Raw genomic sequence first — 57,671 nt, 5'->3', positions numbered from 1 at the left:
CTGTCCGTAAACTCCCGGACACTCCTTCTGTTGAGGATGGTGTCAATGACTTTGCTTTCTCCTGTTACTGGCATATTTTCCCTCCTGATTGAATTTTCAATTTCAGATTTATGAACTTTCTGTTAAAAGATTGAAATCAAGTTATTAAACGTTACCGGCAAGCAGGAAGCAATTACCGGTATACAGCCCTGAAAAACCATGAATTAATTTCGGGGGAAATGAAATAATTCTCTCGGTCTGGAGCTATTTCTTTTGATATCTACTTCTCTTAATTGCGGCGTCGTTTTTGGGTCTTTTTTATCTGGTTGGTAGCCGGCTAAGACCCAACGCGGCGCGGGGAAGAGGGGGGTGAAAGCTCGAGCTATGGGATCAGAATGGATTAACCGGTTAATGACGGACCAACAGTCAGAAAAAAGTCCAGAAAAATCAGAAAAACTGGAAGAAAATCGGAAAAAATAAGTCCCCAGACCACCCGATCGGTGGCCTGAAACTGAAAAAAGCAGCTTAAAGCTCAGTCGTCATCAATCTTCTTGTTGAGCCAGGGGATGTTTGCCCGGATTTCCTTGCCGACAACCTCAAGCGGGTGTTCCTTTTCCTGGCGTTCCATGGCTTTGAGTACGGGGTGATTGACCATGCCTTCAAGGACGAATTCCTTTGCAAATTCCCCGTTCTGGATCCTTGCGAGAGCCTCGTACATAGCTTCGCGGGATTCTTCATTGATGATCCTCGGGCCAACGGTCATGCCGCCGTATTCGGCTGTGTTGGAGACGGAGTGCCACATTCTCTCAAGCCCGCCTTCGTAGATAAGGTCCACAATGAGTTTGACTTCATGGCAGGTTTCGAAGTATGCCATTTCAGGCTGGTACCCTGCTTCCACAAGCACTTCAAAAGCGGTCTTGATAAGTGAGGCAAGTCCCCCGCAGAGGTCAACCTGCTCTCCGAAAAGGTCGGTTTCGGTTTCTTCCCGGAAGGTGGTCTCGTAAACTCCTGCCCTGGTTGCGCCGATACCCTTGGCATAGGAAAGGGCAAGATCCCTTGCTTTTCCGGTTGCGTCCTGGTAGACTGCGATCAGGCCCGGCACTCCGATGCCTTCCGTGTAGGTTCTCCTGACAATGTGTCCTGGACCTTTGGGGGCGACCATGAAGACGTCAACATCCTTCGGGGGCACAATCTGGTTGTAGTGGATATTGAAGCCGTGGGCAAAAACAAGGGCATTGCCGGCTTTCAGGTTGGGTTCAATCTGAGAATAGTAAACAGATGCCTGCTTTTCGTCCGGAAGGAGGATCATGATAACATCTGCAGCTTTTGCAGCGTCTTCAACAGTCATAACCTTCAGGCCATCAGACTCGGCTTTTGCCCAGCTGGAACTGCCATTCCTGAGCCCGACTACAACATTGAGCCCGGACTCATGCAGGTTTCTGGCGTGGGCGTGACCCTGGCTTCCGTAGCCCATTATTGCGATTGTTTTGTCTTTAAGTGCATCAAAAGTTGTTTCGTTATCATAAATTATCGTTGCCATTCCTTAATTCTCCTGATTGATTTTACTGAATCGTCCTTAACTGATTATACTGATTAGTTTTACCAATTGATTTTACTGATCCGTTTTATTGGTACATTCCTGATATATTCCATAATTTTTTAATGAAAGTTTCTGCATTATTCAGGGAAGTGCCTGAATTCAAACACAGAGGTTTCCCTGAGAATTAAACTGATTTCCGAAAAGTTACTGTTTCTGGACCCGCCAGCCAAATGTAAGGAGAGGCCGGAAACCCGGAAAGTTTATTAGAAGACCTTTAGAATTCGAAAAGGCTTCCGGCTGCCCCAATCTGTGAAAAATAATTGAGCAGCTACCTCTCATTACCTGCCCTTAATATTTAAACCTTCTTTGGGCCCCGCACCATTGCAATCTTGCCTGTTCTGACCATTTCCTTGATCCCGAACTGGCGGAGAAGTTTTTCGATTGCCTGGATTTTACTTTCATCCCCTGTTACCTCAACGGTCATGGACTTCGGAGCAACATCCACTATCCTGGCCCTGAAGATGTTTGCAATCTGGATAATCTCTGCCCTTGTGTTCACATCAGCTGAGACCTTGATAAGGGCAAGCTCCCGCTCAACCGCATCGTCGCTCCCGATATCCGAGACCTTGATGACATCTATGAGCTTGTTGAGCTGTTTTGTTACCTGTTCGAGCACATGGTCATCCCCATGCACAACAATGGTTATTCTCGAAATATCAGGGTCTTCGGTAACTCCCACAGCCAGGCTGTCGATATTGTATCCGCGCCTTGAGAAAAGAGAAGCGACTCTGGAGAGCACACCTGACTTATTTTCCACAAGGACTGCAAGTGTGTGTTTCATCAGTGTTCCTCCAGGTCGATGATCTCATTAATTGCAGCTCCTGCCGGCACCATCGGATAGACATTTGCTTCACATTCAACAATCACTTCGACAACAGCAGGCCTTCCGGACTTTACAGCTTCTTCGATTGCAGGCCTGACTTCGGATGGTTTTTCCGCACGCAACCCGAGCGCACCGTAGGCTTCGGCAAGTTTTACAAAGTCAACACTGCCCTTGATGAAGGTGTAGGAATACCTCCGGTCATAGAAGAGTTCCTGCCACTGCCGGACCATGCCCAGGTAACCGTTGTTCAGGATCACGGAAACAACCGGGATGTCGTTCTGGACCAGAGTTGCAAGCTCCTGAGAGTTCATCTGGAAAGAGCCGTCGCCTGCGATATTGATAACGGTTTTATCCGGCTTTCCGACCTTGGCTCCCATGGCTGCAGGAAGCCCGTATCCCATTGTGCCAAGCCCTCCTGAAGTGAGGAAAGTTCGAGGCTTGCTGTATTTGAAGTACTGAGCTGCCCACATCTGATGCTGCCCAACTTCCGTAACTATGATCGCATCCTTGCTGGCTTCGGAGATCTGCTCTATAACAAACTGAGGCATTATAGTATCCGAAGACACCTGCCTGTAGGCAAGAGGATACTCCTTCTTCCACTGGTTTACCTTTTCGAGCCATTCCGTGGATTTGCAGCACTGGACATACTTAATAAGGGATTTGAGTACCTGCTTTGCGTCCCCGACAATAGGAACATGCACCTTTACATTCTTGGAGATCTCGGCGGGGTCGACATCAATATGGATAACCCTGGCGTTGGGGGCAAAAGACTCAAGCTTGCCGGTAACCCGGTCGTCAAACCTTGCTCCCACAGCAATGATAAGATCGGACTCCTGAATTGCGTAGTTTGCGTATTTGCACCCGTGCATTCCGAGCATTCCGACATAGAGAGGATGTTCGGTCGGGATAGAGCTGATACCCATCAGAGTAGTTGTAACCGGAGCCATGAGGGTCTCGGCCAGCTCAACGAGTTCCGCACTCGCATTCGAACTTATCACCCCTCCTCCGGCGTAGATTATGGGCCTGCAGGAGTTTGCGATCTCTTCGGCGGCTCGTTTTATCTGCTGGGTATTTCCTTTGTAAGTTGGCTTATAGCCTCTGAGCTCTACCTTGTCAGGATACTGTAAGTCAATTTCTATATTCTGTACATCCTTCGGAAGGTCAATTAATACCGGGCCAGGCCTTCCGGTCGAAGCAATATGGAAGGCTTCTTTTACAATCCTCGGGATTTCTACTGGATCCTGTACGAGATAGTTGTGCTTGGTAATTGGCAGAGTGATGCCGGTAATATCTGCTTCCTGGAAAGCGTCGTTTCCGATAAGGGATCTTGGTACCTGGCCGGTTAAGGCTACAATTGGCACTGAGTCCATATATGCGGTGGCAATACCTGTTACCAGGTTAGTTGCTCCGGGACCTGAAGTAGAAACGCAGACCCCGGTCTTTCCAGTAGCACGGGCATACCCGTCCGCAGCATGAGCTGCTGCCTGTTCGTGGCGTACAAGTATGTGGCGCAGATCTGAATCATAGAGTTCATTGTAGAAAGGAATGATCTGCCCTCCGGGGTATCCGAAGAGAGTGTCAACTCCTTCCTTTTCAAGGCACTTTATAAGAGCCTTTGCGCCGTTGACTTTTTCTGTTGACCCGGTTGTCATTATTAATCTCCTTATTTATTTCTTGAGACTTGGTCTAACTGAATGGATACCCACATTTCAGGTGGGCACCTTTCCAGTTAAGGGTGTATTTATGAGAAATACTTTTTCATCTATCTTATCTCTCACACTCACACTTTTTTGATTGCGAATTTCGCAAATACATCATAATCAATCATGTTATATATGGATGAGGGTTTCTCCGGGTTTTCAAAGTGCCGGAGATCCCTGTTTCAAAAATTTCCTCAAACAGAAAAAAAGAGAGGACGAAAGAGTCCTCCAGAGAAACCTTTGAAGTTCCGCATCCTTTTATGATTTACTCTACCCGGATAAGGCGGTTCATCCCGTTCATTACGGCTTCTACAGAGGCCATGATAATGTCCGTTCTTGCCCCGCTTGCGGTAATTACCTTTCCGTTCTTGGAAAGCTTTACCCTTACTTCTACAAGAGCGTCAGTTCCGCCGGTAATCGAGTCTACATGGTACTCTTCAAGGATAACGTCTTCAGCACAGGAACTTACAGCTCTTCGAATAGCATTGATCACAGCATCCACAGGTCCGTTTCCGATTCCAGCCTGTACGATTTCCTTGTCTTTTACATTGAGTCTTATGGAAGCGGTTGGAGTCACCCGGTTTCCGGATACAATGGTGAACTCTTCTAATTTTACAATAGGTTCTTTGTAAATATCAAGCACGGTTTCTGCAATGGTCTGCAGATCAGCATCGGTGATATGTTTACCCTGGTCACCCATCTGCTTGACTCTGTTGAAGATTTCTTCGGTCTGAGCCTCATCAGCCTCGAGCCCCATCTCTTTTAAAGCAAGAGTAATAGAGCTCCTTCCTGCATGTTTACCAAGTACGATCTGGCGCTGCCGTCCAATATATTCGGGACTCATCGGTTCATAAGTTGCCTTGTCAGCCAGGAGCCCGTGCACATGAATTCCTGCCTCATGAGTGAAAGCATTTCCTCCTACAAGGGCTTTGTTAGGGGACACGGGAATTCCGGTAAGCCGGCTTACAAGCCTTGAAGCCCGGTATATCTGTTCGTGCTTGATGCCGGTATCATATTTATAGAGCCACTCCAGACTCATTACGACTTCTTCAAGAGAGGCATTTCCGGCTCTTTCCCCTAAACCATTAATTGTCACATGGGCCTGCTTTGCTCCTGCTGCAAGCGCCGAAACCGTGTTTGCGGTTGCTAAACCGAAATCATTGTGGCAATGAATGCTTATCGGGGCTTTCAGGGAAGAAGACAGGTCCCGGAAAATCTCGGTGGTCTTTTCAGGTACCAGAAGCCCTACGGTATCGCAGAAACATAACCTGTCAGCCCCGGCATCTATTCCGTCGGAATAAATGGCTTTTAAGAATTCCGGGTCCGCCCGCGAAGCATCTTCTCCACTCAGCTCTACGATCAGGCCGTGATCTTTGGCATACTCGGTAACCTCGGCTGCGATCTGCCTTACTGCATCCCGGTCCTTTTTGATTTTCGTTTTGATATGCAGGTCCGAAACCGGAGCTACAAGATGGATTGAATCGACATCGCATTCAAGAGCATGGTCAACGTCCATTTTTACAATCCTGCAGTAACTGCAGATTTCGGCATTGAGACCGGCATTCGCTACGGCCTTGATGGATTCCCTTTCCCCTGCGGAAGTAATTGCAGAGCCAGCCTCGATTACAGAGACTCTCATCTCATCGAGGGCCCGGGCAATTAAGAGTTTCTTCTCTCTGGTCAGGGCTACGCCAGGTGTTTGTTCACCGTCTCTCAAAGTAGTATCCAGAAATCGGATGTTTTCGAATAATATAATCCCTCAGTCTTGGTTTTTATTTCAATAGATTTCAATAGATTAGTTCTGCAGAACAGGGAAAAAATAATACCACTAATATTATATAATTGTACCCTATTTTGCAGCACTCATTTTACTATAATCTTACACATATTTTATCTCAGAAACCCGATTCCATCCGGGAATACTCCCGAATTTACTCCCGGACTCTCCGAAACTTCTCTCCAATAGGTAGACCATAGTATTTTTAGTTTCCAGTTAACAATATACCTTACTTTTTTAAAAAAAGACAAATATAGAAACCGGTCAGATGCCCAGAATCTGAAAACTGAAAAGAGAGAAAAATAGAATTGTGAGGGGAACCCGCAAATCTGCAGGAGCGGTAAAGAGAGGCCACTCACACTGAAACATCATTCAGAGTTCCCCTTAAGTAGACCGGCCATACAGGTTGCAAGCAGGAAAAATTGTCCTGTTATGTTCTGCCAGTCAGTCTTAAAAAATTAAAAAATGATGTTTAGAAATAATTTTGAACATTTTCTATTGCCTTTACAATCAGGGAAACACACGCTTCAATATCTGCCACATCCAGAACTTCCACCGGAGAGTGGATATAACGGGTGGCTATGCTGACCGTACCTGTAGGAATGCCTTCCTTTGTGAGGTGGATTGAAGTAGCATCAGTGGTACCGCCAGAACTTACACCCAGCTGATACGGGATCCCGTTTTCATCCGCGCTTTCCCGGAGCCACCTGAGAACCTGAGGGTGGGCTATAAGACCTCTTCCGGATGCGTCTGCTACAGTTATTGCGGGCCCTTTTCCCAGTTCCAGAGCTGAATCGGTCTTGTTTATACCCGGATGATCTCCCGGAATGGTTGTGTCTAGGGCAAGGGCCACATCCGGACAGAGCCCGAAAGCACAGGTTTTTGCTCCTTTAAGCCCCACTTCTTCCTGAACCGTGCCCACGGCATATACATTTGCTTCGATTTTGCGCTCATGAAGCCGTTTCATGACCTCAAGGAGAATTACAACTCCTGCGCGGTTATCAAAAGCCTTGGATGTAACCTTCCCGTTTGCCAGGGGCATGAATTCCTGGTCGATTGAAACCGTGGTGCCAATCTCGATTCCCAGGTTCCCTGCATCCTCCCTGTCTTTTGCCCCTATATCGATAAACATATCCTCAAGTTTCACGGGCTTTTTCCTGTCCTCTTCTTTCATCACATGAGGAGGTTTGGAACCTATTACTCCGTAAATCGAGCCCTTTTTGCCGTGTACGACGACTCTCTGGTTCAGGAGAGTCTGGTCAAACCAGCCCCCTATCCCTACAAAGCGCAGGAATCCATCCTCATCTACATACCTGACCATTAACCCTATTTCGTCCATGTGGGCAGCCAGCATTACAGAAGGTCCCTTTCCCTCTTTAACAGCAATAAGGTTTCCCATGGTATCTTTCCGCATACTGTCAACATGGGGTCCGAGCTCTTTTTCAAGCAGTTTCCGGACCTCATCTTCAAAGCCGGAAATTCCGTGGGCGTTTGTAAACTTTTCGAGAAGGGATTTTATTTCTTCAAGGTTTGCGCCTTTTTCCATATTTTCTGCCATGTAAGAAAATCTCCTGAATCCGGGTCAATCTGAAGCTTCAATTGCAAGTTGAAACTTAATCCCTAGGCTAAGGTTTGATCTGAACCTCAGTTAACCTAAAGTGTAATTCTGAGTAAACATAAATTACTTCTGGCAGCTGCCTTTTCGGTTTGGAGCTCATCCAGTTGATTTGCTAATATATCTGTTTAATGGGATATATTATAAATGTCCATCTACGGTTATCCTTTGTTGAAAGACTTTTGAGGCTTTTTAGTCTTGGGTTTAACAAATATATCAAGCATCGAATCTACCTCATAATGTGCCCATACCTGTAATGCGACTGACTCATCTTTTTCATATTAATTTGATTGTTGGGGTGTCCTTATTTAAGTTGAACTTGTTGTTTAAGTTTTTGGCAGGGGCTTTTAAGCTGCTTTCTGGCGGGGAGGATTATTTTCGGAAGCTGTAAGGACAGAAACATTAAAATCCCTTCAGGTTTATTGAGGACTCAGGTGAAAATTATATGACTTCAGAATTACCTCCTCAAATCCAGAACCAGATAGCACAGCTTCAGCAGGTACAGCAGCAGGTTCAGGCTCTTGCTATGCAGAAATCCCAGATTGAAGCTATGCAGAAAGAGTCCAAAATGGCTCTCGAAGAATTAGAAAGACTGGCTGACGATGCGGTGGTCTACCGTAATGTCGGAGAACTGGTAATAAAAACGAGCAAAGAGGAGTCCGTTTCGAAACTTAAAGACAGAGAAGAAACACTCTCACTCAGACTTCAGTCTATTTCCAGACAGGAAGAAAGGCTCACCGCCCGCTTCAAACAGCTTCAGGAGCAAATCCAGCAGGCACTTGGCCCCAGAGCACAATAACTTTTTATTTTTCTTTTGCATTGATAGAATGCAGGACATAACATAGTTATAACGGAGATTGTGCCGAAATCCCGAAACTCCGGGACTTTCGATACCTATAAAAAACGGTAGCCAGAGTGGACAATGCAAGTTGATGAAGTGGAGTTTTTCAACCGGCTCCTTGACTATCGAAACATTTTGTATTTGTGTCACAGGAATGCAGATCCGGATGCTGTAAGCAGTGCTTTTGCCCTTGCTGAGGCACTCGGAGGTACGGTCGGGCTCGTAGATGGCTGTAACCGTGTGGCGTCCGTCCTGATCGACAGGCTCGGAATCGAGGTAGTGGATAAGCCAGACCCTGCGAATTACGGTTTTGTTGTTGTTGTTGATACCTCGACTAAAGCGCAGCTAAACGACATAGAGCTTACCAGTTACTGTGTAATCGACCACCATACAACCACCGCCCTCACCGAGAATGCAGAATTCTACCTGCACAGGAACGCAACCTCAACTGTAGAGATAGTGTATGATATTTTAAAAGCAATGGGCGCCCCGATTAACCGCAGGGTGGGAATCGGCATGCTCACGGGAATCGTAACCGACACCGGGCATTTCAAGCACGCATCTGTCGACACCTTCCGAACAGTGGCAAAAATCATTGAAGCCAGTGGCGTTGAGTACGGGGAAGTACTGGACCTTATGGCTGCCACTCCCCAGGACATCTCGATGCGCATCGCTATCCTGAAAGCAGCAAGCCGGGTTGAACTCGATAGAGTGGGAGATATGCTTATAGCGTCTTCTCATGTAAGTTCTTTCGGAGGCTCAGCCTCTTCCATGCTTATCAACATCGGAGCCGATGTAGCTTTTGTTGGCACTACCAAAGGAGAAAGCGTCAGGGTAAGTGCGAGGGCGAAACGTGATGCCGTAAATGCCGGAGTTAACCTCGGCCAGCTGATGGAAGATATCAGTAATGAATATAACGGCACCGGAGGAGGGCATTCGGGAGCTGCAGGGATAGATGTAATCGCCAACATGGAAGACGTACTGCATAAATGCAGAGAAATGACAAAGAAAATCCTTGAAAATTCCCTCGGAACAACCTCAATAGAGATTTCTGAGGATGAAATTGAATTTAATGAAGAAGAATAAGAATAAAATAGTAAGATAAATAGTAAAAGAAAAGTAAAATAAATAGTAAAATGCAAAAAGAAGCCAGAATAAAGCTTTTCGGATAATAACAATTAATTAACTGTATATATCTTTTCCTGAAAGTTATATTTTAGGTATATTTTTTCCATTTCTGTGTATTATTCCAATTCTGTGTATTTTTCCAATTCTGTGTATTTTTCCAATTCTGTGTATTTTTCCAATTCTGTGTATTTCTCCATTTCTGTGTATCTTCCCAAACCGGAATATCTTTTCAGTTTGACAGGCATTTCCAATTACCTTCCTCAACCAGACTTGAGAAAGATTTTTATTAAAAATCAATAACAACAACTATTATTTATATGAGAATCCAACTTAATCTTCACATTACACCATATCTGTCGGAAGTTCGTAACCTTCCGGAACTGCTTTAACCTTTCGGAATTGCTTTAATCTTTCGGAACGAAAAAACCGGCATGAAATAAGAGATGTATGAAATAAAAAACACTGTTACAGCATGACCTTAAAGGGACATGAGATGAAAAATATACATAAAAGAAGGTCGAAAGAGACGCGGCCTGAAACTAAAAGGTCTCAATATAAAGAACAAAGAGCGTGAAAAAATGCCAGAATACTGGGATCCTGAAATCGAGACAATGCCTGTAGACGACTTGAAAAAGTTGCAGGAAGAAAAATTGAAGAAACTCGTACATTATGTGTATGAGAACTCTCCTTTTTACAGAAAAAGGTTTGACGAACACGGCGTTCACCCGGAAGACATCCAGACTCTTGAAGACATCAGGAAGTTACCATTTACTTATAAGCAGGATCTCAGAGACACGTACCCTACCGGAATGTTTTGCGTCCCCAACTCAAAGCTCGCCCGCTTCCACGCTTCTTCGGGTACCACGGGCAAACCGACGGTAGTCGGGTACACCCACAAGGACATTGACGACTGGGCAGAATCCCTTGCCCGAGCTTTCACCTCTGTTGGAATGGGAAAAGACGATATTCTCCAGGTAAGCTACGGGTACGGACTCTTTACAGGTGGGCTCGGAGCTCACTATGGAAGTGAAAAACTGGGAGCAACCGTACTTCCCACAAGTTCGGGGAACACCGAACGCCAGCTTGAACTCATGAAAGACCTGGGTACGACAGCCATAGCCTGCACCCCCTCTTACTTCTTATACATGATTGAAACTGCAAGAAAAGAAGGCACCAGTATCAGGGACGACACAAAATTAAAGAAGGGCTTTTTCGGGGCTGAACCCTGGTCTGAAGAACTCAAAAAACGAATAGAAGACGAATCCGGGATTAAAGCCTATGATATCTACGGGACTTCGGAACTCAGCGGCCCCCTTTTTACAGAATGCGATGAACAGTGCGGCATCCACATCTGGGGAGACCTGTTCTTGATAGAGATTCTGGACCCCGAAACCGGAGAGACTATGCCTGACGGGGAAACAGGGGAACTCGTAATCACCACCCTTGCAAAAGAAGCAAATCCCCTTATCCGCTACAAAATCAAGGACCTTACCAAAAAACTATCGGAGCCCTGCAAATGCGGCAGGACACACCCGAGGATCACACGGATCAGCGGGCGCTCGGACGATATGATCATCGTGCGCGGAATAAATGTCTTCCCCGGACAGGTCGAATCGGTTTTGATGAATATCCCAGAAGTTGGGAACCACTTCATGATTATCGTGGATAGAATAGGCCCCCTCGACTCGATGAAGGTCCAGATCGAAATGCATGAATCTGCCTTCAGTGACCGGATGTCGGACATGATGGCCCTCAAAAAGAAAGTTGCAAACGCATTAAAGAGCGTGCTGAACCTTGCAGTAGAAGTCGAACTTGTGGAACACGGCTCTCTTCCGCGTTCGGAAGGTAAATCAAAGAAAGTCATAGACAACCGGAAGCTATGAAGTTTTCGTAGTTTGAAAGCTGAAAATTAAAAGCAAGAAATTAAAAATTTAAGAAAAAGAAAAGGAATAACCGGGGGAAATTGTAGATTGCAGCTTCCTTCCGTAACTCCTTATTTCCTTTCCTCTTTTGACCTCCCTCATTTAAGCCCAGAAAAAAATCCGGAACGGGGCTTTATACATGTAAACTTAAAGCTAGAAAAACAATAAACATGTAAACTTAAAATACCACACAGAAACTTATATTATACACTGAGGGAAAAATATTAAGAAAAGAAACAAGAAGTTGAAAGAAGGAATTGAAAAAGTAGGGAAGGAAAAGTAAGTATCTTACTTAATTTGATATTATTTAATTTGATATTATTTAATTTGATATTATTTAATTTGACATTATTTAATTTGACATTATTTAATTCGACATCATTTAATTCGACATTATTTAATTCGACATTATTTAATTTGATAAAGGAAAAGATAAAGATATAAAAAATACGGGATAAAAGGACATGGGTGCTGGAATGGAAGACAAAGTTATAAAACAAATTTCCCTTTTTGCGGAAAACAAACCTGGCAGACTTGCAAGCGTGGCAAATAAATTGAAAAGCGCCGGCATAAATATCAGGGCGTTTACCATTGCCGAGTCTGGAGACTTCGGGATCATCCGTATGGTGGTGGACAAGTCAGATTATGCTCACAGTGTACTCCACGATGCCGGGTTCACAGTTTCAGAAACCAGCGTTCTGGGAATCGAAATGGAAGATGTCCCGGGCAGCATGTCCCGGATTGCGGAAGTTTTCGGAGCAGCGAATATCAACCTTGATTATGCCTATGCTTTTGTCACCCGGGACCAGAAAGCCCTTCTTATAGTCCGGGTAAACGAAATTGAAAAGGCGATAGAAACGCTGGAAGAGAACGGTATAAAGCTAATCGGCATGAAGGAACTTGAAAAGATCTGATTTTGATTGGGTCCCCGATTTTCCGGGAAGGCAGCTTTAAAGAAAAAGCCAGGAAATAATCCAGAGCCTGGTACATTATATTGATGTGCCGGAGCAATCTGGAAGTTCTCTTTTTACAGGCTCTTATCTGGGCGGCAATTGTTTTAGATTGAAAGATTTTGCAGCCAGCAGATACCTGGAGCCGGAAGTATTATATTAGAGATATATTAGAGATTTTCCGAGCCTCTATCGCGTAAATAGATATACATTATAAATATAAAAAGAATGGAATGGGACATGCCTTTCTGGAATAAAGAAAAGGCTATCATATAACAGTAAACAGGGATTGGACCGACAAAAAGGCAAAGTCAACCGGTTTGACCACAATGACAGAGAATAAAGATAGCTTACAGGAAAACACTCAAAATCCTTCAAAAAATAAACTTGGAGGAACTCATACTACGATTATTGGCGGAAGAGCTGGAAAAAAACTCGTAAAGCTTGTAAGCCAGCACCCCGAAATAAAAAAAGTAATTCCGTCCGTAATTTCCGTAAAAGGCATAGCAGGAGGAAAACTGGCTGGAAAAGTCCTGCGCGCTGACGCCAGAGGAAATCTGAGGCTATTACTTTCGGAAGGGAGAAGTTTCCAGGAAATCAGGCTGGTGACGACGGTCGGTACAGCTGATGAAGGGGACAGAATCATGAACGAATTAAACGAAATATTAAAAAATGCCCTCTGAGGCGCTGAAGGAGAGGTTACTGTTTGACATTCATAGGGGTTGACCACGGGACAACAGCAATGCGTTTTGCGCTTATTGAGGATGAAAAGGCCCTGACCTTCGAACTCGGAAGGGCTGAAGCGGCTGCAATGTCAGAAAAAGAAATTCTGGCAGCCATTGAAAGAGAGTTTGGGATCAGGATTGGAGATATCGACCTGGTTGCTCTGACCTACTCCATGGGAGACGGCTTTTCCGCAATCAGGGATGTAAGAAAACTTGAAAGCAGAGGGCTCCAGAGTATCGAAGGTGCCGGAAAAAAGACAGGAGGAGGCACAAGGGTATTTGATGCAGTCCGGAACTCCGGAATTCCGGCAATAGCAATTCCCGGCCTTCACGCAGGGAGTAAAGTTGACCCGAGAATGAAAGTCTTTTCCCACCTCACAAGCCCGGAAAAACTGGGGATTGCATACCATATCCTCTGTCTCGGCTATGAAGACTTCGTAGTTTCCGACATCAGTTCTAACACCGTGACCCTTGCGGTTGCTAAGGGAAAGGTGATCGGGGCAATTGACGCCTGTATTTTTGCTCCGGGAGTTCACCACGGACCTCTCGACCTGCAGGCGATAAGAAACGTTGATGACGGGCTCGAGACCGCAAACCAGGCCTTTATAGAAGCCGGAACCCTGAAGATGACTCCGTATAAAGACAGAGAAGAACTGCTCAACGCAGCCGGGAAAGGAGAAAAGCCTGCCCTGCTCGCCCTTGATACGATAGCCCTTTTTGCAGCCATGGAAATCGCTTCCATGCAGCTTCTCATGAAAGATTATGGAACTACTGGCACGGTCTTTCTTGCAGGCTCGGTAGGAGAAGTAGAGTACGTGCAGAAAAAGATCTGCACTCACCTGGATCAGAATTGCCTGAGTCTCGGGAAGTGGCACGCTGCAATCGGCTGTGCTGAGATAGCAAGGGACGTTGCTGCCGGAAAAAAACAGATCCTCGGAGTAGATGTTGATTATCCGTAAAGAATGAAGAAAAACTATCCTTAAAGAGAGAAATCAGGTCTTTTCCACAGATTCTTCGTATTCGTCTTCCTGATATTCTTCAAACTCCGAGGCGTCAAGTTTTTCCTCATCGATTTCATCGTCATAGCCGCTCATATGGTTTTTGTCCATGAGAATAACATAATCCGCAGAGTTCTTGAGCGCGGTGGAAAATCCGGGCTCAACCCCGAAGATGATGGTCTCTTTCCCATGTTCGTTTGCTTTGTTCAGGAGCGGCTTGAAATCCGCATCTCGGGTCACGATTGCAAGAGTATCTATGTTGGGGTTGTAGACCAGTTCCATGCCCTCAACCGCGAGGCGAACATCCACATCGCTGGAACAGATGATAGGCTCAAGGCCATGGTTTTCAATAGCCTCGACAAGCTTGTCAGAGGCGTACTGGTTCAGGAAAACGCGTCCTATCTTGATATTCCCGTAGTCCTTCAGGACGTCCCTTATTTCCTCAAGATTTACGTCAAACTCTTTTCGGAGGATATTCGGTCCATCCACCAGAAGTCCTATTTTCCTCCTGCCGACTTCTTTCTTGGTACGGAGGTATCTAGAAATGGAATCAAGTCCGCTTTTTACAGGCTTCATTATCAATGTCCTCTATGATCCTTACAGTTTTTTACTCGACCTGCATCTTTTTATTTTTATTGCCCCGATTCTCGGGAATAATTTATCTTTGAGGGCGTAGAGTTTCAGCAGCCCCCTTCTCCCTCTATATCTATCGGTACTGAGATTTTGCTTTAACCTTCAGAAGACTGCAGTTCTGGTGTTCAGAGCCATAAATTTACAGCTATGGTTATTCAGGTCTAAAGTCTGATTCCCGGCAGTTCGGGTAATAATCTAATGATATCTAAATATTTGCTTTTCTGTAGTAAAACATTTGCATACTTTGACAATAAAAGGTTCCAATTTTGCCTCTCCGAGAGACTGGACTGAAAATCTGATCTGCCCTGAAAAAGGGAAATCCCAGAGTACGAATTAAAACCTCTCAAAATTAAGCTATTTAACTATAAAACACGAGATATATTTTATAGAATTATAATTTATCGGAAAAAGGGCCTTTTCGAACTTCCCGAATGATGTAAGGAGATTCCTGAAGTTCAAAGAGATTTTCATTTTTTCTCCCCTTCTTCTGCCTGCTATACCGGATTTCTCCTGACTGCCGGAGGAAAGCTTCATAGATCCCCATAAACTGCTCGAACTCCGGCTCCGTAAGCTCTACAAATCCTTCTCTCCCCGCAAGCCAGTCATAGACCTGCAGAAGGACAATTTCCCTTACCCTTTTCAGACCTTCTTCCTCAGGCTCATCAGGGGCTTTTTCAAAGTATAGAGTTTTCTTCAGCTTGTGAGACCAGGCTGCAAAGACCCACCTGAAATTTAAAATCTGAATCGGGACTTTTTCCCCGGCGCCGGGCCTCAGATAGTAATACCTGTCCTGAGAAAAAATTTCTCCCAGACTCACCACCTGCCGCCGTACCTCGATCTCATATATTTTTCGTGAATTTTCTTCATGCGAAAACCCATGTAGAGCCCTACGAAGAGTCCGCTCAGGTGAGCGGTATGAGCTATCATGTCCGATGAATTAACCATCAGAAAATCAAAGACAGCAAACAGCAACAGGGCGTGTTTCAAACGCATAGGGACAAAATAAACGTATACTTTTATGTTCGGCTCAAGGACAGTAAGGGCGGCAAAAACCCCGTAAATCGCCCCGCTAGCCCCAACCATAGGTCCGGGATAAATATTGAAAATAGGCCGACTTAAGAAGGTGTATCCTATTGCAGACAGAACTCCTGCGGTAAAAAAGATCCCCAGGAGCTGTTTATTCCCTATCCTGCGCTCAAGGGCAGTTCCGAAGAAGTACAGGACAAGCATATTGAAAAAAAGATGCCATAATCCGGTGTGCAGGAAAATATATGTGACAAGCGTCCACGGCCTTGTCAGAAGAGAACCGGGATCAAACTGAAAAGCACTGATATAGAGAGGACCTATGCCCGGAACCATTTCCAGAAAGAAAGAAATCACGCACAGGAAAATAATTGCCATCGACGGGCTTGTAGAAACCGAACTTTTGATTCTGCCGGCCATTCCGCCTCGAGACTCGTATGGTATATCACTGTCAAACATGTTCCAATTACTCTCTATTTTAATCCAGTATAAAATTTTTGAATAAAATTACCTGAATAATAAAGCAGGTTATAAGAGGTTACCCAGGATGTCTCAAAATTAACCAGGGAATATTATTCAAACGCAAGATGCTGTCCAAACACAAGAAGTTTGTCCAAACATAAACTCAGGAACAAATAACAGGTACATAAATTGATGTATAACAGAACTCACAGACTGAAAAGACTGACATCAGGGAAACTCAGCCATTGACCCGATCCAGAAGCTCACGTCACAAATTTCGGAGTGCTTATGTTTGAAAGCCTGTTTTTCAAATTTTGTATTGAAAACTCTGATCAGCAAAGTTATAATTAACTCTCAGCAAACCTGATTGACTTAAAACCCCATCTGGAAACAGACAATCCTGAATCTCAATCCGTTCAATTTCATGGCATAATTCCATGAATATTCTATGATATGGGATATTCTATGATATAGGATATTCTATGATATGGGATATTCGATAATATAATTCCATTATATTAATAACACCAGGGGTTCAGAAGCAAAACCAAAACTCTTTTTAAATTGGAATAAGTATTATTTAAATCAAAGAATTTATCAATTAATATTCAAGTGAGAAAATCATATTTACTGCTTTCCTGGAAAAAATCATGAAAACGGTTTACAGCGTTTACTGTGTAAATTGAAATGGAGAACGTACCGATATAAATAGATTTTGATACTTTTATCTGAGAAAATAATATAATAAAATTAAAAATAATAATGAATAATATATTAAAACTGAAAATGGAATAACTGAAATTTTGTTTGTGCTAATTTTAAGCTTTGAGTAGGAAAAATCTTTATAATTATTTGATTTTAGTATGAAAAAAAGAAATAATTAATAACAAATATTAAAATCGATGAAAAAAATTATTGAGGCCAAAGAAGTCAAAATCAAAAAACAGGTAACGGCAAGCATTAAGACTTTCATTTACAGAATTGATCTTTGAGATTTTTTTTACGAATAGTGTGCCTCTACATTCCACTTTACCCATCACGAAATAGGGTGTTACAAATTAGAAAATGTTATATAGATTTGGTACATTTAGACTTTTAATTAGTGTTTATTATCCATCGGTAGCGACCTCTGCTCAAGATTAAGGTCTCAATCGTTGGCAAAAACGGTTTTTTTGAGGCATAGGGCGTAAAAAAGAGTTTGGAAGAGAGATTAAGCCCTAAAAACGACTTTTACAAGGAAAATATTCCCTATAAAAACGTTTTTATTTGAAAAAACGTTGGTATGGCGTTGGATGTTCAAATTGAGAGTTAAGAACGCTTTACCATAAAACGTCATTTAAACGATTGTAGCTTTAAAGTAGACGGCAAAATATATAATGTATAATCATTAAGAATATGCCGCAGATCTTAATTGCAATCGTCTTGGCGAAGTTGACTTTAAACAAATTTAGGAGGTAAAGCTCAAATGAGCAAACTAACTACCGGGAGTTTTTCTATAGAAGATCTGGAATCCGTTCAGATCACTATCAACAACATTGTAGGGGCAGCAAAGGAGGCTGCTGAAGAAAAAGCAAAAGAGTTAGGCCCGATGGGTCCCACTGCTCTGGCAGGCCTGGCATCCTACAGAAGCTGGAACTTGCTTCTTCTTGACCGCTACGAACCCGTCCTGACCCCCATGTGTGACCAGTGCTGTTACTGTACTTACGGACCATGTGACCTTTCCGGAAACAAAAGAGGAGCCTGCGGAATTGACATGGCCGGACACACCGGAAGGGAATTCTTCCTCCGTGTAATTACAGGTACTGCCTGCCACGCTGCACACGGACGCCACCTGCTTGACCATGTAATAGAAGTCTTTGGCGAAGATCTCCCCCTCAACCTTGGAGAATCAAACGTCCTGACCCCCAACGTTACAATCTGCACAGGGATGAGCCCAAAGACCCTCGGAGAATGCAGAGCCCCGATGGAGTATGTTGAAGAACAGCTAACACAGCTCCTTGCGACCATCCACGCAGGGCAGGAAAGCGCTGAAATTGACTACGACTCAAAAGCCCTCTTCAGCGGCAGTCTTGACCACGTCGGTATGGAAGTTTCCGATATCGCTCAGGTCTCAGCATATGACTTCCCGAAAGCTGACCCTGAAGCCCCGCTCATTGAAATCGGCATGGGATCCATTGACAAGTCCAAGCCACTCATTGTCGCAATCGGACACAACGTGGCAGGTGTAACCTACATCATGGACTACATGGAAGAGAACAACCTGACCGATAAGATGGAAATTGCCGGGCTTTGCTGTACCGCATTCGACATGACCAGGTACAAGGAAGCTGACAGGAGAGCTCCATACGCAAAGATCGTAGGATCCCTGGCAAAGGAATTGAAGGTTATCCGCTCCGGAATGCCTGATGTTATTGTTGTGGATGAACAGTGCGTCCGCGGAGATGTCCTGGCAGAATCTATGAAACTTAAGATCCCCGTGATCGCATCAAACGAAAAGATCATGATGGGTCTGCCTGACCGCACAGACGCAGATGTGGATTCAATAGTCGAGGAACTCAAGACCGGCGCAATTCCGGGTTGTGTGATGCTGGACTATGACAAACTCGGAGCACTTGTTCCGAAGATTGCCGAAGTAATGGCTCCGATCCGCGATGCAGAGGGCATAACGGCAATTCCGACTGACGAGGAATTCAAGGCATACATAGACAAGTGTGCCAAGTGCGGAGAATGCCTGCTGGCATGTCCGGAAGAACTCGATATCCCGGAAGCATTGGAATATGCAGCCAAGGGAAGCTACGAGTACCTTGAAGCCCTCCACGATGTCTGTATCGGCTGCCGCCGCTGCGAACAGGTCTGTAAGAAGGAAATCCCAATCCTGAACGTGCTTGAGAAGGCTTCACAGAAATCCATCGGTGAAGAGAAAGGATGGGTCAGGTCCGGCAGAGGACAGGCAAGTGACGCGGAAATCAGGGCAGAAGGCCTGAACCTCGTTATGGGAACTACCCCGGGTATCATTGCAATCATAGGATGCCCGAACTATCCAGCCGGTACCAAAGATGTCTACCTCATTGCCGAAGAGTTCCTGAAGAGAAACTACCTCCTGGCAGTAAGCGGCTGTTCCGCAATGGACATTGGTATGTACAAGGACGAGGACGGCAAGACGCTTTACGAGAGGTTCCCAGGTACATTCTCAGGCGGTGGACTGCTTAACACCGGTTCCTGCGTGTCCAACGCACACATCAGTGGAGCTGCAGAGAAAGTTGCCGGAATCTTCGCAGGCAGAGTCCTTGCAGGAAACCTGGCAGAAATTGCAGACTACACCCTCAACCGTGTGGGTGCATGCGGACTTGCCTGGGGCGCATACTCACAGAAGGCTGCCTCGATCGGTACCGGATGTAACATCTACGGTATCCCGGCAGTACTCGGCCCGCACAGCTCCAAATACAGGAGAGCCCTGATTGCCAAGAACTATGACGAGTCCAAGTGGAAAGTCTTCGATGCCAGGGACGGCTCAGAGATGAACATCCCACCAGCACCGGAATTCCTGCTGACAACTGCAGAAAGCTGGCAGGAAGCAATCCCGATGATGGCAAAGGCCTGCATCCGCCCGTCTGACAACAACATGGGCAGAGCCATAAAGCTGACCCACTGGATGGAGCTTTCCAAGAAGTATCTCGGTGTAGAGCCCGAAGACTGGTGGAAGTTCGTCAGAAACGAAGCTGACCTCCCGCTTGCCAAGCGTGAAGAGCTCCTCAAGAGGCTCGAGGCAGAACACGGCTGGGAAATTGACTGGAAGAGGAAGAAGATCATTTCCGGTCCGAAGATTAAGTTCGATGTCTCCGCACAGCCAACTAACCTCAAGAGACTTTGCAAGGAGGCCTGAAAATGGTAGACACTACCAAGAACACCAAACTCTTTACCAGCTACGGAGTAACAACTTCCAAGGCAACTACTCCCGAAGTAGCAGCTAAGCTGATTTCAAAGGCAAAAAGGCCGCTTCTTGTGGTAGGAACCAAAATCCTTGATCCGGAACTTCTGGACAGAGTGATAAAGATTGCACAGAAGACAAACATTCCGATTGCAGCTACAGGAAGTTCTATGCCCGGCTTTGTGGGAAAGGATGTGGATGCAAAGTACATCAACCTTCACCAGCTTGGCTTTTATGTAACAGACCCGAACTGGCCCGGCCTTGATGGGAATGGGACATATGACACCCTCATCGTCCTTGGACACATAAAATACTACATCAACCAGGTACTGTCCGGAACAAAGAACTTCAGCAGCGTAAAAGCAATCGCAATTGACAGAAACTACATCCAGAATGCAACAATGTCATTCGGAAACCTGAGCAAAGCAGACCACTATGCTGCTCTGGATGAACTTATCAATGCATTATAATTTTGATTTAGGAGGCGAAATATAATGGCAGAATTCCCATTTGAGATTTCCCCAATGTTTGAAGGAGAAAGAGTAAGAAAAGAAGGAATGTTCGTAGAGCTTGGAGGCCCGAAGTCTCTTGGTCTTGAACTTGTCCGTGCAGCAGCCATGGATGACATTGTGGACGACAAAGTAACAATTGTCGGTCCCGATCTCAAAGAAATGGAAGAAGGCAAGACCTACCCCTGGGCAATGATCTTCAACATTGGTGGAGAACTTGTAGAGCCTGACCTCGAATCAGTCGTAGAAAGGCGTGTCCACGACTTCATCAACTACTGCCAGGGCATTATGCACCTGAACCAGAGGTACGATGTCTGGATGAGAGTTTCCAAGGACACCGCTGCAAAGATGGACTCTTTCGAGCCATTCGGACAGGCCGTCATGATGCTCTTCAAGACAGAACTTCCCTTTATTGAGAAGATGCAGGTGACCTTCTACACCGACCAGGCTGAAGTAGAGAAGCAGCTCGAAGCCGCAAAGGAAATCTTCAAGGCAAGAGACGCCAGGACAAAGGACCTTCACGACGAAGATGTAGATGTCTTCTACGGATGTACCCTCTGTCAGTCCTTTGCTCCGACCAACGTCTGTGTTGTCTCCCCTGACAGGGTTTCACTCTGTGGTGCAATCAACTGGTTCGACGGCCGTGCAGCAGCTAAAGTAGACCCCGAAGGCCCGCAGTTCGCAATTGAGAAGGGTGACCTCCTCGATGCCGAGAAGGGTGAATACACCGGAGTCAATGATATTGCCAAGAAACTCTCTGCCGGTGAATTCGACAAGATTAAACTCCACTCCTTCTTCGATGCTCCCCACACCTCCTGTGGCTGCTTCGAAGTAGTCGGGTTCTATATCCCTGAAGTCGACGGTATCGGCTGGGTTAACAGGGAATACCAGGGAATGGCACCGAACGGTATCGGCTTCTCAACAATGGCAGGTCAGACCGGTGGCGGTAAGCAGATCGTAGGGTTCCTCGGTATCGGTATCAACTATTTCTACTCCCCCAAGTTCATCCAGGCTGACGGCGGATGGAACAGAGTTGTCTGGCTCCCCTCAATGCTGAAGGACAAGATTGCCGAAACCATTCCTGCGGACCTCAAAGACAAGATCGCAACCGAAAACGACGCCACTGACATCGAATCCCTGAAAGCCTTCCTCCAGGAGAAAGGACACCCCGTAGTTGCTACCTGGGCAGCAGCTGAGGAAGAAGAAGAGGAAGAAGAAGAGGAAGAAGAGGAAGTAGCTGTTGCAGCAGCTCCAATGATGATGCCTGCAGCCGGCTTCCAGATGCCTGCAATGCCCATGATGTCCGGCGGTTCTGGCGGCGGAATAAAGCTGACCTTCAAGAACGCAAAGATCACCATTGACAGGATGATCATCAGCGAGAAGAAGGAAAAGAAATAACTGAGTGACGACAGGCGATTGCCTAAAACCGAAAAACAAGACAAAGGGGTATGCTGTGACTAAAGTAATTGCAATAACGGGAAAAGGCGGGACTGGTAAAACGGCGGTAGCGGCTCTTCTGATCCGCTACCTTTCCAAAAAAGGGAAGTTTCTACTGGCAGTTGATGCGGACGCAGATACTAACCTTCCTGAAACCCTTGGCTGTGAGAACGTAAAAACAATCGGGGACGCAAAAGAGTTTCTACAGGCGGAGATCACCAAACCAAGGCCTGATAACCCCGATATGAACAAAGAGTCAGTGCTTAAAAGCAAGGTCTATGAGATCATTGAAGAGATGCCGGGATACGACCTGCTTGTAATGGGCAGACCCGAAGGTTCAGGATGTTACTGTTATGTAAACAACCTTCTCCGCGGGATAATGGACAAACTGATCATGAACTATGATGTGGTTGTAATTGACGCGGAAGCAGGGCTTGAGCATTTCAGCCGGAAGATTATCCGGGACATAGATGACCTTATTGTAGTGACTGACGCTTCACGAAGGGGATTTCGGACTGCCGAAAGGATTAGGGAACTTGTGAGTGAACTTGATTCAAATGTCGGGAGAATTCACGTTATTGCAAACAAAGTTACAGATGCTAACCGTGAAGAGCTCGCTAAACTGGCAGGGGATTTGCAACTCAGCCTGATAGGTATGATACCATTAGATCCAAAGATAGAGGAAATGGACATAAAAGGAATACCTCTCTATGAAATCCCGGACGACTCGGTTGCTGCAATAGAGATAGAAAAAATCGTACAAAAATTGGGGTACTGATCCCCTTTCATTTGAACCTGTGGATTATGCAGAAAAACCGTGCCGGAATCAAAGAACAGGAATCCGTAGCCCGTTTAAGAGCTTGAAACGGAATTTAAAGTCATCAGAGTAACGGAGCAGGATTAATTAATTCCTGCCCCGATCCCTGTTAATATACAAGGGAAAAATTGGAAACAAATTCTGTATTACATCCTTTATTATACAGTCACTCGTAAAAACGGATAAATTACGGAAACGGTGAGGTTTACATGGCAAAGAAAATGAAGTTATCTGATATAACAAACATGTTCGCGGGGATGGATGTAGAAGCCCTCGAAGGTGTGACTATTGAAGGGGACATTGAGATTGATCTCGGTGGACTCGGAGGCGGCTTTGACCCCATGCTTGCCGCAGCTCTTGGGCAGGAGAGCGCAGTACTTGCCCAGCACTTTGCAAGACTTGCAGGCATGTTTGGATACCCTGTTGGCATTGGCGCCCCGGCAGCTGCTCCGGCAATTTCCCCGGCTCTGGCAGCCCCGAAACTCAAGGACCTTATCCCTGCAAAGTTCGATGTTGCTAACATTGCAGAATGGGCAACTCAGATCCAGGAAGTACCCATAGGAAACACCTCTGCAGACGGCGGAAGCCGTGGCAAGAGAGTAGTAGTGGGTGGAGAGAAAGCCCTGCCGTTCTACTTCGACGCCCCGATGCCGAACAGGAACCAGGTCACAATTGATGTGTTCGACATGAGGATCGGGCTTGCAAAAGCTGTAAAGGAGAACTACGATGAGGTCATGGACAGCCCGGGAGAATGGGCAAAGAAGAACGTTGAGAAATTCAACGCTGACATGATTACCATCCACCTGATCTCAACTGACCCGCTCATCAAAGACACTCCCGCAAAGGAAGCAGCAAAGACGGTAGAAGAAGTCCTCCAGGCTGTTGACGTGCCAATTGCGATCGGCGGTTCCGGGAACCCACAGAAGGACCCCGAAGTCCTCGCAAGAGCTGCAGAAGTTGCAGAAGGCGAGCGCTGTCTGCTTGCATCTGCCAGCCTGAACCTGGACTATGCAGCAATTGCGGAAGCCGCAATAAAGTACGACCACGACGTGCTTTCCTGGACTCAGCTGGACATGAACGCCCAGAAGGAACTCAACAGGAAACTCATGAAGCAGTGCAACGTCCCAAGAGACAGAATCATCATGGACCCGACCACTGCTGCCCTCGGATACGGTCTAGACTACGCTTACACCAACATGGAGCGTATCAGACTTGCAGCCCTCATGGGTGACGATGAACTTACCTTCCCGATGTCTTCTGGTACCACAAACGCATGGGGTGCCCGTGAGTCCTGGATGGTCAGCTCACCACTCAAGGAAGACTCTGACTGGGGCCCGAGAGAGTACAGAGGTCCTATCTGGGAAATCGTTACAGGTCTGTCCCTTGCAATTGCAGGTAACGACCTCTTCATGATGATGCACCCAACATCGGTTGCTGTCCTGAAGCAGATCACCCAGACCCTCTTCGGAATGATAGACACCGAACAGGTTGACATTGCCAGCTGGATCGGAGCGGAGGTGTAAAACATGAAAATAAACAGCCCATTAGAAGCTTACAAGTACCTGCCCCAGACAAACTGTGGAGAATGTGGTGAAGCTACCTGTATGGCATTTGCCTCCAAGCTGATTGACAGATCAGGAAAGACATCAGACTGTCCACCCCTGATTAAGGAAAAGAAGTTCGCAAAGAAACTGGCAGAACTTGACAGGCTACTTGCCCCTGAAATCCGCCAGGTAACCATAGGAGCAGGCGAGAAAGCAGTCAACATTGGTGGAGACGATGTCCTGTACCGCCACAAGCTCACTTTCTTCAACAAGACAAAGATGTTCTTCGATGTGGCAGACAATATGGAAGAAGCTGCCCTTGTTGCAAGAGTTAAGCAGATAGCTGACTACAAGAAGTTCTATGTCGGACGAAACCTGCTCCTCGATGGTGTAGCAATCAGAGCCGTGTCCAATGACCCGGCAAAGTTTGCAGCAGCTGTCAAGAAGGTTGCAGAAGTCGGTATGCCCATGATCTTCTGTTCCTTCAACCCGGCAGTCCTGAAGGCAGGCCTGGAAGCAGCAAAGGACAAGAACCCACTGCTCTATGCCGCAAACAAGGACAACTGGAAAGAGGTAGGAGAACTCGCCCTCGAGTACAAGGTGCCTGTGGTTGTTTCAGCCTTCAACGACCTCGATGCCCTCAAGACCCTCGCAAAGACCTTTGCAGAGGCAGGAATTAAGGACATTGTCCTTGACCCAGGAACATACCCGACAGGCAAGGGCCTGAAGGACACTTTCACCAACTTCCTGAAGATCAGGAGAGCAGGCATTATGGGCGACACCGAGATCGCATACCCGATCATGGCACTCCCGTTCACTGCCTGGATGGCAGGTATTGCAGACCCTGTCAGTGCCTCATACTGGGAAACCGTTATGGCTTCGGTCTTTACCATCAGGTACGGAGACATTATGATCCTCCACAGCATGGAGCCATATGCCACAATGCCTGAAGTGCACCTGGCAGAGACAATCTACACTGACCCAAGGTCTCCTGTTGCTGTGGACTCAAAGATGTACAAGGTAGGAAACCCAACTGCGGACTCCCCGGTACTCTTTACCACAAACTTCGCCCTCACATACTACACAGTAGAGAGCGACCTGGCCTCAAACGGAATAGACTGCTGGCTGCTTGCAGTTAACACCGACGGGATCGGTGTGGAAGCTGCAGTGGCAGGCGGACAGCTGACCGCTGACAAGGTAAAGGATGCATTTGACAAGGCAGGGTTCGACCTCAAGACGGCCGTAAACCACAATACCGTTGTCACTCCGGGTCTTGCAGCTCGTCTGCAGGGTGACCTCGAGGACAAGCTCGGTGCAAATGTCAAAGTAGGCCCAATGGACTCAGGAAGACTCCCAGGCTGGATGGAAAAGAACTGGCCCCCAAAATAAAGACGAATGTGATTTTAACCTGAAAGCATCCGTGTCTCTCTGACACGGTACTTTTTCTCTTTTTTAAAAAACATTATACTTAAGAATAACAGCTGTAGCTAATTTTTACAGATTTCACTCCCACAGGGGACTCCTTATTCCAATCTTTTATATTAAAAGTTTGTCCTGAAACTTCAATAAGTTATTAGTTCAGGTTTTTTGTATATAGATTTTGAATTCTGTTCCTTCACGTAGATTTCCAACTTTATTGCTCGTTTTTCGGCTGTATTATTTTTTAGATTAGTTTTGTTTGACATAAATTTTAAAAAATATTAGCTCGATAAATCGGAAAAACTAATCTAAAAAGTAAAAAGTAACGCATAAAAGACGCATAAAGAGTAGAGAAAAATAAATTAATTTAAATAGAATGAAGCGATCCTTAGTGATAAAAAATTCTGAAAAAATGTTAGCCTATAGAGGTACTATACAGGATAAATAACGGTATTCAAGCATTATTCGGGTGTTAACATTACAAGGGTTTCGCTGGTATTACCTGCTTATAACGAGATAGAAAGAATAGAAAAAACAGTAAACCAAACTGTAGAAACTCTCAGGGACATTACCTCTTCTTTTGAGATAATTATAGCAGAAGATGGGAGCAACGATGGGACAGATAGAGTTGCAGGAAAACTTGCTCTTGAGCATAACTGCGTAAACCATCTCCATTCGGATTCACGCCAGGGACGGGGCAGAGCATTGAATAGAGCTTTTAAGTCTGCATCAGGCGATGTTCTTTGTTATATCGACGTTGACCTTGCAACCGATATGAGCCACCTGAAAGAGCTAATAGAATCAATCTCCATAGAAGGATATGACTTTGCTACAGGCTCCAGAATGATGCCTCAAAGCAATGTAAAAAGGCCCTTAAAACGAGGAATAGCCAGTAAAGGGTTTAATTTTCTGGTGCACACTGTTTTACACTCAAAGTTATATGACCATCAATGTGGGTTTAAGGCTTTTAAAAAAGCCCCGTTGTTTGAACTGATTGATGAAGTAGAGGACGAACACTGGTTCTGGGATACCGAACTTATGGTGCTCGCACAGGCCCGGGGATTTAGGGTTAAAGAATTCCCGGTAGTCTGGAGGCATGGAGGCATAACTAAAGTAAACCTTAAAAAAGATGTTTTAGAGATGGGCTCCCAAATTTTCCGTTTATGGTGGAGTTTGAAAAGGTCGCCAAAGGAAAAAGCAGTAAAATCCTGCGAGGGATGCTTTGAACAAAACATAGTCCAAAACAAATAGCCGGTAAGAAAATAGTTGTCAGGGGATTTAGTGTTTCCGGGGCTATAATTCAACATATGAGATTGAAATAATCTCAAATTCACAAAAAACCGAACTTTCAGCCCGGATATTTAATTGGAAAAGACTATGATACAGGAAGAATTATACAAATGTTTATATAAGGGAAAAGCCAATTCAGTCTACTTCTAAAACATATATTTTTTAACATTTAGAGAATTGGATGCAGCGATTTGCTGATATGGCAGAATGGCATTTCAGGCCAGACAGTCACCTGAGAGGTGAAAACAGCAGATCCAGCTATTCTTAAATAGCATGAGAGTGCTTAACAGATGAACTGCTGATTATTCCTGCAGAGACTTTATTTTTCGAATCCAGGTAACCTATTACTCCAAGAAGACTATCAGTAAGGATTATAGATGAATTCCATTACGTGCCCGAAATGCGGCAAAGAATGCGATAAACTTTTTGATTCTGTTTGCAGGGACTGTTTCTTTGAAACCTTCAAACTAATTGAACTGCCTCTTGTACTCCACATAAGGATCTGTTCCAGCTGCGGAGCGTACTTTCACAGGAGCCGCTGGGAAGATATCGGCAATATAGAAGAAGTGGTGCTTAAAGCCGTAGAAAACGCCCTTTTTATCCACAATGAAGCCGGAGATGTGGAACTCTACCTTGAACCAAAGGAAGTTACGCCTTATATATATAAGGTGAGAGTCGAAGTAGATGCAATTGTAAGAGAAGAACCAGTCCATGCCGAAGCTGAGACCGAAGTGAGGATTCAGCGGACAGCCTGCGATATGTGCAGCCGGGAGTCTGGAGGATACTTTGAAGCAATCATCCAGATCAGGGCAGCAGGCAGGTTCCCTGCAGAAGAAGAAAAGAAGCGCTGCTCTGTCATTGCCAGGGAAGCTATGGAGAGCATGAAGAAAAAAGGGGACAGGTTGGCGTTTATAAGTGATTGTCAGGAGCAGAAAGAAGGCGTCGACCTTTATATGGGCTCCATGAATGCCAGCCGACAGGTCTGCCGGGCAATCATCTCCGAACTTGGAGGTGGTTTCGCCGAATCCCCTACCCTTGTTGGCATGAAAGACGGGAAAAACCTCTACAGAATTACCTTTGCTATGCGCCTTCCCGAATTCAGGCCAGGGGACGTGATAAGGTTCAGGGGAAGGATTATCCAGATCAGAAGCTCAGGAAAAAAGGTCAACGGGATCAGCCTTGAAGATGGTTCCAGATTTATCTCGACCCCGGAAGAGCTTAAAGGCGCAGAAAAAATTGCAAATATAAGGGACGCGGTGTACACAGTGCTGGTTTCAATCGAAGAAAATGCAATTCTTGTGCTTGATCCTGAGACCTATGAAACCGTTGCAATAAAAAAGCCCATGTCCTTCAGTACAGAAGCAGGAGAAGAGATCCCTGTCCTGAAAACGGAATACGGAATCTTTGCCCTGGCAAACTCCGAGGTTCCGCAGGAAAAATGAGAAAACGGGGAAACATGCAGAATATCCTTGCAATTGGATTTGATACGCGAACCATTGTCTGCTCCGCAAGCAGGGCAGGCTATACTGTCTGTTCCATAGACGCTTTTCGGGATCTTGACCTGCAGAAATGTGCACACGCATCAGCGCTCCTTGAGTGCAGGACTTCAAGCGAAATCCGTCAGCTTGATCCTCGCTGGATAATAGCTAAAATGAACGCCTTCGGGCTTGACTTTGATGCTATAGTCCTGGGATCTGGAATGGAGATGCTGGACCCGGGCAGTTTTTCCTGCCCGGTACTTGCCAGCTGTCCCGACGCAATTAAGGAAGCTTCAAACAAACAGCACCTTGCAAAAAAGCTCGAAGCCCTTGGAATGCCGCACCCGCGCTGTTATTCTCCGGAAGAACTGGATGCCATCGAGTACCCCGTGATTCTAAAACCTTTCAGGGGAGGAGGAGGGATCTTTAACAGGGTTGCAAGGAACAGGCAGGAACTGCTGACAGCCTTCGAAGAACTGGCCAGGCTGGATCCGGAGCTTGCAGCAGAGGAGCTTATAATACAGGATTTTCTGGAAGGGATTCCTTCAAGCGTTTCTTTGCTTTCCACAAAAAGTCAGGCTCTGGCAGTTGCTGTGAACGAACAATTGATAGGAATACCCTTGCTCTCGAGGTTGCCTTTTGCCTACTGCGGAAACGTAACTCCTTTCAGGACAGAACATGCAGAGGAAATGGAAGCCCTTGCTGAAGAACTTGTACTCGAACTCGGGCTCCTAGGCTCAAACGGAGTGGATTTCCTGGTCACGGAAAAGGGACCTGTAGTACTGGAAATAAACCCAAGGTTCCAAGGCAGCCTGGATACTATAGAAATGGCGACGGGAATTAACCTTTTTGAAGCCCATATCGGCTGCTTCAGAGGAGAACTTCCGGAAAAACCCGAAGCAAAACTTTTTGCTGCAAGAGGAGTTCTTTACTCGGATCGAGAGCTTTTTATAGACAGAAAACTCATGGACGTCATTCTCGGGGAAAAAAGCGCTGATATTCCTTCCATGGGAACTGTTACTGAGCCCGACTGGCCTCTTACCTCCCTGTTTGCATGTGCCTCAACAAGAGACGAGGCAGTCCGGTCTCTTGAAAGAGGGGCAGAGAGAATAAAAACTTTTATTGAAAATCGAACAAAAAGAAGAAAGAAAGCTCCTGAACCCTGCCTGAGAAGCATGAGGTTAAGTTGCGAGAGTACAGCTTTTTCCAGACATGAACGATCTCTTTGAGAAAAAGCAGAATGTAAACTTTAATACTGGTATGTCCAATTCATACAAGGGATTTGCGAGGTGAACATTTTTGGTAGATTTGAATGACAAGGTAATTAGAGGATATCTCACGAGCCTTGTAGGGGAAGAAGGGCTTAAAATGATAGAAGAGATGCCCGAAGGCGAAGTCACGGATGAAGAAATTGCGGCAAAGACCGGAGTTCTGTTGAATACCGTGAGGAGAACCCTCTTCATACTTTATGAAAACAAATTTGCAATCGTTGTAAGAGAAAGGGATTCAAACAGCGGATGGCTGACCTATCTCTGGCACCTGGACTTTTCCGACGTGGAGCACCAGCTCATGAGAGAAAAGAAAAAGTTGCTCAGAAACCTGAAAACTCGTCTTGAGTTTGAAGAAAACAATGTGTTTTATGTCTGCCCGCAGGGCTGTGTTCGCCTTCTTTTTGACGAAGCAACTGAAACGGAATTTCTCTGTCCCATGTGCGGCGAAGACCTGGTCTTTTATGACAACTCCCGTTTTGTAAGAGCCCTGAAAAAGCGCGTGGATGCCCTGAGCTCCGCATAAGGGATCTGTCTTGACTACCCGAACCCGGGCAATAAGGCTGCTCGAAGAGGCAGGTTGTGCCCCGAATGTAATCGAACACTGCAAAGAGGTTGCCTCCCTGGCAGTTGAGATCGCAGCAAAGGCGAAAGCCGCCGGAAATAATGTAAATCCGGAGCTTGTAGAGATAGGAGCTCTTTTACATGACGTTGGAAGGTGCCGGACTCATGGGATTTCCCATGCGGTTGAGGGATTCAAGCTGGCCCAAAGCAGAGGGGTCGAACCTGAAGTTGCTGAGATAATAAAACGGCATATAGGAGCCGGAGTCTCAAGAGAAGAGGCAAAGGAACTGGGACTTCCTGAAGACGACTATTTCCCCCGGAGCCTGGAGGAAAAAATCGTTGCACATGCCGACAACCTTGTAAAAGGGACGAAAAGGATAACGATAAACGAAAGATTGGAACTGATGAGTAAAAGAAATATATCTGAACATGTAGTTCAGAGGGTAAAAAAACTCGCTGAAGAAGTAGAGAGACTTTCCCGCTAAATTCCAAATCTTCCGGATCGAAAAGAATTCAGACATCCAGTATATAGAAAAACAGAAAAATAATTTTGTCAAATAATACTCCGGTTTTAAATGCGCACGCATTTAGAAAAAGGAGGAGGAAAACTTATATATACCGATATTAATAATGAGATAATGGATTGCTAAATCCTGCGATTTAAGCTAAAAATGCTCACCTCAATTAAAACATTTTTTTTAGCGACATTTTCTCATTTTTAACTTATTATGAGGGTATGTTTATGGATAATGACAAATATCTAAAGGGCACAACTACCGTAGGGGTAGTTTGTACCGACGGAATTGTGCTCGCAAGTGAACAGCGAGCCACAATGGGGCATTTCATCGCAAGCAAAACTGCAAAGAAAGTTTACCAGATCGACGACCTGGTAGGGATGACCACTGCCGGTTCGGTAGGGGATGCCCAGCAGCTTGTGCGATTGGTAAGTGTGGAGTCACAACTCTACAAAATGCGCAGGAATGAATCCATGACAATCAAAGGAATTGCCACTTTGATGTCGAACTTCTTGAATGCTAACCGCTACTATCCCATGATGGTCCAGCTCCTTATCGGAGGAGTTGACAAGAACGGACCTGCAATCTACTCACTGGATGCAATGGGTGGAAGTATTGAAGAGACAAGGATCTCGGCAACGGGTTCAGGTTCTCCCATGGCTTACGGCGTACTGGAAGACCAGTACAAAGAGGATATGGCTGTAAAAGAAGGTCTCGATCTTGCGATCAGGGCAATTCACAATGCAACGAAAAGAGACTCAGCTTCCGGAGAAAATATCGATGTAGTCGTAATTACAAAGGAGGCATTCAAAAGGCTGGATCCTGAAGAAGTAAAATCCAGAAGGGCTTCATTAAACTAAAGATAATTTAACTGTTGGTTTTTTATTCCAATACATAAACTAACACCTTTTTCAAATATTATTTTTTCGACATCCAGATACTTTTTGATTTTTTGACAAAAAGGAAGATTCTTAATGCCTATTGAAGACGTGCTATTAGACCTCAAACATAAAATTGAGAAAAATCTACCTGCAGGAGTTACAATTACCGACGTCGAATTCGAAGGCCCTCAGCTTGTCCTGTACACTGAAGAGCCCCGGAAATTCGCAGACGACGGGAATATAATCCGCAACCTGGCAAAAGAACTCAGAACGCGGATTGCCATGCGGCCTGACCCAAGGGTTCTTGCAACTCCTGAGGACTCTATTTCTATAATTGAAGAAGTTGTTCCAAAAGAATCCGTAATCTCGAGCTATTATTTTGATCCTGATTCCGGAGAAGTAATCATCGAAGCCGAAAAGCCCGGGCTTGTAATAGGAAAACACGGTGCAACCCTGAGAGAGATTACAAAGCAGATCGGCTGGATTCCCAAAGTTGTCCGGACACCTCCTATTAAGTCCCGTACAGTGAAAAATATAAGGGAGTTCATGAGGAACAACCTCAAAGAAAGGAAAGAAATCCTGAAAACCGTGGGGAGGAAAATTCACAGGGAGTGTACCTCAAAAGACCAGTGGGTAAGGGTTACAGCCCTCGGGGGATGCAAAGAAGTAGGTCGAAGCTGTTTTTTGCTTTCTACTCCTGAGTCCAGAATCCTGATTGACTGCGGAGTCAATGTAGGTTCGGACGAAAACATGACGCCTTTCCTCTATGTCCCTGAAGTTTTTCCACTAAACCAGATAGATGCCGTAATAGTTACCCATGCTCACCTTGACCATCAGGGCCTTGTTCCCCTGCTTTTCAAGTATGGATACGAAGGACCTGTCTACTGTACGCCTCCCACAAGAGACCTCATGGTGCTGCTCCAGCTCGACTATATCGACGTGGCAGCTAAAGAAGGGAAAAAGATTCCCTACGAATCAGGGATGGTAGCTAAAACCCTCAAACACACCATACCTCTGGACTATGAGGAAGTAACAGACATCGCCCCTGACATTAAACTGACTTTCCACAATGCAGGCCATATCCTGGGCTCGGCAATTTCCCACTTCCACATAGGAGACGGGCTCCACAACGTAGTCTTTACGGGAGACTACAAATATGAGAAGACCAGGCTTTTTGACCCTGCGGTCAACAAGTTCCCCAGAGTTGAAACTGTCATCAGTGAAGCTACTTATGGGAACTCCAACGCCTTCCAGCCTGCACTTAAGGACGCTGAAAAGCACCTGCAGATGGTGGTTAAGAATACCGTTGAGCGCGGAGGAATTGCCCTTATCCCTGCTTTTGCCGTGGGCAGAAGCCAGGAAGTTATGATTGTGCTCGAAGAGTCCATAAGGAAAGGGATTATCCCTGAAGTCCCGGTCTACCTTGACGGAATGATCTGGGAAGCCACTGCAATCCACGCAACCCATCCAGAGTACCTGAACAACGATCTGAGGAAACTGATCTTCCAGAAGGGCCAGAACCCCTTCCTGTCCGAATGCTTCAAGCCGGTTGACTCCCACGAGGCCCGCCAGAAGATCATTCAGAACCCGCACCCCTGTGTAATCCTTTCAACCTCGGGCATGATGAACGGAGGACCTGTTATGGACTATTTCAGGACCTTTGCCGAAGATCCGCGCAACACGCTTGTTTTTGTGGGCTATCAGGCTGACGGGACTGTGGGACGCAGGATCCAGAAGGGATGGAAAGAAATCCCCATGACAGGGAAGAACGGAAGCACCGAAATCCTGAAAATGAACATGGAAGTGCAGGTAGTAGACGGTTTCTCAGGCCACTCGGACAGGAGGCAGCTTATGGAGTACATCAAGAGAATGCAGCCCCGTCCGGAAAGAGTGTTTACCGAACACGGTGACGAAAAAGCCTGTGTAGACCTCGCAAGTTCCGTTTACAAGAAACTTAAGATCGAGACACGTGCCCTCACAAACCTCGAGACCGTAAGGTTACTGTGACCCCACAACAGGGGCCACAAACTCTTTTTGAATTCAGGACCGAAAGATTACCTCAGGTTAAGAAGATGTTCCATTAACTTTTTGTGATCGCCTACTACCAGATCCGCCCTTTCGAGTTTTGAAGGCTCTACATATGTGGGGACGCCTATACAGTAGATATCAGCTCTTTTAGCGGCTTCCACGCCCAGAACGGCATTCTCGATCACGACACACTCATTTTTTCCGACCTTGAGAAGTTCAACGGCTTTCAGGAAAGGGTCCGGATGGGGTTTGGAGTTAAGGACATCATCTCCGGTGACCACCGTATCGAATACGCCTGGAAAGAGCTGGTCAAGGATACCATTAACGATCAGGCGGTCAGAGCCCGAGACTACAGAAAGCAGGAAGCGGGATTTAAGCATTTCGAGGCATTCTTTCATCCCGTCGAAAGCCTTCAGTTCGAAAATTCGTTTGAACTCCTGCCTGTAGATTGTGGTTATAGTTTCAAAATCATAAGCATCGGGCTCTTTCAGGGCTTTTCGGATCAACAGTGGAAGACCGTTCCTGGGGTTTGAACCCTCAATTTCATAGATATCCTCGTCTCTGATTTCCATACCCATGTCAAGAAAAGCCTTTTTCCAGGCTGCTGCATGGAAAGGCATGGAATCGACGAGAACGCCATCCATATCAAAAATTACTGCTTTTAACACGCTTCTTGCTCCTGAAACGAAAGAAATGGGAATTGTTCAGGAAGATTTGAGAAAGTTAATAAATGATTTATGACTCTTCCTGAATGCAGTTTGCTAAAGAGTTTAGGTGAAGTAACTTAAAATAAAAATGGCTTTGCAGTCTTAAAGCTTTCCCGGCATTTCCGAGAGGACAATAAAAAAATTAACATTCAGTTAACGCGTCAGGAAGCCTTTATAATAAGAGAGAGGGAAGATATTAAGTTCCTGATTTTGCCGGTATAAAAGGGAACAGAATGTTCAGAAGTCACAGGCAAAGAAAAATAATTGAGAGAGAATTGAAGACATTATTTTAGGATGAGACGGAAATCTCAGAAATGTAACTTAAATTTATATAAACACTTATGTGCAGTTATCATTTACTACTGGAAAAAATAATCAAGAGCCTTAAAATCTTCGAAAGATACCGAAAAAGTTTTTAAGATGAGAATTCTACTTAAAAGTAATAATATAAACAGTTTCATTAAATTGAAAGTATCCCAGTCTGGAGGTCTCAATAAAAAAGTAGTGTAGCGACTACATATTCAATAATTTGAGGAGAGCAAAATCGCAAAATAACATGCAATAAAGAAAATAAAAATTGCCCTGACATGCATGCTCAGGATAGCTTTCCTGAAAAACGAGACTTCCGAAAAAGTTTTAGGCTACTGTATATAAACATTGTGGAAGTCCCCGCAATTTCAGCCCCGAGAACTCAGGGAAAAATGCGGGAAAAAGTAGAATATATGAAATTTATGGGTGGCATATTTAAACTTCATATGCGATTTAAAAACACTGCTTAAATATGTCCGAAATGTTTAAATTTAGAAGAATACCAACTTATTAAAGATAACGGATGAAAATCTTTTACCAGGTTTTTACAGGTTATCCCCAATTTAACTATATAAACAGAAATTTGCCCCCCGATATAGAGGGTGGGGAGTCAAAGGAAAAAAATAAAGATATGATAAACGAAATCCAGCCGAGGGGATAAATTGCAATCTATAGTACAGGAAGCAATGAAATTCAGTGAAAAAGAGAAGGAATACCGAAAAAATTCCTCCTCCGAAGAAGACATCGAAGAATTCGGGCAGCCGAGAATTATGATTGTAGGATGCGGGGGTGCAGGAAACAATACCGTAAACCGGCTCTACAACATAGGAATCGAAGGCGCAGAAACAGTATGCATCAATACAGACAAGCAGCACCTTGATAATGTAAGGGCTGACAAGAAGATCCTCGTAGGAAAAACTCTCACAAGAGGTCTGGGAGCAGGCGGTTATCCGGAAACCGGAAAGAAAGCCGCAGAACTTGCAAGAGGCACTCTTGAGGAAGTTTTGAAGAATGTAGACCTTGTTTTCATTACAGCAGGGCTTGGAGGAGGCACGGGAACAGGAGTTGCCCCTGTAGTTGCCGAAGTTGCAAAAGAACAGGGAGCAATCGTCGTAGGCATGGTCTCAAGCCCTTTCAGGGTTGAAAGAGCCCGCATATTCAAGGCAGAAGAAGGACTTGAAGACCTGCGCAGGGCAGCAGACACTGTAATTGTCCTGGACAACAACAGGTTGCTCAACTACGTACCTAACCTTCCCATTGACCAGGCTTTCTCAGTAATGGACCAGTTAATTGCCGAAACCGTGAAAGGAATAACTGAAACCATTACAGTACCCTCCCTTATCAACCTTGACTATGCAGATATCAGGACCATTATGAGCTGCGGCGGAGTCGCCGTAATGCTTGTCGGAGAATCCAAGAGCCAGGATAAGAGCACGGAAGTCGTGCGGACTGCCTTAAACCACCCCCTGCTTGATGTTGATTACAAGGGTGCAACCGGCAGCCTTGTCCATGTAACAGGCGGACCTGACCTGAGCCTGAAAGAAGCCGAGGAAATTGCCTCTATGCTTACCTACGAACTTTCCTCAAGCGCCAATGTAATATGGGGCGCAAGAATCAGGGAAGATTATGAAGGCAAGGTAAGGGTCATGGCAATCATGACTGGAGTCCAGTCTGCCCAGATACTGGGCCCTCAGGCTGGAGCTGGAATCCTGGAGTCCAGAGCCGAGGCTGAACCTATCCAGGAAAAGAGATTCGGGAGATTGTCCCCTGGCAGAAGAGGAGAGACTGCAGGACCTCTCAGAAAAAAGCACGACGAATCAATTATTGATTTCATAAATTAAACCAGTACTGACAAAAGCCCGGACCCACAGGTTTCCGAGCTTCCCCCTCAGGTTATTCTCCGGACTTTTCCGGAGAGCAACCAGAGCTTTACTGGAGAGAAACTCCCCAGGATAGACAGAAGGGATTTTTCCTGACCGGGCACTCATTTTTTAAGGGCTTATCGAACAGATACTCTTTTTTATTAGCGATCCTATCTAAAAAACATGAAAATTTTGATTGCAACAGGGCGGCTTGCGGAAAATACCGTGAGGAAAGCAGCTGGGGAAAAAGCAGACGTCCTCGTAGCAGATATCGATATTGCCGCATTCATAACCCCAAAAAAGCTTGTTAAAGCCTTTCAGGATGCAGGTTTTTCAAGCAGATATGACCTGATTCTACTTCCCGGACTTGTAGCAGGGGACTTTTCAAAGGCTTCGGAAGAGCTGGGCTCCAGAATCCGGCTGGGCCCGAAACACGCCTATGATCTCAGCTTCGTGCTCCTTTTTGCAGAGAAGGTTGAGTTTTCCGAAAAAGTTCCTGCATGTGAGCTCCTTGCAGACGTGCGAAAGGAGATGGCGCTTGAGCTTGTAAGAAAAGCTGAAGAGGAAGCTCACTCTCCCCTGACACTCAGAGAAGTAAAGCTGGGAGGAAATTCCCGAATGAAGGTCATGGGAGAGATTGTAGGGGCTTCAGAAATGGGCCCTGCAGACCTGGCGACAAGAATCGAAGCTTTTATCGCTCGTGGAGCAGATATTATCGATCTCGGAGCTACACTTAACACCCTCCCGGGACAGATCAGGAGAACGGTATCCCTTGCAAAAGCCCTCACGTGCACCACGATAAGTGTCGATACGCTTGACCCGGAGCTGATAGAGGAAGGAATAGAAGCAGGAGCAGACCTTGTCCTGAGCCTTAACGGCACGAACATGGAAACTGCAGGGCCGGCAGTTGCAGAAGCAGGCGTGGCAGCAGTAGTAATCCCTGATGAAGGAAACAGCCTGGAAAGCCTGATAAGAAATATCGAAGCTGCCCGCAGGCTTGGGATTGAAAAAATCATAGCTGACCCGGTCCTTGACCCCGTAGGCCATAGAATAACCGAATCTATTGTACGTTATCATGAGTTCCACAGGATGTATCCCGAGGTGCCGTTATTCTTCGGAGTTGGGAATGTAACGGAACTCATGGACGTGGACACCATTGGAGTAAATGCCACACTCTGCGGAATAGGGGCAGAAGCAGGAGCAAGTATCCTTTTTACCCCCGAATACAGCGATAAAGCCCAGGGCTCCATAAGAGAGCTAAAAAAAGCCTCCGAGATGATGCAACTTTGCAGGATAAGGGAAAGCTCCCCAAAGGACCTTGGCATTGATCTCCTCTGCATAAAGGAAAAAAGAAGGCGCCCTGACAGTCCCCTCCCTGAAAAATTAATCATGGCCAGAGCTTCGAAGAACTGGCGTGTAGACCCCGCAGGCCCCATCCGAATCCGGATTGTGCCGGATAAAATAAGCGGGAACGGCGGACTTATTGTAGCTGAACATGAGAAAGCGGCGGTTGCAGGAGAAAGTGCCAGAGAAGTTATGGACACGCTGCTCGGACTCGAACTGGTCTCGCGCCTGGACCATGCGGCATACCTTGGAAGAGAACTGGAAAAAGCCGAACTTGCCCTGCACTTTAATCGGAGTTACGCCCAGGATGACGTATTCTGAACACACTGGAAGGCAGACAAAATAGAGGTGTGAGGAAATGAAACTCGAAACTGAAGATAAGCAATTAATCTTTGAGATAGTGGCAGCCCGCTATTTCACAACACAGAACTGGAAATGGGTTAACCTGAGGAAAGACCTTAACAAAATCATCAAATCCTATGATGAATTGAACGAACAGTATGCTTCTTACTCTTATGTGAGCCGGGACTGGTATGTGGAAAATATGGGATCCAGGAACATCCATATGTGCAATACCTGGGATGAACTTAAGAACCTGGTTGCCTTCCTCAATGACCATGGGAAAGCCTTTAACTTCCTTGTAAATACCGGAAACAGGAAGTCATTCTGCATCGTAAGCGACTCAAGAGACCTGAACGAGACTCAGGCGCATGCAATCAAAGAGGTACAGAAGCTGGGGTATAACACTTTTGTCTTCCTCGCTACAGTTCCTGATGAGATAGAATTCCAGCTGCTTCAGGTAAGGGGAGTTAACTGACTTCTCCTTACCGGCAAAGAACCCGGGTTTCAAAAAACAGACTTTTTTCTTTACTACACATGGTCTTTCTTCCTTGACATAAATTAAAACTTTTGAAGAAATAGCTGAATTCTCAGCTTCCAAACGTAAATTGAAACTTTTGAAGAGATAGCTGAATTCTCAGCTCGGAAACTATTTTTGATAGAATATGGAGAATTCCATCAGAAAACGGAATAAAACCAAATAAAACCGAAAGGTTTTTACTCTATAATTATCAAATAGGAAACTGTATTCCTTTTTGGCTATTCGACACATAAATAACCATCGTGTGCGGACAGCCTATCGTGTTTGAAATAAATCTGTGTGTGAATAACATTGTGTGAATAACTTATCATAGTGTGAATAAGAAAGAGGCTTGCCTATGGGACAGGAAGGGACGAAGAGCCGATGCTATGCTTTTTTGTTCCTGACATTTCTCCCTGGTACGTAGAGGAGCTTAAGCTGTGGACAATTAATTCACGAGCCATCAAACCGGAAAGATTTGAAATACTCGAAGAAAGGGCACGTTCTTCAAGTATTCAAGCAAAGAAAGCAATCTAAAACAAAGAAATAACCATCCACAAAGAGTAACCTCCACAGATTTAAGCAAAAGAACACTGGAAAAGAAGACCAGGAAGTAAAATACAGCACTAAAAATAAAAAATAAAAAAAGGGAAAAATTAAGGAAATCACATAAACAAGGGTGCAAACACAACAGCCACTATGCTCATGAGCTTAATGAGGATGTTGATTGCAGGACCTGCAGTGTCTTTGAACGGGTCACCTACGGTATCGCCGGTTACACCTGCTTTGTGGGCATCGGAACCCTTTCCGCCGAAGTTTCCGAGTTCGATGTATTTCTTTGCGTTGTCCCACGCACCTCCAGCGTTGGACATTGTAATTGCAATCATGAAACCGGAAGCTACAGAGCCTGCAAGAAGCCCACCAAGAGCTCCGGGACCAAGCACAAGCCCGACTAAAAGAGGAGCAGCAACTGCAAGGACCCCGGGTGGAATCATCTCTTTAAGAGCAGAGTGTGTTGAGATTGCAATACATTTGCCATAATCAGGATCAGCTTTGCCTTCCATCAAACCTGCAATCTCTCTAAACTGCCTCCTCACTTCAACCACCACTTCACCTGCCGCATTTCCGACAGCCAGAATGGTCATTGAGGAGAAGAGATAAGGAAGCATTGCGCCTATCGTAAGCCCGATGAAGACGTTCGGATTCATAACATCGATGGCACTGAGCCCCACTGCAATACCATATGAAGCAAAGAGGGCAAGTGCGGTAAGAGCTGCGGACCCGATTGCAAAACCTTTGCCGATAGCTGCCGTAGTGTTTCCTACTGCATCAAGAGTATCGGTAATCTGGCGCACCTCTTTCTTCTGGTGAGACATCTCTGCAATGCCTCCCGCATTGTCAGCTACGGGGCCGTATGCATCGACTGAGAGGGAGATCCCGAGCGTTGCAAGCATTCCGACAGCTGCAATAGCTATGCCGTAGAGGCCGGCTAACTGGAACGCAATATAGATTGCAATGCTGATGATAACAACAGGCCAGAGAGTTGACTCCATGCCTTTTGCAAAACCTGTAATGATATTGGTAGCTGAACCTGTCTGGCAGGAATTTGCAACCCTGAGGGTTGGCTTTCTGTCATATGACGTGTAATGCTCTGTGATTTGTCCGATAAGGAAACCTGCAACAAGCCCCGCAACCGTTGCAAAGAAAACGTTCAGTCCGTATTCTCCAAGAAGCTGGGATGTAACGAAATATGAAGCAATGACCGTAAGAACGATTGCGGCAATCAGCCCCATATTAAATGCCATATGGATTGCTGAAGACTCTGTCTTGTTTGTACGGACAAAAAAAGTACCGACAATAGATGCGAGAATTCCAACAGCTGAAATAATCAGCGGAACCAGAATAACGTTCTGAACCGGGACATTGGGAAAAGTAGTTGCTGCAGTTGATGCTGCAAGAAGCATCGTTGCAAGGATTGAGCCTACATATGATTCATAGAGGTCAGCTCCCATTCCGGCAATATCTCCTACATTGTCTCCGACGTTGTCGGCGATTACGGCAGGGTTTCTTGGATCATCTTCAGGGATCCCGGCTTCGACCTTCCCTACAAGGTCCGCACCCACGTCAGCGGCTTTGGTGAAGATTCCCCCACCTACACGGGCAAAGAGAGCGATAGATGAAGCTCCGAGTGAAAAGCCCGCAACAATGTTTACGAGAGTAAGCAAATCCAGATCTGTATAGACACTTTCAAGAATTATAAATGAAAGAGACAGCCCAAAGAGGCCGAGACCTACGACACTCATTCCCATAACTGTACCGGATGCAAATGAAACCCTAAAAGCAGGACCGATGCCTCTGGTGGCAGCATTTGTGGTCCGCCCATTTGCAATAGTAGCCGTAAGCATCCCTGCATAGCCAGCTGTTGCGGAAAGCACTGCACCAAAAACGAAACATGCTGCAGTAAGAGCTCCGTTTGGCAGAATTAACGCAATTACGACTGCAAGGAAAACGACAAATACGGCGATTGCACGGTACTGCCTGTTAAGATAGACCATAGCTCCACCGTGAATCGACGCAGTAATTTTCTTGATAAGATCATTACCTGCGCCTTCATTTTGGACGTTTTTGTAGGATATACCTGCAAAAATCAGACCAATAAGGGCACATATTGGTGCAAGGTAGATTAACATATCCATAATTTCAACCATCCTACCGGAAAGCAAATCAAAAGTACTCCTCCAAAAGTACTTTTTGTGATAATAAATGGGTCTTTGTATATAAATTGATACTCGATCTTCCGTTGAAGATTCGGAGGAACTGAGAATTTCAGCTCCTGCGCAACAGAACTTTCATTGCGAACTGACACAACCCTATATAAATCCACTCGACATTAATATGCCGCTTGTTTTATAGATTGCGATTTTGCCTTCTTTTATAATATCGGTTTGTTTTTTAAACAGCTCCTTTTGATTTGACGATTTTTGCGGGTTAAACACTTTTATTATTCAGATGATTCATTTTAATTAGACAGCACATATTGACATCGGCGATTTCTATGAGTCAAATATTCCCTTCAGATCTGGTTCCTATTCCATTACTCTCAGGGCAAAAAATTTGAGTTCTCTCTCGCCGGGATGAGGGAACACGGTAACTTATTACCTTGTTAGTTAAATAAATACATATCTGAAAGGAATGAGTAAAAGGAAAACATAGCCTCTTCTTTCGTATTTTCAGCCCCATCCCCATTTTTTTACAGAAAATTAGCTGGAACCGCAGGTGTCGGAAAAAGTGCCGAAAAAATAAGTCCGGTAAAAAATCACTGGCATCTCTTGGAGTATTTTTGAAAAACCCTGTCTCCAGCATGTTTTTGCTCTCTCCTGTATTCTCAATCCTGCAAATTTGAGTTATATCTGAGTTATATCAGTCATTAACCCCAGGAAAAAATCGTCATATTTTGAGGAGTTGAAAGAACTTTGAGAGGCAAAATGGCGCAAAAGTTTATATAAAAAATAACTATTTACGCTTTCGTCTAAAATGAGGCTTTAACAACTAAAAAAAATACTTTAGAATAATACTAAATTGATACGTAAAAATCATGATAAAACTAGAAGAAATACATGTATGTACACAATTCTAGAGATAATAAGAGGGACGTTGAAGCTAGAGGATAGGAATTCTTGAAGGGATTATAAAAAACATATTAATGTGAACGGGTATCAAAACCAAAGGATAGGAAATTTATGGAAGGTTTAATATTTATTGCTCCTTTAGCAGGCGTTATAAGTCTGGTCTTCGCTGCTTTTTTCGCAAAAAGCATCCTGAAGGAAGATGCCGGCAATAAGAGGATGAAGGAAATAGCCGGAGCAATTCAGGAAGGAGCTATGGCTTACCTAAATCGCCAGTACAAAACGATTGCAGTGGTTTCGATCATTCTCTCGTTCCTGATTCTCTTTTTGCTTGATGATGGGCTGAAAATAGCTATCGGTTTCCTGGCAGGTGCCATAAGCTCGGCTGCTGCCGGCTATATAGGTATGAGCGTCTCAGTCAGGGCAAACGTCAGGACTGCTCATGCCGCATCAAGCGGGCTTGAGAAAGCCATGTCAGTTGCATTCCGCGGGGGGGCTGTAACAGGACTTGCAGTAGTAGGGCTTGCACTGCTCGGTACAAGTGGTTTTTACATCCTCTATGGGGACGTGGACCTGGTTGTAGGATTTGGTTTCGGAGCCAGCCTTATCAGCCTCTTTGCAAGAGTTGGCGGTGGAATCTTCACCAAAGCCGCTGATGTTGGGGCTGACCTTGTAGGGAAGGTCGAAGCCGGGATCCCTGAAGATGATCCCAGGAACGCAGGAGTCATTGCCGACAATGTGGGGGACAATGTGGGAGACTGTGCAGGAATGGGAGCGGACCTCTTTGAGACATATGTTGTCACTTCTCTGGCTGCCATGCTGCTTGGTTCACTTATTACCGGAACTTACGAAAACGCCATACTCTACCCACTAATACTTGGTTCTGTCGCAATCTTTGCATCCATCATATCGGTCTTCTTCGTGAAGATAGGAAAAGAAGGGAAGATCATGCAGGCGCTCTACAAGGGTGTAGGCGGCTCTGCAATTATCAGCTTGATCGCTTTCTATTTTGTAACCAACTCCCTTATGGGGGATATCAGGCTTTTCTACGCCACTATCGTAGGCATCGTAATCACGGTGCTTATGGTGATTATTACGGAATACTACACTTCCACAAGCTACAGGCCGGTAAAAACAATCGCATCTTCCTCTGAAACCGGGGCTGCAACCAACATAATTTCAGGGTTATCAATAGGCTTTGAAAGTACACTCGTGCCTACTGTAGTAATTGTCATAGGAATCCTTATTTCCTACTTCATTGTGGGAGGCGCAGCAGATGCAGGGATAGGGCTCTACGGAATTGCCATTGCAGCCGTTGCAATGCTCTCAACCACAGGTATGATAGTTGCTCTGGACTCTTACGGCCCTATCACGGATAACGCCGGCGGAATTGCCCAGATGGCAAACCTCCCGGCTCAGGTCAGAAAGGTCACGGACGCCCTCGATGCCGTTGGAAACACCACAAAGGCTGTCACCAAAGGATACGCAATAGGTTCGGCAGCTCTGGGCGCACTTGCCCTCTTTGCAGACTACCGCAGCAAGGTAAACCTTGGGGGACAGTCCCTGAACCTCGATGACCCCGTGGTACTTGCGGGACTTCTGCTCGGAGCCCTCCTGCCTTTCGTATTCAGCGCGGTTACGATGAGCGCGGTAGGGAAAGCCGCTTTTGAGGTCGTAAATGAGGTCCGCAGGCAGTTCAGGGAGATCCCCGGCATTATGGAAGGAACCGCAAAGCCGGAATACGGACGCTGCGTTGACATCGTGACAAAAGCAGCCCTCCATGAGATGGCAATGCCCGGCTTCCTTGCTGTACTCGTGCCCCTGCTGGTTGGGTTCATCCTTGGCCCGAAAGCGCTTGCAGGGCTCCTCATAGGGCTTATAGTAGTCGGGTTTATGCTCGCCCTCATGATGGACAACGGAGGAGGAGCCTGGGACAACGCAAAGAAATTGATTGAAGACGGAAATCATGGCGGAAGAGGCTCAGAAGCCCATAAAGCTGCAGTTGTCGGGGATACAGTAGGTGACCCGTTCAAAGACACTGCCGGACCTGCCCTTAACGCCCTGATTAAAGTGGTGAACATGGTGGCAATTCTCTTCTCGTCCCTGATAATACACAGTGGGCTATTCTAAGGGACGAGAAAGATCTGGAATCCCCAATGGGGAATCCATTTCTCCAATTTCACATCTTATTTTTTATCTCATTTTTCACATTTAACGGCTTTTCTGCTCTTTTCGGGACATTCACCCATATCAGCAACTTATCAGTTATTTTTCTATTACACATCCGTGAACAGATATTTATTTTTCAATCATTTTTCCTGGCAAAAATTGTCATTTCATGGATAGCAGGTCTGTGTTTTTGTACATAAAATGAAGCCTTTCAAGGAATTTCAGATTATATGACAAAAAATTATTTAAGAGTTATTGGATTGAAAATTGCTTTTTCCGGGAAAAAGAAGAAGATATAAGAGGATTAAAGCTCCAAAAAACAACAAACAGAAAAATAAAAATCGAAAAGATAATATAATAGGCAATCCTATTATATTCAAAGTAGTAAAGATCATGAGATTAAAATTTAAAAATAGTTAAGAAATAAATAACCATTTCAAGACGAAATAAGTTGAGAAGGTAAAATTCCCAGGCGAAAGTAACCTATCATCTGTATATAACTGCAGCAGACGGCAGGAAAAAACATATCACCACGAAATAATCAAAGAATAACAAAGATGGTAGACCTTTCCAGAAGACCCGCAAGACAAACAAAAAAGCAACTTAGTCTGGAAAAAACGGAAAAAATAGTTAGAATTTGAGTAAGGTTAGAAGTAGTGTGAGCGGGTTGGGGAGTGGGGGGTCATATGGGGAGTGGGGGGTATGGTATGTGAAAAAAGTTTCCCGCTCACATTACTCACATTACCCCTATTCAAGTTAATTATATAAATAGCTATGCATTTCATTCGAGTTAATATAATATCAAAAATATCATGCAAGAATATTGCCCGGGATTTTCTTTTTTTCAAGCATATTTTTAAAATGTTGAGAAGAAGAACCGCAAATATCGAAAGAGGAATTTGAAAGAGAAATTATGACCCCGGAAGAACAGCCACGATAAGAAACTTATACGAGTTTGCGGGTTTTAGATTCTATGAACCCTGACAGGCGCTTGATTTATGTTGCAGTTTTTGCAATTATGGGGCTTTCCAATGCTGTAATTCCCATTCTCCCGGAACTCGCCACCCGGTATCACAGTACATTTGGAGAATTTGCCTCAAGCCTGCTCTTTTCAGGGTACTTTCTGGGAGCCCTTGCTACAATGCTTCCCTTCGGGATTATGGCTGACAGGTCCGGGAACCTCAGGTTCATAGGACTCGGCATTATCCTTACAGCCATCTCAGGGCTAATCATCCTTTTCTCCGAAAACCTGCGGATCCTTATTATTTCCAGGTTTATGGAAGGCGCTGCATGCGGAGCTTTTTTTCCTGCAGCCTTTTCTACACTCTCAAAGTGCAAGGACCCGGGGCGCTGCATGGGAGAATTCACCTTTCTTTTCAATGCCGGACTGGCTTCAGGAGCTCTGGTTTCAGGCCTGCTGGCAGACACCTACCTGAAAGGAGCTATTCTCATATTCACTTTCATAGCTTTACTTTCGATTATTCCGCTTCTTCCCAGACACAGAGAATTCATTAACCCGAAAGCAAAAGGAGAGAAAACAGATTTGCTGTCCGGTTCTCTCCAGGACCATTTCAAACATTCTTTCAGCGAAGTTGCAGGACTCCTTAACCGCCAGAATTCGGGGATATGGCTGAGTTCTTTTTTGCTCAACGGAGCGATAGGGGTTCTTATAGCCTACTATCCCGACTACAGCCTTGAATTCCTAACAAAAGCCCAGCTGGGAAGCGCTATTGCAAGCCTCTATATCTGCGCCATGGCCACTTCTCTTCTGGTCGGTCGTTTTAGAATTAAGGAAAAGGCAATCATCGGGATAGGCCTATCCTTTTCAGCCCTTGGAGCCCTTTTTGCGATTAAATACCCCTTTCTGGGATTTTCGAGCCTTGGAGGAGGATCAGGAATTGCAATGGTAGGTTTTGCTCTGGCAGTTGCAAGAATGGATGCATATAGAGGTCTTGCAATGGGGCTTTTTAACACCACCATATACGCAGGCCTGTCCTTGCTTCCGATTGCTGTAGGGTTCCTTACAGGGTTCCTGAGCTTTGAAAAAATATTTGCCGTAAACGGCTTTATCCTGGCAGGAGCTCTTCTATTAAAAGACTGAAAATGCACGATACACGCAGGTGTGCCCATACTAAGGTCTTCTGCAAACTATCCCCGGGCAGCACCCCCTTTATCTCCGAAAGAAACAGATTAGGGAAAAAAACAGAAAAATATCTGAAGCTTGCAGGAAAATCGGATTGCAGAAAGTCTAATCAGGAAAAATAACTGCCGGAAAAATACTAAAAAGAAAAGAATACTGAACAGAAAAAGACCATGAACCCGAAAAAAATCATACTATACTCTTCAGTCTTTGCAATCCAGGGTCTTTCTAATGCGGCAATTCCTGTCCTCCCCGAACTTGCAGGAGAGGGAAATTCGAGCCCTGCTGTCTCAAGCCTGCTTTATTCAGGATACTTTATAGGGGCTTTTCTCACCCTCCTCCCATTCGGAATCCTTGCAGACAGGATAGGAAACCTGAAGGTAGCAAGCCTGGGGATCACACTTACTGTTATTTCGGGACTTTTTATTTCACTTTCTGACAACCTGTGGATTCTCGGCATCTCAAGATTCGTAGAAGGCCTGGGCTGCGGAGCTTTTTTTCCTGCGGCTTTTTCCATGATTGTGGAATGGGAAGATAGCCAGCGCAGTATGGGAGAATTTAATTTCCTGTTAAATGCCGGACTGGCTGCAGGAGTTTTTTTCTCAGGAATGCTTGCGGAGGCGGGGATCAAAACCGCAATAAGCATCTTTACCATCCTTGCGGGCTTTTCCTTTGTCCTGCTTCTCCCGGAAGCCCGAGGACTTGTATCCTCAGGCAGCCCTGGAAGGAAAAAAGAAAAAACCGGCACCTCAAACCGTAAAAGAGCTACAGGAAAGCGGCCTGGAAACTCAACGAACTTCGGACCTGCCGGGAACCTGGAAAAATTCAGGAAGGCTTTTTCTGAAAGCGGGCTCTGGAAGATCTGGGGAATTTCGGTTCTCCTCTACGGAGCCACAGGGATTTTGACTGCAAATTATGCGGACTATAGTGCGGACTTCCTGACAAAACCGGAGCTGGGGCTTGCAATCGCAGCCTCATATGTAGCTGCAATGCTGAGTTCCCTGGCTGCTGGGAGAACAGGCGCAGATTATCAGAAAATAGTAAGGGCAGGCCTGGTCCTTGCAGCTACGGGCGTCCTGCTTTCGGCAAAAGCTCCTCTTCTGGCCTTTTTCCTTATTGGTGCAGGAGGAGGAGCGGCAATAATAGGGCTTGTTACCGCCGTATCCAGGATAAGCTCAAGCGGATTTACAATGGGGATCTTTAATACAGGAATTTATGCAGGGCTCGGGCTAGTACCGGTTTTTGGAAGTTTGCTTATAGAGCTTTTAGGTTATGAAACAGTGTTTCTCGGAAGCTCCCTGGTGCTGCTTATGATGCTTTTTATAAAATTGGAATAAAACCGTGAACAGAGAGCAAAAGCCACAAACTCAGGACAAAATCCGGAAAGGAAGCTCAACTGTTCTGCAGAAAAATTGAATATCCGGAATCAGGAACCCCTGAGATCCGCATAAGCTTTAAAAGGCTCAAAAGCCCTATCCTATGAATAAGCGTACCTTTTAAAATCAGGTGATTGGTTGAAAGTAAAGTCGAGAGTTCAGTTGAGGAAAAATGCAAAGAACAAAATGTTAAAAGACCTTGAGTCCACCTTCGGGGAAGAAATGGCAGGGCTGGAAAAAAAAACTCTGGAAAAGGTTGCTCTGGATGAATTTTCTCTTATCCTCGTGGACGGCAAACCCCTTCTGTTTGAAATCGAGGAGCATCTATTCCCTACGGTCCGCGGGGCTCTTGAGATGGGGCTGCAGAAACGTCTTGTTGTGGTAGACAAAGGGGCTATTCGATTCGTTTCAAACGGGGCGGACATTATGGCCCCCGGGATCCTGGAAGCTGACCCTGAAATAAAAGAAGGCGACTTTGTAATTATAGTTGAAGAGACTCACCGGAAAGCTCTTGCAATAGGAAAAGCCCTCATGGAAGGGCAGCAGATGGTTAACGCAGATTCGGGAAAAGCCATAAAGTCAATAACCCATGTAGGAGATAAACTCTGGAATTTTGAGTTCTGAGAGAGTTCTTAATTTTAAGTTCTGAGAGAGCCCTTAAGAGAGATTCCGCTGAAAAGAAAACGTTCCTGCTGCAAACGGAAAAAAATCCGAAACAAAAGCTGGGGACCAGTGTGGCTTTATAATAGCAAAATTAATTAATATAGATCCCAATATAGGACAGTACTATCCCAATTTAAAAAAATACAAAAGGCGTGCATAAATGGCAAAACTCATAGACAAGATCCTTGGCGGCAATGTAAAAAGCTCAACCAGTGCCGAAGATTACACTGAAATTGACCTCAGCAAATATGAAGAAGTCCTGGAGGACGAGCCTGCAGAGACTTATGTAAAAATTGCAGAAGTCTCAAGCATTAACCAGGTATCTGCACTCAAGCAGGAGATTTACAACGGGAACATCCTTATGGTCGACATCTCAAACATCAGAGGCGACGACCTGCTAAGGGACAGGGTTTTAAAAGAACTGAAAGATGTTGTTGTCGATGTCCACGGAGACATTGCAGGTGTCAAAGGAAACACTGTGATCGTAACTCCTACAGGCATTAAAATCGACAGATCAAAGATTATTGGTGGAAAATATTGAATCAGGATCATTTTAAGAAAGAAAACTTTGAAACGAGGATCTCCTGCCCTCTGTGTCAGAGCGACCTTGTAATGAAGTGGCAGAGAGATAACATTCCCTATTTTGGGGAGATCATGTACATAACTGCAAAATGCCAGTGCAGTTTCCGTTTTGCAGATACTATGATTCTCTCCAGTAAAGAGCCCATGCGCTATGAGCTGTCAGTTGAGAGCCCGGAAGACCTGGACGCAAGAGTCATCCGCTCAACCTCAGGAACAATCCGCATTCCGGAGATGGGGATTGTTATTGAACCCGGTACGGTTTCTGATTCGTATATAACGAACATCGAAGGTGTGCTGCAGAGGGTTCAGAAAGTCCTTATGACTGCGAGCAGATGGGTACAGGAGGATGAAGAGAAGTTCGCCCGCAGCCAGGAACTCCTGTGCATGCTCGATGAAGTAATCGAAGGTAAGAGAACAATTACGGTCATCATTGAAGATCCTCTCGGAAACAGCGCAATTATCTCGAAAAAGGCTGTCGCTACCAAACTCTCAAAGGAAGAGGCTGAGAAGCTAAACACCGGCATGATAGTTTTCGATGTTGACAAATCCGAACTTGAACACGATGTTTCGGACAATGTCAAGCCCCTCGGAGGAGATTAATTCTTTTTTCCGATTTTTTTAACAGCCCGACCAGGACTTTAGGGTAGTGCACCCCATATAGTTATTTACTTTTATTCCAATAAAGGCAATCACGTCAAGGGCTGAGCAGGCATTTTTCCGTCAGAATAAAGCAGCAGGTGTGCTGCAAAAGGTTCGAAAAGTCCAAAAGGTTCAAAATCCCGGAAAGCCGTACGCAGGCAAAAAACCACATGAAAAATCTTCCGGACAGGCAACTGGACTGAGAAAAACTACGTGCCTGACCATTCGGGACTTTACGTCTCGCATTTCATAATTTCCTGACTAGCGCGTTTCATAATATGGATTATCATAAAAATTAACTGAGATCACGATAATACGGTGAAGGTATGGCAGAAAGCGAAAAAGAAGCAGCATTACCTCCAAAAGAGGAATTCAGTGATTGGTATAACGAACTCCTGTGGATGGCAGAAATAATGGACGTCCGCTACCCTGTAAAGGGGCTTTATGTCTGGTACCCCTTCGGTTTTGCCATCAGGAGGAGCGCTTACAATATCATAAGGGAAATTCTTGATAACAGCGGGCACCAGGAGACTCTCTTCCCCCTGCTTATCCCTGAAAATGAGTTCATGAAAGAAGCCGAACATATTAAAGGCTTTGAGGATGAAGTGTACTGGGTCACACATGGAGGAAAGGATCCTCTTGACATCCCTCTGGCGCTCCGCCCCACGAGTGAGACTGCCATTTATCCTATGTACAAGATGTGGGTCAGGTCCCACGCAGATTTCCCCCTCAAACTCTACCAGATAGTCAATACTTTCCGCTATGAAACAAAGCATACCCGCCCTCTGATCAGGCTCAGGGAGATTACTTCTTTTAAAGAAGCCCATACCGTGCACGCCACCTGGGAAGATGCGGAAGCCCAGGTAAAGGAAGCTGTTGAACTTTACACCGAGATCTACCGCAGGCTGGCAGTTCCTGTGCTCCGCTCAAGGAGGCCAGACTGGGACAAGTTCCCGGGCGCTGATTACACCGATGCCATTGATGCCATGATGCCTGACGGAAAGACCCTTCAGATAGGGACCGTTCACCATCTGGGCGATAACTTCGCAAAGACCTTCGATATCAAGTACGAAGCCCCTGACGGCGAACAGCGCTATGCCCACCAGACCTGTTACGGGATTTCGGAGCGGTCAATTGCAGCCACAATCTCCATCCACGGAGACGACAAAGGGCTTGTCCTCCCTCCCGAAATTGCACCTGTCCAGGTAGTCATTATCCCGATTATCTTCAAAAAAGGGGCAGAAGAGGTGCTTGCAGCCTGCAGAGATGTTCAGGAGCGCCTGAGGAAATCAGGGGTTAAGGTAGAAATCGATGCGAGCGATCTGCGCCCCGGAGCAAAGTACTACAGATGGGAGATGAAAGGCGTACCCATCAGGCTTGAAATAGGGCCGAGAGACCTGGAAAACAATGTTGCGGTTGCGGTCCGGAGAGACACAGGGGAAAAGGAGCAGATCCCCCTCCCGGAGATAGAGATCGGAGTGCTTCAGAAATTTGAAGCAATCCAGAAAAGCCTCTACGAGAAAGCTAAAGCCGAACTCGAAAGCCGCATCTTTGACTGCACCGAACTTGAGGAAGTAAAGGAAAAGATCCAGAAAGGGGTTGCAACAATCCCCTGGTGCGGTAAAAAAGAGTGCGGACTTGCAATGGAAGACCGGATAGGCGCAGGCATCCTGGGAATTCCCCTGACCCCCAGAGGAAGAGGAAAGGAAAAATGCCCTGTCTGCGGAGCAGAAACCGAAACCCGAGTTTACGTTGCAAGAACATACTGAGTTCTGTAAAAGCTCTTTCATAAAAGTTCGGCAGGAAATATGGGGAAGAATCCCATATTCCTGGCTTTTTTCTTATCCTTCTTCCCTTGAAGAATCCGAGCTTATAGAGATATGGGTAATGCAGCAGAAAACTGAAAACCTTTGTATTTCATTTTTAAAAAACTGGCAGCATTTCCCGAGAAAGCTCCTCTTCGGAAGTGATATCTATTTTTATATCCCTTAGTTCCCGGAAACAGTACCATATTTCTACATTGAAGGGAACTTATGCCATTAATCAATTGATCTTTATTAAGAAGTTAACAGCGACAAACTTACAGACCTCGAAATTAGAGTAAAATAAAGTAAAGTTAATTTGAGTAGAATCAAATTATAATTGATTGCAGATAAATATTAAATACTAAGTAAAAGAATTCTTCACTAGACTTCGAGTAGATTTATACCAATTCACCCCCAATACCGTGTACGAAACTGACAGATTTATGCAAAACCCAATCCCGAAAGAATGAGTTTAAGAATTGTTTAAGCTTGAAAATCATCTAAATTTGAGAATTATCTACAAGAATTATTTGTCTACATACTTATCTACGATTTCATAGAGGGAGATATAATATGGCCTGGATTGAACCGGAAGTAACGAAAAAGCCTAAAAAACCGATGTTTTTATGCGTGCTTTCCAATACCAAAACCGCACACATCCCGAAGCTCTCGGCAGCAGGGAAAACGGCTGAGCTTACGGATTATACGCCGGCAGGGGATGCGGAACTTATGGAAACAGGAAATATTATCAGCGTACCAGTGCTTCCCATGACCCCTCCCTATGACACTCCCACCCCTGCAATAATGACCCGTTCGGCGTTGAAACTTACGGATGTCCCCTATCATTTTATCAATTCCGGCCTAATAGTGACTCCAGAAGTCCCCTGCATTGACCTGAAAGCAAAGCCAGGGGAAGACATACGGGAGCCTATTGCAGTTCGGGACGTACAGGGCATCTACGAGCGGGCAAAGTTTCTTGCCAAGAGGCTCAGAAGCCAGATAGACCATGTAATTATCGGGGAGAGCATCCCCGGAGGCACAACAACAGCGATGGGAGTTTTAAATGCACTCGGGTATAACGGAAACGTCAGCAGTAGCGCTGATGAAAACCCACTCGAGCTCAAAAAGCAGGTCGTTGAAGAAGGCATGAAAGCCTCAGGCCTGACCTTTGGCAGCCTGAAAGACGAACCAATGAAAGCCGTTGCCTGCATGGGAGACCCCATGATGCCTGCGGTAGTCGGCCTTGTTGCAGGTTTTCAGGGCACGGAGGTCAATGTTGTCCTTGCCGGCGGAACTCAGATGGCAGCAGTCTATGCCGTTATCAAACACCTGGGCTTTAACACCGAAAGGCTCGCAATTGCAACAACCCGCTACGTAGTAGAGGATAAATCCGCACATTTTGTCGAGCTCACAAAAACCCTGGAAGTACCGGTAGTCTACGTTGCTGACCCTGGTTTTGGGAAATCGACCTTAAAAGGGCTTCACAGATACGAAACAGGTACAATCAAGGAAGGTGCAGGTGCCGGGGGGGCTATGTATCTTGCAGGCCTTTTCGGAGTTACCCAGGACGAATTCCGGTTCGAAGTGGAAAACGTATGCAAATTGCTCAAAGCCGGGCAGTGAAGGAGGAAACGGTTTTTCAGCAAAATTCAACCTATCTTTTTTACATTTTCTTTCTCTTCACTTAACCCCCAATAGAGAAAAAGAAGCTATGAACCTTTGAAATGAAGCATAAAAAATTGCACATCTTCAGGGATGAAATCATTACAGCTATTAAAAAAGTAAAGTAATTAAGAGCCTTTTCAGGCTCATTTTCAAAAAACTAAATTTTGGGTCTTCTAACTTCTCCGTGAAAAAAACTTTTTTTCAGATTAGCTCTCTACCATAGCATTCTGAGCGTTTTCAGAAACCTCCAGTTCTGTTACAGAAGACGCTCTTTGGGCAAACGACTTCTGTGAATGATGCATGCCACTCCCCCCAGAGAGACATACCTCAGAACTCGTGCGCCCGCAACTCCTGCAGTAGTAGAAAACATTTGAACCTATAACCTGGCGTTTCAGCCGGGAATTGCATTCAATGCAAAACGTAGGGACATCAAAATTTACCATGCAGACTCCTCAGTCATATATCATGATTGAGTCGAGCCTTGCAGTGCCTGTTATTGTCCAGTACTTGCAAATCGGACAGTACTGTCTTCCACCATCTGCACTCATTTTAAGCTCACCGTTACATTTTGGACATACTTTTAGATGTTTCGTGAATAAGCCCCCTTATTCTCCATTTTTTAAACTGGGTTGTCAAGCAGTCAGAAGCGCGACCGGCACCGAAGAGTGTCTTAAATTTCAGAAAGAACCTGAAAAGATACCCAACAGTACAGAGAGAGCAACTGAACCTAAACCCCTGATACTAAAATTTTATATAAAGCCGGAAAAGGCTTTATACTGGTTGGAAATCCCCCGGAAAGGCCTTTAACTAAGGGAGTTTTAAGCTAAACTGGATTTATACTGCTTAAAACAAATCCTATCCGACTTCGCTACCTAAAGCTGTAAAAAGCTAGTCATTATATTACCTGTAATAGGATATAAGGTTTATCTTGCAAATAAGTATTTATAAAGAAAGGAAAGGAAAAAGGAAGCCGGTAATATGGTATAAAAAGGTAACCGGAAGATATAGAAAAAAGAAAATATGAATCATATAAAGCCATTAGTTGAATGAATGTTAAATTCAAAGCTATAAAACAAAGATAGAAATTAAATGAACATTGACCTCAAAGGTATAAAACGAAGATAACAAATGAACGAAAAATTAATTGAAAGGAAATTAAATAAAAGCATTGGTAAAATAAAATTGTGTTGAATGGAGTTTACTAACCCGGGGCAAATTTCTTAGAAGTCCTCCCCAGCTACAGTTTGTGAGAAGAGGTTCAAGCGAAATATATAAATAAGATTATCGCTTTAGGAGTGTTCGCGACAGGTGGGCAATAAATAACACCCCGAGCGCATGAGCCGCTTTAACTCAGTTGGTAGAGTGTCTGGCTGTTAACCAGAATGTCGTAGGTTCGAGCCCTGCAAGCGGCGTAAAACTTTTGCATACATCTATAGAGCTTTTTCTAGAAGACAGAAACACATGCAAAAAGTTTATAATCAAAGCCTTACTAAATTACTGAAGCGCTATGTGGACAGGAAGGGCCTGTAGCTCAGTCAGGTTAGAGCGCTCGGCTCATAACCGAGCGGTCACCGGTTCAAATCCGGTCAGGCCCATAAAATACCCATAAAATTTATATCCAGAGAATCTCTTTTATAAGAAGGTTCTAAGGAAAAAACCGAAATAGAATACCGTTCCAACCCGATAGCCGCTTTAACTCAGTTGGTAGAGTGTCTGGCTGTTAACCAGAATGTCGTAGGTTCGAGCCCTGCAAGCGGCGTAAAAAATCTTTTTTTGTCTTGATTTTTACATTTTAACGCATTATTTCGGTTTTTCATTTCGTAACCGGAAATTTTTATGTTTGACTCATTTTTATTAACTAAAGCCTGTAATTGACCCGGTTTTTAAATCTCCGAAACGCTTAATAATTCTGAATAGAATACTTTTTAAACAACAGGTAGGGATGGAAAGCATCAGGAAGTTTGGAGCAGGGAGGCCCTGATACAATGTACCAGCAGAACAACTGAAAAAATTATTAAACATAGTGAAAAGAATAACTAGATAAATCATTTCTATTATTACTACCTACCTTTCAACCAAATCATCTGGTACCACTTACTATCCAATTGACTGTTACTCAATCAGACTGAGGTTTATACACATGGTTTCAATTAACAAAGAAGGCGTAATCGTACCTTTAGACGTCCCGAAAGCAATGCGTGAGACATACGTGAAAAACTACATGGAAATTACAAAGGGCACCGGAAGGCTCATGCTTTTTGCCGGAGACCAGAAAGTAGAGCACCTGAATGATGACTTTTTTGGAGAAGGAGTCCCTGAAGACGATGCTGACCCGGAGCACCTTTTCAGGATTGCAGCCCGGTCAAAAATAGGAGTTTTTGCAATCCAGCTCGGGCTGATTGCTCGCTATGGTATGGACTACGGAGATATCCCTTATCTTGTAAAGGTGAACTCCAAGACCAACCTTGTGGAAACTTCCCAGGCTGACCCGTTTAGCAACCTCTGGTACGATGTTGACCAGGTAGCCGAGTTTAAAGAAAACAGCGGGCTCAATATCCTTGGGGTCGGGTACACGATCTATCTTGGAAGCGAGTTTGAAGCCGAGATGCTCGTGCAGGCTGCCCAGGTAGTTTATGATGCCCACCAGCATGGGATGGTCTCAGTACTCTGGATCTACCCTCGCGGAGCTGCCGTAAAAGACGAAAAGGACCCGCACCTGATCGCAGGGGCAACAGGAGTAGGAGCCTGTCTCGGGACTGACTTTGTAAAGGTCAATTACCCGAAAAAGGAAGGGGCAAAATCCGCCGAGATTTTCAAGGAAGCCATCAAAGCAGCCGGCCGCACAAAAGTTGTTTGCGCTGGCGGTTCAAGTGACGAAGCCGAAGCTTTCCTTAAAAAGCTTCACGACCAGATCCACATTTCCGGGGCTCATGGGAATGCAACCGGAAGAAACATCCACCAGAAATCCCTGGACGAAGCTGTCCGCATGTGTAACGCAGTCTACGCCATAACCGTGGAAGACGCAAGCGTTGAAGAAGCCCTGAAGATTTACAGGAGCGAGTAAGCAGACAGCAATAAGCAGCGTAAGTTCCGATACTGCTAAAAATAACAATCAAGACTAACAATTCCAAAAACGGCAGTGAATATCAACGTGAATATAAACGGCCGTGAAAATATGCAAATCCCTGACCATAAAACAAAGATCGTCTGCACCATAGGCCCTGCTTCTTCTTCCGAGGAAGTCCTCAGGGAACTGGTGCTTGCGGGCATGAACGTGGCAAGGATTAACTTTTCCCACGGGGACTTCGAAAGCCACGGAAAAGTTATCCAGCGGGTCCGAAAGGTTGCAGAAGAACTTGACAGGATAGTTGCTATCCTTGCCGACCTTCCAGGCCCGAAGATTCGCGTAGGCAAACTCAAAAAAGAGCCGCTTATGCTCTATAAAGGGAACCGAGTAACCCTTACCACTGACGAGACTTCCGGAAGCGAGGACCGTATCCCGGTCAGCTACAAACAGCTCCCTGAAAGCGTATCCCCGGGAAGCCTTATCTACCTGAGTGACGGATTTATCCAGCTCCTCTGTCTGGAAATCTTGGGAAAAGATGTGGTCTGCGAAGTTATGGTAGGGGGACAGCTTTACTCCCATAAAGGGCTGAACCTGCCCGGAGCGAAGATTTACCTGGACCCGGTAACGGAACACGATTTCAAAATCCTTGAGTTTGCCCTGAACGAAGAAGTTGACGCGGTCAGTATCTCTTTTGTGGAAAAAGCCGAGGATATCCGCAAAGTCCGGAATTTTGCTTCGACCATGGGAAAGCCCGTATATGTTGTCTCAAAAATCGAACGGAGCCAGGCAGTCCAGAATATTGAAGAAATTCTTGAGGAAACCGATGCCCTGATGGTTGCCAGGGGAGACCTCGGAGTCGAGATTCCTATTCAGGAAGTACCTTCAGTCCAGAAAGAACTCATCCGGAGTGCAAAACTCCTGAGTATCCCCGTAATCACTGCAACCCACATGCTGGCCTCCATGACCGACAACATCAGGCCTACAAGGGCTGAGGCTACGGATGT

At 45.3% G+C, this 57,671-nt stretch carries 46 protein-coding genes and 3 tRNA genes (2 of these 49 running past the window's edge); 35 read left to right on the top strand and 14 right to left on the bottom strand.

The features are described from left to right. The 6 genes from ACSAZL_RS02735 to ACSAZL_RS02710 all read right to left on the bottom strand — a co-directional run. Nucleotides 1–74, bottom strand: partial view of a nitroreductase family protein gene (locus ACSAZL_RS02735; protein WP_440947218.1) — the 5' end (the start) only. It extends 469 nt beyond the left edge of the window; 74 of the gene's 543 nt are visible here — the first part of the coding sequence; the start codon lies at nt 72–74; its stop codon lies beyond the left edge, outside the window. Between the two features lie 437 nt (nt 75–511). Then, nucleotides 512–1,519 carry a ketol-acid reductoisomerase gene (gene ilvC, locus ACSAZL_RS02730; RefSeq protein WP_440947217.1) on the bottom strand — a complete coding sequence of 336 codons (1,008 nt, stop codon included), beginning with the start codon at nt 1,517–1,519 and terminating at the stop codon, nt 512–514. A 355-nt stretch (nt 1,520–1,874) separates the two neighbouring features. Next, nucleotides 1,875–2,360 (bottom strand): acetolactate synthase small subunit, encoded by a 486-nt coding sequence (ilvN, locus tag ACSAZL_RS02725; RefSeq protein WP_440947216.1) that lies wholly within the window; start codon nt 2,358–2,360, stop codon nt 1,875–1,877. Further along, nucleotides 2,360–4,054 (bottom strand): acetolactate synthase large subunit, encoded by a 1,695-nt coding sequence (locus tag ACSAZL_RS02720; protein WP_440947215.1) that lies wholly within the window; start codon nt 4,052–4,054, stop codon nt 2,360–2,362. The genes ilvN and ACSAZL_RS02720 overlap by 1 nt, the downstream gene beginning before the upstream one ends. A 313-nt stretch (nt 4,055–4,367) precedes the next feature. After that, nucleotides 4,368–5,819: a (R)-citramalate synthase gene (locus ACSAZL_RS02715; protein ID WP_440947214.1), complete on the bottom strand. Its 1,452-nt coding sequence runs from the start codon at nt 5,817–5,819 to the stop codon at nt 4,368–4,370. A gap of 532 nt (nt 5,820–6,351) precedes the next feature. After that, nucleotides 6,352–7,437: a M42 family metallopeptidase gene (locus ACSAZL_RS02710; protein ID WP_440947213.1), complete on the bottom strand. Its 1,086-nt coding sequence runs from the start codon at nt 7,435–7,437 to the stop codon at nt 6,352–6,354. A gap of 502 nt (nt 7,438–7,939) precedes the next feature. Here ACSAZL_RS02710 and ACSAZL_RS02705 point away from each other — a divergent pair. Together ACSAZL_RS02705 and ACSAZL_RS02700 are read left to right on the top strand one after the other, a co-directional pair. Continuing rightward, on the top strand, nt 7,940–8,293 hold the full coding sequence (locus ACSAZL_RS02705) for a prefoldin subunit beta (protein WP_440947212.1): 354 nt from the start codon (nt 7,940–7,942) through the stop codon (nt 8,291–8,293). 123 nt (nt 8,294–8,416) lie between these two features. After that, nucleotides 8,417–9,421, top strand: a complete 1,005-nt coding sequence (locus ACSAZL_RS02700) for a DHH family phosphoesterase (protein WP_440947211.1) — start codon at nt 8,417–8,419, stop codon at nt 9,419–9,421. Nucleotides 9,422–9,579: 158 nt separating this feature from the next. Here ACSAZL_RS02700 and ACSAZL_RS02695 read toward each other — a convergent pair whose 3' ends face one another. Further along, nucleotides 9,580–9,708: a hypothetical protein gene (locus ACSAZL_RS02695; RefSeq protein ID WP_440947210.1), complete on the bottom strand. Its 129-nt coding sequence runs from the start codon at nt 9,706–9,708 to the stop codon at nt 9,580–9,582. Between the two features lie 333 nt (nt 9,709–10,041). Between ACSAZL_RS02695 and ACSAZL_RS02690 the strand changes: the two genes are divergently transcribed. The 4 genes from ACSAZL_RS02690 to ACSAZL_RS02675 all read left to right on the top strand — a co-directional run bounded on the left by ACSAZL_RS02690 (nt 10,042) and on the right by ACSAZL_RS02675 (nt 14,019). Beyond that, entirely contained in the window at nt 10,042–11,346 is a 1,305-nt protein-coding gene (locus ACSAZL_RS02690; protein WP_440947209.1) for a phenylacetate--CoA ligase family protein, read from the top strand. Nucleotides 11,347–11,861: 515 nt separating this feature from the next. After that, nucleotides 11,862–12,299, top strand: coding sequence for an ACT domain-containing protein (locus tag ACSAZL_RS02685; RefSeq protein ID WP_440948766.1), 438 nt, complete (start codon nt 11,862–11,864; stop codon nt 12,297–12,299). A gap of 365 nt (nt 12,300–12,664) precedes the next feature. Further along, on the top strand, nt 12,665–13,018 hold the full coding sequence (locus ACSAZL_RS02680) for a DUF2103 domain-containing protein (RefSeq protein ID WP_440947208.1): 354 nt from the start codon (nt 12,665–12,667) through the stop codon (nt 13,016–13,018). 23 nt (nt 13,019–13,041) lie between these two features. After that, nucleotides 13,042–14,019 carry a methanogenesis marker 12 protein gene (locus tag ACSAZL_RS02675; RefSeq protein WP_440947207.1) on the top strand — a complete coding sequence of 326 codons (978 nt, stop codon included), beginning with the start codon at nt 13,042–13,044 and terminating at the stop codon, nt 14,017–14,019. 33 nt (nt 14,020–14,052) lie between these two features. Here ACSAZL_RS02675 and ACSAZL_RS02670 read toward each other — a convergent pair whose 3' ends face one another. The 3 genes from ACSAZL_RS02670 to ACSAZL_RS02660 form a co-directional block, all read right to left on the bottom strand. Continuing rightward, complete coding sequence (locus tag ACSAZL_RS02670) at nt 14,053–14,634, bottom strand: TIGR00288 family NYN domain-containing protein (protein ID WP_440947206.1); 582 nt, start codon at nt 14,632–14,634, stop codon at nt 14,053–14,055. A gap of 448 nt (nt 14,635–15,082) precedes the next feature. Then, complete coding sequence (locus tag ACSAZL_RS02665) at nt 15,083–15,508, bottom strand: hypothetical protein (RefSeq protein ID WP_440947205.1); 426 nt, start codon at nt 15,506–15,508, stop codon at nt 15,083–15,085. Beyond that, entirely contained in the window at nt 15,505–16,173 is a 669-nt protein-coding gene (locus tag ACSAZL_RS02660; RefSeq protein WP_440947204.1) for a rhomboid family intramembrane serine protease, read from the bottom strand. Before ACSAZL_RS02660 ends, ACSAZL_RS02665 begins: the two co-directional genes overlap by 4 nt. A gap of 1,468 nt (nt 16,174–17,641) precedes the next feature. On the opposite strand from ACSAZL_RS02660, the gene cdhA reads away from it, so the two are divergent. The 13 genes from cdhA (at nt 17,642) to ACSAZL_RS02595 (ending at nt 33,833) form a co-directional block, all read left to right on the top strand. Next, nucleotides 17,642–20,059, top strand: coding sequence for a CO dehydrogenase/acetyl-CoA synthase complex subunit alpha (gene cdhA, locus ACSAZL_RS02655; RefSeq protein WP_440947203.1), 2,418 nt, complete (start codon nt 17,642–17,644; stop codon nt 20,057–20,059). A gap of 2 nt (nt 20,060–20,061) precedes the next feature. Continuing rightward, on the top strand, nt 20,062–20,574 hold the full coding sequence (cdhB, locus tag ACSAZL_RS02650; protein WP_440947202.1) for a CO dehydrogenase/acetyl-CoA synthase complex subunit epsilon: 513 nt from the start codon (nt 20,062–20,064) through the stop codon (nt 20,572–20,574). Between the two features lie 24 nt (nt 20,575–20,598). Then, entirely contained in the window at nt 20,599–22,011 is a 1,413-nt protein-coding gene (gene cdhC, locus ACSAZL_RS02645; protein WP_440947201.1) for a CO dehydrogenase/CO-methylating acetyl-CoA synthase complex subunit beta, read from the top strand. A 55-nt stretch (nt 22,012–22,066) separates the two neighbouring features. Further along, on the top strand, nt 22,067–22,828 hold the full coding sequence (locus ACSAZL_RS02640) for a carbon monoxide dehydrogenase accessory protein CooC (RefSeq protein WP_440947200.1): 762 nt from the start codon (nt 22,067–22,069) through the stop codon (nt 22,826–22,828). Nucleotides 22,829–23,076: 248 nt separating this feature from the next. Beyond that, nucleotides 23,077–24,390, top strand: coding sequence for a CO dehydrogenase/acetyl-CoA synthase subunit delta (cdhD, locus tag ACSAZL_RS02635; protein WP_440947199.1), 1,314 nt, complete (start codon nt 23,077–23,079; stop codon nt 24,388–24,390). Nucleotides 24,391–24,393: 3 nt separating this feature from the next. Further along, entirely contained in the window at nt 24,394–25,800 is a 1,407-nt protein-coding gene (gene acsC / locus ACSAZL_RS02630) for an acetyl-CoA decarbonylase/synthase complex subunit gamma (protein ID WP_440947198.1), read from the top strand. A 474-nt stretch (nt 25,801–26,274) separates the two neighbouring features. Then, the gene (locus ACSAZL_RS02625; RefSeq protein ID WP_440948765.1) at nt 26,275–27,081 is read left to right on the top strand and encodes a dolichyl-phosphate beta-glucosyltransferase; all 807 of its coding nucleotides are present in this window, start codon (nt 26,275–26,277) and stop codon (nt 27,079–27,081) included. 416 nt (nt 27,082–27,497) lie between these two features. After that, complete coding sequence (locus ACSAZL_RS02620) at nt 27,498–28,562, top strand: 60S ribosomal export protein NMD3 (protein ID WP_440947197.1); 1,065 nt, start codon at nt 27,498–27,500, stop codon at nt 28,560–28,562. Next, entirely contained in the window at nt 28,559–29,827 is a 1,269-nt protein-coding gene (locus tag ACSAZL_RS02615) for an ATP-grasp domain-containing protein (RefSeq protein ID WP_440947196.1), read from the top strand. Before ACSAZL_RS02620 ends, ACSAZL_RS02615 begins: the two co-directional genes overlap by 4 nt. A gap of 70 nt (nt 29,828–29,897) precedes the next feature. Next, complete coding sequence (tfe, locus tag ACSAZL_RS02610) at nt 29,898–30,392, top strand: transcription factor E (protein ID WP_440947195.1); 495 nt, start codon at nt 29,898–29,900, stop codon at nt 30,390–30,392. A 10-nt stretch (nt 30,393–30,402) separates the two neighbouring features. Next, on the top strand, nt 30,403–30,915 hold the full coding sequence (locus ACSAZL_RS02605) for a TIGR00295 family protein (RefSeq protein WP_440947194.1): 513 nt from the start codon (nt 30,403–30,405) through the stop codon (nt 30,913–30,915). Between the two features lie 257 nt (nt 30,916–31,172). Continuing rightward, complete coding sequence (gene psmB / locus ACSAZL_RS02600; RefSeq protein ID WP_440947193.1) at nt 31,173–31,805, top strand: archaeal proteasome endopeptidase complex subunit beta; 633 nt, start codon at nt 31,173–31,175, stop codon at nt 31,803–31,805. A 114-nt stretch (nt 31,806–31,919) separates the two neighbouring features. Further along, on the top strand, nt 31,920–33,833 hold the full coding sequence (locus ACSAZL_RS02595) for a beta-CASP ribonuclease aCPSF1 (protein ID WP_440947192.1): 1,914 nt from the start codon (nt 31,920–31,922) through the stop codon (nt 33,831–33,833). A 47-nt stretch (nt 33,834–33,880) separates the two neighbouring features. On the opposite strand, the gene ACSAZL_RS02590 is transcribed toward ACSAZL_RS02595, so the two are convergent. After that, on the bottom strand, nt 33,881–34,522 hold the full coding sequence (locus ACSAZL_RS02590) for an HAD family hydrolase (RefSeq protein WP_440947191.1): 642 nt from the start codon (nt 34,520–34,522) through the stop codon (nt 33,881–33,883). A 1,010-nt stretch (nt 34,523–35,532) separates the two neighbouring features. On the opposite strand from ACSAZL_RS02590, the gene ftsZ reads away from it, so the two are divergent. Continuing rightward, a complete protein-coding gene (gene ftsZ / locus ACSAZL_RS02585) occupies nt 35,533–36,711 on the top strand; it encodes a cell division protein FtsZ (RefSeq protein ID WP_440947190.1) in 1,179 nt (392 codons plus the stop codon). Here the strand turns inward: ftsZ and ACSAZL_RS02580 are convergent. Beyond that, nucleotides 36,688–36,858 (bottom strand): hypothetical protein, encoded by a 171-nt coding sequence (locus ACSAZL_RS02580; RefSeq protein ID WP_440947189.1) that lies wholly within the window; start codon nt 36,856–36,858, stop codon nt 36,688–36,690. The two genes, ftsZ and ACSAZL_RS02580, sit on opposite strands and share 24 nt — an antisense overlap. A 57-nt stretch (nt 36,859–36,915) precedes the next feature. On the opposite strand from ACSAZL_RS02580, the gene ACSAZL_RS02575 reads away from it, so the two are divergent. After that, nucleotides 36,916–38,397, top strand: coding sequence for a dihydropteroate synthase-like protein (locus ACSAZL_RS02575; RefSeq protein WP_440947188.1), 1,482 nt, complete (start codon nt 36,916–36,918; stop codon nt 38,395–38,397). A gap of 37 nt (nt 38,398–38,434) precedes the next feature. Further along, complete coding sequence (locus ACSAZL_RS02570; RefSeq protein ID WP_440947187.1) at nt 38,435–38,893, top strand: hypothetical protein; 459 nt, start codon at nt 38,435–38,437, stop codon at nt 38,891–38,893. Between the two features lie 707 nt (nt 38,894–39,600). On the opposite strand, the gene ACSAZL_RS02565 is transcribed toward ACSAZL_RS02570, so the two are convergent. Next, entirely contained in the window at nt 39,601–41,631 is a 2,031-nt protein-coding gene (locus ACSAZL_RS02565; RefSeq protein ID WP_440948764.1) for a sodium-translocating pyrophosphatase, read from the bottom strand. A 1,044-nt stretch (nt 41,632–42,675) separates the two neighbouring features. On the opposite strand from ACSAZL_RS02565, the gene ACSAZL_RS02560 reads away from it, so the two are divergent. The 8 genes from ACSAZL_RS02560 (at nt 42,676) to cobT (ending at nt 53,558) form a co-directional block, all read left to right on the top strand. Then, entirely contained in the window at nt 42,676–44,691 is a 2,016-nt protein-coding gene (locus ACSAZL_RS02560) for a sodium-translocating pyrophosphatase (RefSeq protein ID WP_440947186.1), read from the top strand. Nucleotides 44,692–45,703: 1,012 nt separating this feature from the next. Continuing rightward, nucleotides 45,704–46,831 (top strand): MFS transporter, encoded by a 1,128-nt coding sequence (locus ACSAZL_RS02555; protein ID WP_440947185.1) that lies wholly within the window; start codon nt 45,704–45,706, stop codon nt 46,829–46,831. A gap of 212 nt (nt 46,832–47,043) precedes the next feature. Beyond that, nucleotides 47,044–48,207 carry an MFS transporter gene (locus tag ACSAZL_RS02550; RefSeq protein WP_440947184.1) on the top strand — a complete coding sequence of 388 codons (1,164 nt, stop codon included), beginning with the start codon at nt 47,044–47,046 and terminating at the stop codon, nt 48,205–48,207. A 177-nt stretch (nt 48,208–48,384) separates the two neighbouring features. Continuing rightward, nucleotides 48,385–48,870: an RNA-binding protein gene (locus ACSAZL_RS02545; RefSeq protein WP_440947183.1), complete on the top strand. Its 486-nt coding sequence runs from the start codon at nt 48,385–48,387 to the stop codon at nt 48,868–48,870. Between the two features lie 199 nt (nt 48,871–49,069). Then, complete coding sequence (locus tag ACSAZL_RS02540; protein WP_011023780.1) at nt 49,070–49,450, top strand: cell division protein SepF; 381 nt, start codon at nt 49,070–49,072, stop codon at nt 49,448–49,450. Next, a complete protein-coding gene (locus tag ACSAZL_RS02535; protein ID WP_440947182.1) occupies nt 49,447–50,091 on the top strand; it encodes a ZPR1 zinc finger domain-containing protein in 645 nt (214 codons plus the stop codon). Before ACSAZL_RS02540 ends, ACSAZL_RS02535 begins: the two co-directional genes overlap by 4 nt. A gap of 365 nt (nt 50,092–50,456) precedes the next feature. Next, nucleotides 50,457–51,899 (top strand): proline--tRNA ligase, encoded by a 1,443-nt coding sequence (gene proS, locus ACSAZL_RS02530; RefSeq protein WP_440947181.1) that lies wholly within the window; start codon nt 50,457–50,459, stop codon nt 51,897–51,899. Between the two features lie 609 nt (nt 51,900–52,508). Beyond that, a complete protein-coding gene (cobT, locus tag ACSAZL_RS02525; RefSeq protein ID WP_440947180.1) occupies nt 52,509–53,558 on the top strand; it encodes a nicotinate mononucleotide-dependent phosphoribosyltransferase CobT in 1,050 nt (349 codons plus the stop codon). Between the two features lie 248 nt (nt 53,559–53,806). On the opposite strand, the gene ACSAZL_RS02520 is transcribed toward cobT, so the two are convergent. Next, entirely contained in the window at nt 53,807–54,043 is a 237-nt protein-coding gene (locus tag ACSAZL_RS02520; protein ID WP_440947179.1) for a hypothetical protein, read from the bottom strand. 896 nt (nt 54,044–54,939) lie between these two features. On the opposite strand from ACSAZL_RS02520, the gene ACSAZL_RS02515 reads away from it, so the two are divergent. The 5 genes from ACSAZL_RS02515 to pyk form a co-directional block, all read left to right on the top strand. Then, nucleotides 54,940–55,012: transfer RNA gene (locus ACSAZL_RS02515), tRNA-Asn, on the top strand. Between the two features lie 108 nt (nt 55,013–55,120). After that, nucleotides 55,121–55,195, top strand: a tRNA-Ile gene (locus ACSAZL_RS02510). A gap of 91 nt (nt 55,196–55,286) precedes the next feature. Next, nucleotides 55,287–55,359, top strand: a tRNA-Asn gene (locus tag ACSAZL_RS02505). A 381-nt stretch (nt 55,360–55,740) separates the two neighbouring features. Next, nucleotides 55,741–56,664: an aldolase gene (locus ACSAZL_RS02500; RefSeq protein ID WP_440947178.1), complete on the top strand. Its 924-nt coding sequence runs from the start codon at nt 55,741–55,743 to the stop codon at nt 56,662–56,664. Between the two features lie 111 nt (nt 56,665–56,775). After that, nucleotides 56,776–57,671, top strand: partial view of a pyruvate kinase gene (pyk, locus tag ACSAZL_RS02495; RefSeq protein WP_440948763.1) — the 5' portion only. The gene runs 538 nt beyond the window's last position; only the first 896 of its 1,434 coding nucleotides appear in the window; its start codon is at nt 56,776–56,778; the stop codon falls past the right edge of the window.

The sequence above is a fragment of the Methanosarcina mangrovi genome (assembly GCF_052057765.1).
Lineage (GTDB): Archaea > Halobacteriota > Methanosarcinia > Methanosarcinales > Methanosarcinaceae > Methanosarcina.
This window is presented reverse-complemented; position numbering and strand designations above follow the sequence as displayed.

Excerpts from the sequence above, each read along its gene's own strand:
- ilvC (WP_440947217.1), bottom strand. The coding sequence starts at position 1,519 with ATGGCAACGATAATTTATGATAACGAAACAACTTTTGATGCACTTAAA.
- ilvN (WP_440947216.1), bottom strand. The coding sequence starts at position 2,360 with ATGAAACACACACTTGCAGTCCTTGTGGAAAATAAGTCAGGTGTGCTC.
- ACSAZL_RS02720 (WP_440947215.1), bottom strand. The coding sequence starts at position 4,054 with ATGACAACCGGGTCAACAGAAAAAGTCAACGGCGCAAAGGCTCTTATA.
- ACSAZL_RS02710 (WP_440947213.1), bottom strand. The coding sequence starts at position 7,437 with ATGGCAGAAAATATGGAAAAAGGCGCAAACCTTGAAGAAATAAAATCC.
- ACSAZL_RS02705 (WP_440947212.1), top strand. The coding sequence starts at position 7,940 with ATGACTTCAGAATTACCTCCTCAAATCCAGAACCAGATAGCACAGCTT.
- ACSAZL_RS02700 (WP_440947211.1), top strand. The coding sequence starts at position 8,417 with ATGCAAGTTGATGAAGTGGAGTTTTTCAACCGGCTCCTTGACTATCGA.
- ACSAZL_RS02695 (WP_440947210.1), bottom strand. The coding sequence starts at position 9,708 with ATGCCTGTCAAACTGAAAAGATATTCCGGTTTGGGAAGATACACAGAA.
- ACSAZL_RS02690 (WP_440947209.1), top strand. The coding sequence starts at position 10,042 with ATGCCAGAATACTGGGATCCTGAAATCGAGACAATGCCTGTAGACGAC.
- ACSAZL_RS02685 (WP_440948766.1), top strand. The coding sequence starts at position 11,862 with ATGGAAGACAAAGTTATAAAACAAATTTCCCTTTTTGCGGAAAACAAA.
- ACSAZL_RS02680 (WP_440947208.1), top strand. The coding sequence starts at position 12,665 with ATGACAGAGAATAAAGATAGCTTACAGGAAAACACTCAAAATCCTTCA.
- ACSAZL_RS02670 (WP_440947206.1), bottom strand. The coding sequence starts at position 14,634 with ATGAAGCCTGTAAAAAGCGGACTTGATTCCATTTCTAGATACCTCCGT.
- ACSAZL_RS02660 (WP_440947204.1), bottom strand. The coding sequence starts at position 16,173 with ATGTTTGACAGTGATATACCATACGAGTCTCGAGGCGGAATGGCCGGC.
- cdhA (WP_440947203.1), top strand. The coding sequence starts at position 17,642 with ATGAGCAAACTAACTACCGGGAGTTTTTCTATAGAAGATCTGGAATCC.
- cdhB (WP_440947202.1), top strand. The coding sequence starts at position 20,062 with ATGGTAGACACTACCAAGAACACCAAACTCTTTACCAGCTACGGAGTA.
- cdhC (WP_440947201.1), top strand. The coding sequence starts at position 20,599 with ATGGCAGAATTCCCATTTGAGATTTCCCCAATGTTTGAAGGAGAAAGA.
- cdhD (WP_440947199.1), top strand. The coding sequence starts at position 23,077 with ATGGCAAAGAAAATGAAGTTATCTGATATAACAAACATGTTCGCGGGG.
- acsC (WP_440947198.1), top strand. The coding sequence starts at position 24,394 with ATGAAAATAAACAGCCCATTAGAAGCTTACAAGTACCTGCCCCAGACA.
- ACSAZL_RS02620 (WP_440947197.1), top strand. The coding sequence starts at position 27,498 with ATGAATTCCATTACGTGCCCGAAATGCGGCAAAGAATGCGATAAACTT.
- ACSAZL_RS02615 (WP_440947196.1), top strand. The coding sequence starts at position 28,559 with ATGAGAAAACGGGGAAACATGCAGAATATCCTTGCAATTGGATTTGAT.
- psmB (WP_440947193.1), top strand. The coding sequence starts at position 31,173 with ATGGATAATGACAAATATCTAAAGGGCACAACTACCGTAGGGGTAGTT.
- ACSAZL_RS02595 (WP_440947192.1), top strand. The coding sequence starts at position 31,920 with ATGCCTATTGAAGACGTGCTATTAGACCTCAAACATAAAATTGAGAAA.
- ACSAZL_RS02580 (WP_440947189.1), bottom strand. The coding sequence starts at position 36,858 with ATGAGTGCCCGGTCAGGAAAAATCCCTTCTGTCTATCCTGGGGAGTTT.
- ACSAZL_RS02575 (WP_440947188.1), top strand. The coding sequence starts at position 36,916 with ATGAAAATTTTGATTGCAACAGGGCGGCTTGCGGAAAATACCGTGAGG.
- ACSAZL_RS02570 (WP_440947187.1), top strand. The coding sequence starts at position 38,435 with ATGAAACTCGAAACTGAAGATAAGCAATTAATCTTTGAGATAGTGGCA.
- ACSAZL_RS02565 (WP_440948764.1), bottom strand. The coding sequence starts at position 41,631 with ATGGATATGTTAATCTACCTTGCACCAATATGTGCCCTTATTGGTCTG.
- ACSAZL_RS02560 (WP_440947186.1), top strand. The coding sequence starts at position 42,676 with ATGGAAGGTTTAATATTTATTGCTCCTTTAGCAGGCGTTATAAGTCTG.
- ACSAZL_RS02555 (WP_440947185.1), top strand. The coding sequence starts at position 45,704 with ATGAACCCTGACAGGCGCTTGATTTATGTTGCAGTTTTTGCAATTATG.
- ACSAZL_RS02550 (WP_440947184.1), top strand. The coding sequence starts at position 47,044 with ATGAACCCGAAAAAAATCATACTATACTCTTCAGTCTTTGCAATCCAG.
- ACSAZL_RS02540 (WP_011023780.1), top strand. The coding sequence starts at position 49,070 with ATGGCAAAACTCATAGACAAGATCCTTGGCGGCAATGTAAAAAGCTCA.
- proS (WP_440947181.1), top strand. The coding sequence starts at position 50,457 with ATGGCAGAAAGCGAAAAAGAAGCAGCATTACCTCCAAAAGAGGAATTC.
- cobT (WP_440947180.1), top strand. The coding sequence starts at position 52,509 with ATGGCCTGGATTGAACCGGAAGTAACGAAAAAGCCTAAAAAACCGATG.
- ACSAZL_RS02520 (WP_440947179.1), bottom strand. The coding sequence starts at position 54,043 with ATGGTAAATTTTGATGTCCCTACGTTTTGCATTGAATGCAATTCCCGG.
- ACSAZL_RS02500 (WP_440947178.1), top strand. The coding sequence starts at position 55,741 with ATGGTTTCAATTAACAAAGAAGGCGTAATCGTACCTTTAGACGTCCCG.